Annotated in this window: 38 protein-coding genes, 2 tRNA genes, 1 rRNA gene and 1 pseudogene; 12 read left to right on the forward strand and 30 right to left on the reverse strand. The window is 46.3% G+C overall.

Going from position 1 to position 46,636, the window contains the following annotated elements; translation table 11 throughout:
* Nucleotides 1–116 precede the first annotated feature (116 nt).
* The 7 genes from AS034_RS19145 to AS034_RS19175 form a co-directional block, all read right to left on the reverse strand.
* A tRNA-Glu gene (locus AS034_RS19145) sits at nt 117–188 on the reverse strand.
* A 38-nt stretch (nt 189–226) separates the two neighbouring features.
* A tRNA-Lys gene (locus AS034_RS19150) sits at nt 227–302 on the reverse strand.
* Nucleotides 303–471: 169 nt separating this feature from the next.
* Nucleotides 472–1,437 carry a nuclease-related domain-containing protein gene (locus AS034_RS19155; protein ID WP_058299793.1) on the reverse strand — a complete coding sequence of 322 codons (966 nt, stop codon included), beginning with the start codon at nt 1,435–1,437 and terminating at the stop codon, nt 472–474.
* A gap of 627 nt (nt 1,438–2,064) precedes the next feature.
* On the reverse strand, nt 2,065–2,478 hold the full coding sequence (locus AS034_RS19160; protein WP_032087108.1) for a DUF350 domain-containing protein: 414 nt from the start codon (nt 2,476–2,478) through the stop codon (nt 2,065–2,067).
* A complete protein-coding gene (locus AS034_RS19165) occupies nt 2,466–3,746 on the reverse strand; it encodes a glutathionylspermidine synthase family protein (protein ID WP_058299794.1) in 1,281 nt (426 codons plus the stop codon). Before AS034_RS19165 ends, AS034_RS19160 begins: the two co-directional genes overlap by 13 nt.
* Entirely contained in the window at nt 3,739–4,050 is a 312-nt protein-coding gene (locus AS034_RS23230; RefSeq protein WP_032087110.1) for a hypothetical protein, read from the reverse strand. Before AS034_RS23230 ends, AS034_RS19165 begins: the two co-directional genes overlap by 8 nt.
* A complete protein-coding gene (locus AS034_RS19175; RefSeq protein ID WP_058299795.1) occupies nt 4,047–4,511 on the reverse strand; it encodes a hypothetical protein in 465 nt (154 codons plus the stop codon). Before AS034_RS19175 ends, AS034_RS23230 begins: the two co-directional genes overlap by 4 nt.
* Nucleotides 4,512–4,625: 114 nt before the next feature.
* On the opposite strand from AS034_RS19175, the pseudogene AS034_RS19180 reads away from it, so the two are divergent.
* A pseudogene (locus AS034_RS19180) lies at nt 4,626–5,666 on the forward strand (potassium channel family protein); the annotation flags it as partial.
* A 60-nt stretch (nt 5,667–5,726) separates the two neighbouring features.
* Here the strand turns inward: AS034_RS19180 and AS034_RS19185 are convergent.
* Nucleotides 5,727–7,019 carry an adenylosuccinate synthase gene (locus AS034_RS19185; protein ID WP_058299797.1) on the reverse strand — a complete coding sequence of 431 codons (1,293 nt, stop codon included), beginning with the start codon at nt 7,017–7,019 and terminating at the stop codon, nt 5,727–5,729.
* Nucleotides 7,020–7,325: 306 nt separating this feature from the next.
* Between AS034_RS19185 and AS034_RS19190 the strand changes: the two genes are divergently transcribed.
* Nucleotides 7,326–9,050, forward strand: coding sequence for an ABC transporter ATP-binding protein (locus AS034_RS19190; RefSeq protein WP_058299798.1), 1,725 nt, complete (start codon nt 7,326–7,328; stop codon nt 9,048–9,050).
* A 467-nt stretch (nt 9,051–9,517) separates the two neighbouring features.
* On the opposite strand, the gene dnaB is transcribed toward AS034_RS19190, so the two are convergent.
* The 11 genes from dnaB to AS034_RS19245 all read right to left on the reverse strand — a co-directional run bounded on the left by dnaB (nt 9,518) and on the right by AS034_RS19245 (nt 21,641).
* Entirely contained in the window at nt 9,518–10,882 is a 1,365-nt protein-coding gene (gene dnaB / locus AS034_RS19195; RefSeq protein ID WP_032087116.1) for a replicative DNA helicase, read from the reverse strand.
* 182 nt (nt 10,883–11,064) lie between these two features.
* On the reverse strand, nt 11,065–11,511 hold the full coding sequence (gene rplI, locus AS034_RS19200; RefSeq protein WP_032087117.1) for a 50S ribosomal protein L9: 447 nt from the start codon (nt 11,509–11,511) through the stop codon (nt 11,065–11,067).
* Nucleotides 11,508–13,481: a DHH family phosphoesterase gene (locus AS034_RS19205; protein WP_058299799.1), complete on the reverse strand. Its 1,974-nt coding sequence runs from the start codon at nt 13,479–13,481 to the stop codon at nt 11,508–11,510. The genes rplI and AS034_RS19205 overlap by 4 nt, the downstream gene beginning before the upstream one ends.
* 32 nt (nt 13,482–13,513) lie before the next feature.
* The gene (locus AS034_RS19210; protein WP_141687771.1) at nt 13,514–14,437 is read right to left on the reverse strand and encodes a YybS family protein; all 924 of its coding nucleotides are present in this window, start codon (nt 14,435–14,437) and stop codon (nt 13,514–13,516) included.
* Between the two features lie 211 nt (nt 14,438–14,648).
* Nucleotides 14,649–16,715 carry a methyl-accepting chemotaxis protein gene (locus AS034_RS19215; RefSeq protein ID WP_058299801.1) on the reverse strand — a complete coding sequence of 689 codons (2,067 nt, stop codon included), beginning with the start codon at nt 16,713–16,715 and terminating at the stop codon, nt 14,649–14,651.
* Nucleotides 16,716–17,200: 485 nt separating this feature from the next.
* Complete coding sequence (gene rpsR, locus AS034_RS19220) at nt 17,201–17,437, reverse strand: 30S ribosomal protein S18 (protein WP_032087120.1); 237 nt, start codon at nt 17,435–17,437, stop codon at nt 17,201–17,203.
* A 42-nt stretch (nt 17,438–17,479) separates the two neighbouring features.
* Nucleotides 17,480–18,001 (reverse strand): single-stranded DNA-binding protein, encoded by a 522-nt coding sequence (ssb, locus tag AS034_RS19225; protein WP_032087121.1) that lies wholly within the window; start codon nt 17,999–18,001, stop codon nt 17,480–17,482.
* A gap of 76 nt (nt 18,002–18,077) precedes the next feature.
* Nucleotides 18,078–18,365: a 30S ribosomal protein S6 gene (gene rpsF, locus AS034_RS19230; protein WP_032087122.1), complete on the reverse strand. Its 288-nt coding sequence runs from the start codon at nt 18,363–18,365 to the stop codon at nt 18,078–18,080.
* A 605-nt stretch (nt 18,366–18,970) separates the two neighbouring features.
* On the reverse strand, nt 18,971–20,071 hold the full coding sequence (gene ychF, locus AS034_RS19235) for a redox-regulated ATPase YchF (protein ID WP_032087123.1): 1,101 nt from the start codon (nt 20,069–20,071) through the stop codon (nt 18,971–18,973).
* A gap of 443 nt (nt 20,072–20,514) precedes the next feature.
* A complete protein-coding gene (locus AS034_RS19240) occupies nt 20,515–20,712 on the reverse strand; it encodes a DUF951 domain-containing protein (protein ID WP_032087124.1) in 198 nt (65 codons plus the stop codon).
* Entirely contained in the window at nt 20,712–21,641 is a 930-nt protein-coding gene (locus tag AS034_RS19245; protein WP_058299802.1) for a mechanosensitive ion channel family protein, read from the reverse strand. Before AS034_RS19245 ends, AS034_RS19240 begins: the two co-directional genes overlap by 1 nt.
* Nucleotides 21,642–21,853: 212 nt before the next feature.
* Here AS034_RS19245 and yyaC point away from each other — a divergent pair, with 212 nt between their 5' ends.
* Entirely contained in the window at nt 21,854–22,471 is a 618-nt protein-coding gene (gene yyaC, locus AS034_RS19250) for a spore protease YyaC (RefSeq protein WP_058299803.1), read from the forward strand.
* Nucleotides 22,472–22,650: 179 nt separating this feature from the next.
* On the opposite strand, the gene AS034_RS19255 is transcribed toward yyaC, so the two are convergent.
* The 11 genes from AS034_RS19255 to rpmH all read right to left on the reverse strand — a co-directional run bounded on the left by AS034_RS19255 (nt 22,651) and on the right by rpmH (nt 33,910).
* Nucleotides 22,651–23,364, reverse strand: a complete 714-nt coding sequence (locus tag AS034_RS19255; protein WP_058299804.1) for a DUF554 domain-containing protein — start codon at nt 23,362–23,364, stop codon at nt 22,651–22,653.
* 92 nt (nt 23,365–23,456) lie between these two features.
* The gene (locus tag AS034_RS19260) at nt 23,457–24,305 is read right to left on the reverse strand and encodes a ParB/RepB/Spo0J family partition protein (protein WP_058299805.1); all 849 of its coding nucleotides are present in this window, start codon (nt 24,303–24,305) and stop codon (nt 23,457–23,459) included.
* Nucleotides 24,298–25,059 carry a ParA family protein gene (locus AS034_RS19265; RefSeq protein ID WP_032087129.1) on the reverse strand — a complete coding sequence of 254 codons (762 nt, stop codon included), beginning with the start codon at nt 25,057–25,059 and terminating at the stop codon, nt 24,298–24,300. Before AS034_RS19265 ends, AS034_RS19260 begins: the two co-directional genes overlap by 8 nt.
* A 728-nt stretch (nt 25,060–25,787) precedes the next feature.
* Complete coding sequence (gene noc / locus AS034_RS19270; RefSeq protein WP_058299806.1) at nt 25,788–26,654, reverse strand: nucleoid occlusion protein; 867 nt, start codon at nt 26,652–26,654, stop codon at nt 25,788–25,790.
* A gap of 149 nt (nt 26,655–26,803) precedes the next feature.
* Nucleotides 26,804–27,520 carry a 16S rRNA (guanine(527)-N(7))-methyltransferase RsmG gene (gene rsmG / locus AS034_RS19275; protein ID WP_058299807.1) on the reverse strand — a complete coding sequence of 239 codons (717 nt, stop codon included), beginning with the start codon at nt 27,518–27,520 and terminating at the stop codon, nt 26,804–26,806.
* A 20-nt stretch (nt 27,521–27,540) separates the two neighbouring features.
* Complete coding sequence (mnmG, locus tag AS034_RS19280) at nt 27,541–29,433, reverse strand: tRNA uridine-5-carboxymethylaminomethyl(34) synthesis enzyme MnmG (protein ID WP_058299808.1); 1,893 nt, start codon at nt 29,431–29,433, stop codon at nt 27,541–27,543.
* A gap of 54 nt (nt 29,434–29,487) precedes the next feature.
* A complete protein-coding gene (mnmE, locus tag AS034_RS19285; RefSeq protein ID WP_058299809.1) occupies nt 29,488–30,873 on the reverse strand; it encodes a tRNA uridine-5-carboxymethylaminomethyl(34) synthesis GTPase MnmE in 1,386 nt (461 codons plus the stop codon).
* 743 nt (nt 30,874–31,616) lie between these two features.
* Nucleotides 31,617–32,234 carry an RNA-binding cell elongation regulator Jag/EloR gene (jag, locus tag AS034_RS19290; RefSeq protein WP_058299810.1) on the reverse strand — a complete coding sequence of 206 codons (618 nt, stop codon included), beginning with the start codon at nt 32,232–32,234 and terminating at the stop codon, nt 31,617–31,619.
* Complete coding sequence (gene spoIIIJ / locus AS034_RS19295) at nt 32,231–33,016, reverse strand: YidC family membrane integrase SpoIIIJ (RefSeq protein ID WP_032087136.1); 786 nt, start codon at nt 33,014–33,016, stop codon at nt 32,231–32,233. The genes jag and spoIIIJ overlap by 4 nt, the downstream gene beginning before the upstream one ends.
* 280 nt (nt 33,017–33,296) lie before the next feature.
* Nucleotides 33,297–33,668, reverse strand: a complete 372-nt coding sequence (gene rnpA, locus AS034_RS19300; RefSeq protein ID WP_032087137.1) for a ribonuclease P protein component — start codon at nt 33,666–33,668, stop codon at nt 33,297–33,299.
* A gap of 107 nt (nt 33,669–33,775) precedes the next feature.
* The gene (rpmH, locus tag AS034_RS22510) at nt 33,776–33,910 is read right to left on the reverse strand and encodes a 50S ribosomal protein L34 (RefSeq protein ID WP_071617052.1); all 135 of its coding nucleotides are present in this window, start codon (nt 33,908–33,910) and stop codon (nt 33,776–33,778) included.
* A 1,138-nt stretch (nt 33,911–35,048) separates the two neighbouring features.
* On the opposite strand from rpmH, the gene dnaA reads away from it, so the two are divergent.
* From dnaA to AS034_RS19345, 9 genes are all read left to right on the forward strand, one after another.
* Entirely contained in the window at nt 35,049–36,392 is a 1,344-nt protein-coding gene (gene dnaA / locus AS034_RS19305; RefSeq protein WP_032087139.1) for a chromosomal replication initiator protein DnaA, read from the forward strand.
* A gap of 472 nt (nt 36,393–36,864) precedes the next feature.
* Nucleotides 36,865–38,001, forward strand: a complete 1,137-nt coding sequence (gene dnaN, locus AS034_RS19310) for a DNA polymerase III subunit beta (protein ID WP_058299811.1) — start codon at nt 36,865–36,867, stop codon at nt 37,999–38,001.
* A gap of 336 nt (nt 38,002–38,337) precedes the next feature.
* Nucleotides 38,338–38,556, forward strand: coding sequence for a S4 domain-containing protein YaaA (yaaA, locus tag AS034_RS19315; RefSeq protein WP_032087141.1), 219 nt, complete (start codon nt 38,338–38,340; stop codon nt 38,554–38,556).
* Nucleotides 38,557–38,573: 17 nt separating this feature from the next.
* Complete coding sequence (recF, locus tag AS034_RS19320; RefSeq protein ID WP_032087142.1) at nt 38,574–39,692, forward strand: DNA replication/repair protein RecF; 1,119 nt, start codon at nt 38,574–38,576, stop codon at nt 39,690–39,692.
* A gap of 9 nt (nt 39,693–39,701) precedes the next feature.
* Nucleotides 39,702–39,956, forward strand: coding sequence for an extracellular matrix regulator RemB (gene remB / locus AS034_RS19325; RefSeq protein ID WP_032087143.1), 255 nt, complete (start codon nt 39,702–39,704; stop codon nt 39,954–39,956).
* A gap of 47 nt (nt 39,957–40,003) precedes the next feature.
* Nucleotides 40,004–41,926, forward strand: a complete 1,923-nt coding sequence (gene gyrB / locus AS034_RS19330) for a DNA topoisomerase (ATP-hydrolyzing) subunit B (RefSeq protein WP_032087235.1) — start codon at nt 40,004–40,006, stop codon at nt 41,924–41,926.
* A 326-nt stretch (nt 41,927–42,252) separates the two neighbouring features.
* Nucleotides 42,253–44,802 carry a DNA gyrase subunit A gene (gene gyrA / locus AS034_RS19335; protein ID WP_032087144.1) on the forward strand — a complete coding sequence of 850 codons (2,550 nt, stop codon included), beginning with the start codon at nt 42,253–42,255 and terminating at the stop codon, nt 44,800–44,802.
* 185 nt (nt 44,803–44,987) lie between these two features.
* On the forward strand, nt 44,988–46,100 hold the full coding sequence (locus tag AS034_RS19340; protein WP_058299812.1) for an HD-GYP domain-containing protein: 1,113 nt from the start codon (nt 44,988–44,990) through the stop codon (nt 46,098–46,100).
* A 341-nt stretch (nt 46,101–46,441) separates the two neighbouring features.
* Nucleotides 46,442–46,636, forward strand: a 16S ribosomal RNA gene (locus tag AS034_RS19345); the annotation flags it as partial.

The following is a 46,636-nucleotide window of genomic DNA, read 5'->3' on the forward strand; positions in this document are numbered from 1 at the left end:
GAGTTTTTCGCTTTAGCGAAATAACTTTCATTAATTGCTTTAGCAAAATATATTTCCTTAAATTGCTCTAACAAACTACCCAACTACCAAACTATCATTCTACTAAAAGAAAGATATGACCCGTACGGGATTCGAACCCGTGTTACCGCCGTGAAAGGGCGGTGTCTTAACCGCTTGACCAACGGGCCATGCAGGATGATAGATGTTTTGCTTCCGCAAAAATCTTTGGTGAGCCATGAAGGACTCGAACCTTCGACCCTCTGATTAAAAGTCAGATGCTCTACCAACTGAGCTAATGGCTCACAGTATATATCAACACGAAAGTTTCGCGACGTCTTTCGTGACAACGAAATTAATATTATCACGTATGGGAGACGGGGGCAATAGTTTTTTGTAGAATTTTGTTGAAAATTATTTTCTGGGGAATAAAAGAGGGATTCAGCATCCTTAAAGGAGCTGGATCCCTCTTTTCTATTGGGGAAATTTCAATGTATAGACGGTACTTTTTTTATTTCCTTCCCTCTGAACATTTAATTCTCTAAATATTCTTGTGGCCAACGAAGGGGAATCAATCATTAAAAAATGTTGGAGTTCTCTGCTTGTTATCTTTTCTCCAAATAACAAGCAATAATCGTTTAAGGCATTTTTATGTGCATCCTTTGAAGTCCAGTTGCAATAATCACACTTCCATCGCCCATGTCTTCTTTTAAGGGCATAATTATGGCATTGATCACAGCATACGCCTCTTATTACTTCATCCCTTGCAATGCCATAAGATTCAAGTATGGATTTCTTTAATGGGGAATGAGCTTTTAGAATACGCTTTGTTATTTTTTTCAGTTCTTTATCTTGAACTTCGATACCCTGGCCATAGTAATCTTCCAGTTCATTAATTTTTTGGGCGAGGCTTGTTGGTCTGATAATCTTTTGAGTAAATTGCTCATGGTTTGACCGTATTACAGCATGAATATTGCTCATGACGACTAATCCATGAATGGGAAGTGGAGGCAGTTGATTTAGATCTAACCATTGCCGCAGCATTGTTTCCTGACGATTTAATTGAAATAAGGGATCCGGAAATGCTTTCTGCTCCCCGTTTTTAGTTTGAACTGCTTGATTAAACTCACCATCAAAATCGATGATGCCTGATAAATTCTTTATTTCTAGAATGAGTATATATTTTTTAGTGAGGATCAGGGTATCGATTTGAAAGAACTGATTATTAATAAGGATTCTTACATCGTGAAGGATTAAGAAGTGTTGGTTCGGGAGGGTTTGCAAGTAGAAGTCGATTGATTTTTCTCCATTAAAGCCGGCTTGAAATTTTGAAAGGTCGTTTTTCAAGAGGATTATTTTCTCGTGTCTTTTCGGCAATCGTTCAAGAACTGCCTGCAACTTTAAGATTATTTCAGGGATTTGTCTTTCTTTAAGGTTCATTTCGCCACTCCAATCAAGTTTATCTTGGTTATTATTCGACGTTTTTCACTAAAATCCTGCTTTTTCTATGAGATTGACTAATGAAAGGAGCGCTTGAAGTGCAAAATTTGATGATTTTAGCTTTTTAGGATAATAAATAGGTGTTGGCACTTCCATGAGAAGATTTATTATCGATAATGAAAGATTTATTATCGACTTCTAAAAGTTTATTATCGATAATCGAAGTTTTATTATCGAAAAAGTAATATTGAGAAATTTTATTATCAAAAAATAGGGTTCGTTTTTAAAAATAGCCCTTTATTATCAAAATTAGTAATATATTATCAAACCGAACCGAAAACCTTAAATTTGTCGTTTTTAATACCCAATACCGTATAAACTACGCGCGAAATTTAAGCCATCACCAGCACCTTGCCACACTCCCCGGCCGCAACCCTCGGGCCAGCATCCAATTCCGCGGCGCCCTGCCACGATCCCTGTTGCACCACCTAACCCAAATCCACCCCCAGATCCAAACCAACAAAAAAACCACACCCCAGCCCCGCACAAACCAACGCACGGAACCAGGCTGCAGCCTCCAATAAAAGCCCCCAAACTCAACCAACATCCAACTAACCAACAACCAATCTAATAAGTCAAACTAGCCGCCACAATCAACCCAACCACAATTGAAACCGAGAACAAGCTGAAGCCGATGGCGACGTTGCCTTCTTCGACTTTCTTTGCCAGATTCGTTTTAGGTGTCAAAACGTATTCGATGATCCAGTACGCGATGACCTGGGTGGCGATCCCGATCAGCCCCCATACGAAGGCATCGAACAGGTTGACGCTGTTAGCCCAGACGGTGTAGATGACGATGGCCAGCCCGATGGCTTTGCCCCACAGTTTCAAGGCGACGGCGAGGTTGCCTTCGCGGATGAGGGTGGCTTCTGAGAATTTCGTTGTGAATGCGAATACGATGACCCCGAGGATCATGAGGCCGAGACCTGTGCCGACGTGGGCAAGAAAACTGATGAGTGCTTCACTCGTTATGATTTGCATGGATTACTCTCCTTTTTATCTTCCCCGATACCGATCGGGAGGAAGTATGATTCGTTATCGGTGATGGCGTTGCCGGCACGGTATCCGACGGCACCCGCTGTACCGTTTATGACGAAGCTGCCGACCATTAGACTCGCTTCTACAACACCTGAATCAGTCCGGATGTCATGCCGCGGCAGCTCAATATATTCCTGATAGACAGGCAGCGTTTCCTTATATGTTTCTTTCGGGTCCTGCAGCACGACCCTGCCGGATGCTTCAATGATTTTGACGGTATCGCCCTCGCGCCCGAAGGCAGGCTTCTGCACATAGGTCGCACCGTTTGATTCGAACACATCCGGATCGAGATACGTCGGTAAAAAGAACGCTGAAATCCATTCATGTTCTTCTTCTGTGAAAAAATCGCTCCCCGACTCATGAAGCCCCCAGATCAGGGCCTGCACGCCTTTGGACTGCATCAAGAATGCAGAAGGCGGGTTCAAAATGGCAAGCTTTCCGTCCATCACCAGCTTGATCAAATCGAGTCCCGATTTTTCACCGGTATCGGGATCCACATCGTCCACCAAATGCTCGATTGGATACGTCGGGCGGTACAGCACATCGATCCGCTCACCGCTTGGTGTGTAGAGTCCTGCTTCCCGGCCGGTCCTCACCTGCAATTGATCGAGGCTGACAAATTCAGAAGGGACATCCGCCAATGACTGCAGGTACCGCGTGGTCAGATAATCCTCTTCGTGATCGCTGTGCGAGGAAAAGACGATCTTCGGCGAGCCGTCCCGTCCGAGTGACCGCCAGGATGCGAGCAGTGCCCGACGGAGCTCAAGGCCGAGCTTCTCCTCAAGACCGGCATTCGGATCATTCAGCGAAAAATGATCGCACACTTTTCCGTTCACATTATAAAGCTCTTTCATGAAGGTCGGTGTGTCACTATTAAACTCCAATAGTTTCACTCGTCCGTCACTGCCCAAAACAAAATCGAATCGGCCGACGATGCACTCCTGGGGAATCGATTTAGTCCGTATGTAAGGAAGCGATTCCTCGGGAAATCCCAGTTCCAGCAGTGATTCATCACCGAGCTCGCGCAGGAGGCCGGCCGTTTTCACAAATACGTGATATGCTTTCTCCGAAGCATCACGGACCGCCTCGATCATGGCCATGGGTTCTTTTTTTATATCCAAAAGGGCATATTCCATTCCGAAGAGGTCGTGCCAGAAATCCGGGATCCCTTCATAAAAATCCGCTCTTTGTTCACGATGTGTACTATCCACCGAATCCGCCTTTCGAGCCGCTTCCAATCCCTGATTTATAGGATTTTGAATAGGATTTGTAGCCTGAATAATTGCGGAGGCTCGATTTGTTTTTAAACATTCTGCCGGCGAACCAGAAGTAGCCGAAATGAGAGGAGCGGCTGTCATCACAGTAGTACGTGCCGCTGTCGTCGTCCCAATCCCAGTCGTCGCAGTCGGTGTCTGTCGGCTCCGGCGGGAGGTCCTGGTTGTTCCCGCAGCCGGTGACGGAAATGGCCATCACGGAGGCGGCCACTCCTGCCATCAATTTTTTCGTTTTGTTCATTGCGTTTCCTCCTTCAGCGTTTCGCCGGTTGCTTTTACATATAAAATGTATACGGACCGGTCTTCGTCGATTTCGGCGGAATCCCGTTCATATTCCCTGCCATCTATATAGGTATATACTGAACCGGTGACGCTCAGAATATCAAGATGATCATCGTATGTTTCCTGTTTAACGATCGGGTGATTCTTCCTCGGATTCAGCTCACGGATCTCCAGCAGCAGTCCCTGCGGCGGGAAGAGCGGATCGGTGACAGGCTCTTCTTCATATTTGTCTACATATATAAGAAAAAGATTCCCTTCCTTCGCAGACGATGTCTGTCTGTAGGTGACGCCTTCTTTTACAAAAAACTCACATTCCCTGCGTGCAAGGATCTGTCCGAGTTCTATCTCCGGGTAATGAAAGATCGGTTCATAGCCGCCCATGCCTTTCAGCAGGCGGTATTCAAGTAAGGGGCGTGACATCCCTCGCATTCCTCCTTTGGTCGAATGGTTCGCTCTTTATGTATACGGTTCACAAAAAGAATGGTTTCACTCAAAACTTGGTTATTGGTATGATTATACTATGATTTCTTCAAGAGGAGCGATTGCATGGCCATTTTTATGAGGCTTTGGAAACAAGTTTCCAAGATGGACTTCGGTTTCATCTTATTGTTATCCGTTATTATCATTTTATTGGGGACATTCGGGATTTATTTTCTGGAACCCGAAGGCTTTCCTTCATTGTTTGACGGTTTCTGGTGGACGATGACCACCCTGACCACGGTCGGATACGGGGATTATTATCCCGTCACGGTCGGCGGACGCCTGCTCGGGATCTTCCTCTTTATCTTCGGGATCGGGATCATAGGGGTCCTGATCAGCAAGACGGTGGATGCCATCACGACGTTTCAAAAATACAAACGGGAAGGGAAGCTTGAGTATACCATGAACGATCATTTCATTTATATCAACTGGTCAAAGAAGACGGAAAGGGCGATTGCGGAAGTGCTGGCCCACTCGCCTGAAGCGGAAATGGTTCTGATCGACACGCTGGGTGAATCGCCGGTCGACCATCCCCAGATCCACTACATACAAGGGGACCCGTCCGATGAAGACATCTTGCTGCGAGCCAATATCATGGATGCCAAAAGGGTCGCGATCTTTTCCGATTCGCGGATAGAGGATCCGTCGCTGATTGACGGGAAGACCCTCCTGATTGCGTCTGCCGTTGAGGGACTGTCGAAGACGTACGAAAAAGAGATTCATACGATTGTAGAGATTTCCGAAGACCGCCATATCCCTAAATTCAAACACATCGCGGTCGAGGACTTCATCCTGTCCACCGATTCCGTCTCTTTCTTGATGGCAAAAGCGACGATTCATCCCGGGACGACGAGCTTGTTCAGGCAGCTCTTGAGCAAACGGTACGGGAATAACATCCACGAGCTGAAGGCGAACCCTGAGTGGAAGACCATCAAGCAGGCGTCTGAGGAGCTTCTGCAAAAAGGGGCCATCCTGCTGGCCGTCAATGACAGCATGGACTTCACCGATGCAATCAACCGCGAACTGCTCGAATCGGATACGCTGTACGTCGTCTGCCACGACAGGGTGTATGAACAGCTTACTGCTGGTGAATGAATATAAGAAAAGAAGCTGACCCGAGGGGTCAGCTTCTTTTTTGTGTGTCTTATTTTGAAATTATCTCGGGCTCCACACACTGCGCACCACATTCGTCTGTGAACGGTCAGGTCCTACAGAGAAGATGGAAAGCGGGATGCCGGTAAGCTGGGATACGCGCTCAAGGTAGTGGCGTGCATTTTCAGGAAGCTCGGAAAGCGTCTTGCAGCCTGTGATGTCTTCCGTCCAACCTGGAAGCTCTTCGTATACCGGGTCGCATTCAGCCAGGATGTTGAGGTTCGCAGGGAACTCTTCCATGATTTCGCCTTTGTATTTGTAAGCGACACAGATTTTTAATGTTTCGATGCCGGTCAATACGTCGATTGAGTTCAGGGACAGGTCAGTCAGTCCGCTGACACGGCGGGCATGGCGGACAACAACGCTGTCGAACCAGCCGACACGGCGTGCGCGTCCAGTCGTCGTACCGTACTCACGGCCGACTTCACGGATTTGATCGCCGATCTCGTTGTTCAGTTCAGTAGGGAATGGACCGTCTCCGACACGGGTCGTGTATGCTTTTGAAACACCGACAACGTGATTGATCTTTGTAGGTCCGACACCTGAACCGATCGTCACTCCCCCTGCTACCGGGTTGGATGACGTTACGAACGGGTATGTACCCTGGTCGATATCGAGCATGACACCCTGTGCTCCTTCAAAAAGAACGCGGCGGCCGTTGTCGATCGCGTCGTTCAATACAACGGATGTGTCCACGACGTACTTCTTGATCTGCTGGCCGTACTCGTAGTATTCATCAAGGATATCCTCGATTTTGAATCCTTCTGTTTCATAGAAACGCTCTAGAAGGCGGTTCTTTTCTTCAAGGTTGCGTGCAAGCTTTTCTTCGAACGATGCACGGTCAAGAAGGTCGGCGATACGAATCCCGATACGTGCCGCTTTATCCATGTAGGCAGGTCCGATCCCTTTTTTCGTTGTACCGATCTTGTTGGCGCCTTTACGCTCCTCTTCCACTTCGTCAAGCTTCAGGTGGTAAGGAAGGATGACGTGCGCGCGGTTGCTGATTCGCAAGTTCTCAGTTGTAACGTCACGGTCATGTAAGTATTTAAGTTCCTTCACCAATGCCTTCGGATCGACGACCATGCCGTTCCCGATGACAGAAATCTTTTCATTATAAAAGATACCTGATGGAATTAAGTGCAGCTTATATGTTTCACCGTCAAATTTAATTGTATGTCCCGCGTTATTACCGCCCTGGTAACGTGCGATTACTTCTGCATGTTCAGAAAGGAAGTCAGTGATCTTTCCTTTTCCTTCGTCTCCCCATTGTGTTCCCACTACTACTACTGAAGACATAATAAGCACCTCCGACGGGAATTAGTATTCCCTCTTTTTTCAAACAAACTCATTTTATCAACTGAATAGAGGAAAGTCAATCAAAACACGAACATTATTATAGGTATTTATCTTTATGTTCGTAAAATCAACACCGCGGAATCACCGGCACAAGGTCACGCCCACCCACGCTGAAAGCCCGTCCCGCACCGCTTTAAAGCACTGCAGATAAAATGATAAAAAAGTATTAGCCCGAAATTTTTATTTTTGGTATGTTTAAATAAGCATTTTGAATTTTACATACAATTGGATATTGAGGTGAGTGAGATGATTAAGCGTTTTTTCAGTTATTACCGTCCCCACAGGCGGCTGTTTTACATAGATTTCTTTTGTGCCGTGCTGGTCGGACTGCTTGAACTCGGGTTCCCGATTGCGGTGTCCTGGTTCATTGACACCCTCCTGCCTGAAGGGAATTGGAGTACGATCATCGCCGTGAGCGCGGGTCTCCTGGTCCTGTATCTGCTCAGTTCGAGCATGCAGTTTGTCGTGAACTATTGGGGGCATAAGCTCGGGATCAACATCGAGACCGATATGAGGCGTGAGCTTTTCCACCATGTGCAGCGGCAGTCCTTCCGCTTCTTCGACAACACGAAGACCGGGCACATCATGAGCCGCGTGACGAATGACCTGATGGACATCGGCGAGCTTGCCCACCACGGGCCGGAGGATTTATTCATCGCCGTCATGACGTTCATCGGGGCCTTCTGGATCATGCTGACGATCAATGCGAAGCTCGCACTTGTCGCGATCATCATCGTCCCGTTCCTTGTCTGGCTGATTTCGGTTTCGAATATCAAAATGAATAGGGCATGGACAAAAATGTACGGCAACATCGCCGACGTGAACAGCAGGGTGGAGGACAGCGTGTCCGGGTCCCGTGTCGTGCAGTCCTTCACCAACGAACAATTCGAGATGGACCGTTTCAATGAAAACAACCAGTTCTTCCGTAAATCGAAGCTTAAAGCGTACAACGTCATGAGTGTGAACCTTTCTGGGATCTATATCACCACGCGTTTGATGACGCTTGTAATCCTTGTATACGGGGCTTGGCTGAGCTTCTCGGGTGCCCTTACCTACGGCGAGCTGGTCGCGTTCATCCTTTACATCAACGTCCTTTTCAAGCCAATCGATAAAATTTCCGCCCTGCTTGAGCTGTATCCTAAAGGGATGGCCGGCTTCAAGCGGTTCACGGAACTGATGGATATGGAGCCGGATATCGAAGACCGTCCGCACGCGGTGGAAGTGTCCACGTTAAGAGGCCGTATCGAGTTCGACCGCGTCCGTTTTGGCTACGAGCCGGACCGGCCGATCCTGAACGACCTGTCATTCGGGATCGAACCGGGGCAGACCGTCGCTTTCGTCGGTCCTTCAGGTGCGGGGAAAACGACGATCTGCTCGCTTATCCCGCGTTTCTACGATATCGAGTCAGGGGCCATCACCATTGACGGGATCGATGTCAGGGATATGACGAAAAAATCGCTCCGCTCCCAAATCGGGATCGTCCAGCAGGATGTATTCCTGTTTACAGGGACACTGCGTGAGAACATCGCGTACGGCAAACTGGATGCGACGCAGGAAGAGATCGAAGAAGCATCAAGGCGCGCCCATTTGACCGATCTGATTGCATCCCTTCCTGACGGGTACGATACCCAGATCGGTGAGCGAGGCTTGAAATTATCCGGCGGTCAGAAGCAGCGGCTGTCGATTGCAAGGATGTTCCTGAAGAACCCTCAGATCCTCATTCTCGATGAAGCGACTTCGGCACTTGATACCGAGACAGAAGCGATCATCCAGGAGGCGCTGAACGAATTGGCGAAAGACCGGACCACTCTGGTCATCGCCCACCGTCTGGCCACGATCCGTAAAGCGGACCGCATCCTCGTTGTCACTGAAAACGGCATTGCCGAGGACGGGACGCATGAAGAGCTTCTTTCGATTGAGGATGGGATTTTCACGAAGTTGCATGCTCATCAGCATGCGACGATATTGTAGTATTGTTTAGGGTCCAGGTGCGGGGTTGTGCTGCACCTGGTTTTTTTGTTGGCCCATGGCGGCTAGATATTGATTGTCGTTAATGATATGGTGGTTTTTATTGGATGTGCGTTTTGACAAATGGACCGTGGGCTTGATCTCAGAGGTATCGGCCGTGGTTAAAATCGGTTTTGATAATATATTGGGATTTTTGATAATAAATGGCCCGTTTTTGATAATATAATTGGATTTTTGATAATAAAGAGGCCGGTTTTGATAATATATCAGCTAAAATACCCCCGCCTCTGGTCAAAAAGCCGAACAGCAGCCCAGAAAACAGGCACTAACAACAAATCCAGCCCCACACCCTTTCAATGACTCAAAAGATTTTTTCAAAAAAAGAATTTAACAAGCTAAAAAAACCAAGCATATGACTCCATGCTTGGTTTTTTGCTTCTAACTCTATTAATAAAACAGCGGAGGCCGGTCTAAGCCCCCGGCGGAACCCCGGAATCATCAAACCGCCGTTCCAGATTGACGAATTTGTTGTATTCTTTCACGAACGCGAGCGAGACGTTCCCGACCGGGCCGTTACGCTGCTTGGCGATGATGATTTCGATGATGTTTTTATTTTCGGCATCATGATCGTAGTAATCTTCACGGTAGAGGAAGGCTACGATATCGGCATCCTGCTCGATACTCCCTGATTCACGGATATCGGACATCATCGGACGCTTGTCCTGACGCTGCTCGACTCCACGAGAAAGCTGTGACAGGGCGATGACCGGCACCTCAAGCTCACGGGCGAGCCCTTTCAATGAACGGGAAATTTCGGAAACCTCCTGCTGACGGTTCTCGCCTCCGCGGCCATTCCCCTGGATCAGCTGCAGGTAGTCGATCAGGATCATGCCGAGTCCGTGTTCCTGTGCCAGACGGCGGCATTTGGAACGGATCTCCCCGACTTTTATCCCCGGCGTATCGTCGATATAGATACCGGCATTCGAGAGGCTTCCCATTGCCATCGTCAGCTTTCTCCAGTCCTCATCGGTCAGGTCACCGGTACGGAGGTTCTGGGCATTGATGTTGCCTTCGGCGCAGAGCATACGCATGACGAGCTGCTCCGCTCCCATCTCCAGCGAGAAGATTGCAACGTTTTCCTTCGCCTTTACCGCGACGTTCTGCGCGATGTTCAGGGCGAAGGCGGTTTTACCCATCGATGGACGGGCGCCGACGATGATCAGGTCGTTTCGCTGGAACCCGGCCGTCATATGATCGAGGTCCGCGAAGCCGGTCGGTATCCCGGTGACGTCCCCTTTACGGTTGGTGAGTGTTTCGATATTGTCGTACGTCCGGACAAGCACGTCCTTGATGTTGTGGAAGGCACCGGCATTCTTGCGCTGGGCAACTTCCATGATGCTTTTTTCCGCTTCCCCGAGGAGGGCATCGACTTCATCCTCTCGGGCATAGCCGTCGGATGCAATGTCGGTCGCCGTGCGGATGAGTCTTCTCAGCAAGGACTTTTCTTCTACGATTTTCGCGTAGTACTCGATATTGGCAGCAGTCGGTACCGACCCTGCAAGCTCACTCAAATAAGCGACCCCGCCGACATCCTCAAGTTCTTTGGCGGCTGCCAGTTCTTCTGTCACGGTGATGAGGTCGACCGCTTTACCGCCATCCCCGAGCTTCAGCATGACATTGAATATTTTCTGATGAGAGTGACGATAGAAATCTTCTGGGATCAGTCCTTCAGAAGCCGTCGTCAATGCACTCGGTTCCAGGAAGATGGCACCGAGCACAGCTTGTTCCGCTTCAATGTTCTGAGGGGGGATCCGTTCTTGCAGCATCTCATTCATTTATACATTACCTCCATTTCGAAAAACAGGTGGAAGAGCTTTTTATAATAAAAACGTTCATTACTTTATTCCTACCGAAAAAATGTGACCGGGAGAAAATCCGATCACATTTTTATCAAACTATATTCATTTTATCATGTTTTTCGCTAAATGAATTTACCAAATTTCGTATGTTCGGGAAATTATTCTTCGGTTACGTGCACTTTCAGTGTAGCCGTCACGTCTGTATGCAGCTTCACAGGTACATTAGTGAAGCCCAGTGAACGGATTGCATCGTTCATTTCGATCTTGCGCTTGTCCACTTTGATACCGTGTGCTTTTTTCAGGACATCGGCGATTTGCTTGCTTGTGATTGAACCGAACAGGCGGCCGCCTTCACCGGACTTCGCTTTCATTTCGACTGTAAGCTCCTCAAGCGTCCCTTTTAGTTTCTTTGCTTCTTCCAGTTCTTCCTGGGCAAGCTTCTCTTCTTTTTTCTTCTGGCCTTCAAGCTGGCCGACATTGGCGTTTGTCGCCTCTACCGCAAGTCCTTTTTTAAGAAGGAAGTTGTGGGCGTAACCGTCCGCCACATTTTTCACTTCTCCTTTTTTCCCTTTACCTTTAACATCTTTCAGAAAAATTACTTTCATGTCTCTTTTCTCCCTTCGAAATATTCATCTAGTGCTTCTTTTAACTGTTGTTCCGCTTCCCCAACAGATATTTCTTTTAATTGAGTGGCAGCATTCGTCAGATGTCCGCCGCCGTTCAGGTTTTCCATGATGATCTGGACGTTCACATCCCCGAGGGAACGTGCGCTGATCCCGACCGTTTCCGGATCCCTTTTTGAAATGACAAAGGAAGCAACGACCTCATCCATTGTGAGGAGTGTATCTGCCGCCTGGGCGATAAGGACGGAATCATAGATGACATCCTCGGATGCCTTCGCAATCGCCACGCCTTTATGATGGAACTCGACCGACTCGATCAGGCGTGCCCGTTTGATATAGGTCTCGACGTCCTCTTTTAAAAACTTCTGGACGAGGACGGTGTCCGCACCCTGTGCCCTTAAGTAGGAAGCCGCGTCGAAAGTCCTTGATCCCGTTCGGAGCGTGAAGCTTTTCGTGTCGACGATGATGCCGGCAAGAAGGGACGTGGCTTCAAGCATCGAGATCTTCTCGTGCTTCGGCTGATATTCAAGGAGCTCGGTCACAAGCTCCGCAGTCGAGGAAGCATAAGGTTCCATATAGACGAGCAGCGGATTCTTGATGAAATCCTCGCCGCGTCTGTGATGGTCGATGACGACGACCTTATCGATTTTATTCAACAATTTTTCTTCGATGACAAGCGACGGCTTATGCGTGTCGACGACGACGAGCAATGTATCATCCGTCGCCATTTCAAGCGCTTCTTCCGGTGTGATGAAGCGTGAGTACAGATCGGAATTATTCTTGATTTCCCTCATCATCCGTTTGACTCCATTGTCGATTTCATTGAAGTTCAGGACGACATACCCTTCGCGCTGGTTCATCTGGGCGACCTTGCGAATCCCGATCGCTGCTCCGATCGCATCCATATCAGGGTGCCTGTGCCCCATGATGATGACTTTATCGCTTTCGATCATCGTTTCACGCAGTGCATGCGAGATGACGCGGGCACGCACCCTTGTGCGTTTTTCCATCGGGTTCGTCTTGCCCCCGTAGAATTTGACCTTTCCGTTCGTCTGCTTGATGGCGACCTGATCGCCTCCGCGGCCAAGGGCAAGATCGAGGCTTGACTGGGCAAGCGTCCCCAGTTCAGGAAGGGAAGGCACCCCGGTGCCGACCCCGATGCTCAAAGTAAGCGGGACATTTTGTTTCGATGTCGTTTCGCGGACATCATCGAGAATCCCGAACTTTTCTTTTTCCAGAACCTGAAGGATCTTTTCATTGATGACCGCAACAAAACGCTCGGAAGAAACACGCTTTAAGAAAACGCCGTACTCTTTTGCCCATTTATTTAAGATGGAGGTCACCAGGCTGTTCAGGCTGCTGCGGGTCTGGTCATCCATCCCCTGTGTCAATTCATCATAGTTATCAAGGAAGATGATTGCAATATTAGTCCGTTCTTCATGGAATTGCTTCTCGATTTCCTTTTGCTCGGTGACATCAAAGAAGTAAAGAAGCTTTTCTTTCAGCTTCAATATGACATGATATTTCCGTTCATTCAGCGTAATGATCTCCGAGTCCACTTCCTGCTTGATGAGCGGCACAAGATTCTCGGCCACGTCATAGAGCGAGCGGCCCACGACGGTATCCTCATTAAAGCAAGATGCAAGGAATGGGTTTGTCCATTCGATGTAGTACTCATCGTTGATCAGCATGATCCCGATCGGCATTTCCATCAATGCCTCTTCACCGACACGCTTCACCCGGTAGGATAGGGTGGAGATATATTCTTCCGTCTCCTCATGGGACCTTTTTTCAAAATAAAAGGCGAGGAAAAACGCGCATCCAAAGACGATCAACCCGATTAACGAAATAATCCATTTGTAAAAAGCGACCGCTACTAACAAGAGAGCTGCTAATATAGCTAGACCGTACAATGGGTAACGGATCATTCGCTTATTAAAATAAGATGGCATGATTTCAGCTCCTGGAACTTAAATTATATATTTTATGACTTACGCTGCAGTCGTTCTCTCAGATTGAATCCTAAGTCAATTATACCTAAAATTCTCACGATATAAAGGAGTGGGAACGAAATGATTGTAATTCCTACCAAAATCCCCTTCGACCAGCCCTTGTAATGGGCGAAGAAATAAAGGAATGACAGGCCCTGCACAGCCATCAGTGTCTGCAGGACATAAAGCACATTCAAGATTGCCGTATACAAATAGGTGCCTTCTTCGGGCTGGGCGATCATCGATACGACCAGGACGAGCAGATAGTACCACAGGATGCTTTTAGGCAGCATCCATTCCCTGAACGGCTTGAAGACCGGTACCGGGATACCCAGCCTTTTCAAGATTGGGAAGTTAATCACGATGATCAGGAGGGCACCGATCGCTGCCATTCCCAGGAATAGAGCGGGCATCAGTGTCTGGATCAACTGGATGGAACTGTTCAGGCTCTCGATAATCCTCTGATCCTGCTCCTGCCCCACCTGTTCGAGCAATGAATAATATGTAGTTTTAGACTCTTTCAAACTGTCTTCCACAATATTTATATTGAAAAAAGCAATCGATAAAACAAAACCGATGACGATATTGATCAATAATATGAACGTGGATGACAAGAATATTCTTAGTTTATCCCATTTGTTCCTGATCCCCCAGCCCATCACAAGAGCCAATGATCCGAATGCCAGTCCTAGCGGAAGCGCGACCGGTCCCCCGACTAAAAAGCTGAGCAGCATCGCCCCCAAGAGGACATAAAGGGAATTCGCGAATGAATGGCTTGCACTGAAAAAGATCAGCGGCAGCGGCAAAACGAAAAATGCCACCGTTCCGAGGAAAGGCACGTACAGCACCATAAGTAATAAAACGGTGAAGATGGCGAGCATTAATGCCCCTTGCGTTATAACACGAGTATTTTTCAACAGCTAACTCTCCCAACATTATTTTCAAACGAAACATCCATAACAGAATAATCATATCAATTTTACCGATGAATTTCATCTGACGGGCATTTGTTAAGTCGTAAAAAAGATGCCCCCGCATGACATCCTTCTTTTTCCTTAGTATATACTCCCTTAGCACAAGAGTATTCCTGAGGCAATAAGTTGGATGATGCTGAGGCACCTGCCTGTATTATTGAATTTTAAACTTCTGAATGGAATCCTGCAGTTCCTGACTGAGATCTGTCAGGTGTTCCGCTGCTTCTGTAACAGAGTGGATGGCCCTCAGTTGTTCCTCTGAGGAAGCATTCATCTCTTCACAGGAAGCCGCTGTCTGCTCTGCCGTGGCCGCCATCAGCTGGATGACATTGACGACTTCATCTTTATCCAGGTTGATCTGGCCAACCTGCTTGTACATCTGTTCAATCTCGGTCTGCATCGTTTTCATCAGAGCGGACGTTTGATCGAAGACATCGTTTGTTTTCTGGATGACCCCGAACTGGACCTCGAAGGTTTCCTTTGTCTTCGCCATCTCATCGACCGCCTGATTCGACCCCTGCTGTATTTCGCTGATTGTGCCTTTTACCTGCTCGGTTGCCTGAACCGACTGATCGGCAAGCTTCCTCACTTCGTCGGCAACGACCGCAAATCCTTTCCCGTGCTCGCCTGCCCTTGCCGCTTCAATGCTCGCATTCAGGGCAAGAAGATTTGTCTGTGCGGATATATCGGTGATCGTCTCCATGACGGATTCAATCGTCTTCACTTTGGATTCAAGGCTTATGATGACTTTTTCCATAGAAGAGATATATTCTTTGGAAGAATGATAGGCTCCGATCAGTTCTTCCACCTGATCCATCCCGATCCTGTTCATTTCATCCGCTTTACCGGCCATTTCAGCCATGATTTTAGAGTTGTCATACACTTCATTGATGCGAGTCCCGAGAAGCTCGGACTTCTGATGTGCGCTCTCGGAATCGGCCGCAGACTGGGATGCACCGTGTGCGATTTCACTCACGACCGTTGCCATTTCCTCGCTTGACGCATTGGTTTCTTCCGATACCGCACTCAAGCTTTCAGCCGACTGGCGGACGTTCATGACCGACGCCTGGACGACTTTGATCGTATCTCTCATACTCGAAATCATCTTATTCAGATCAGCCGCAAGAAGACCTGTTTCATCTTTAGAATGGATCGACGACTGAATGGACAGATCCCCGGTGGCAACCTCCGTCACCGTCTTCTGCAACGCTTTGATCGGCTTGGTCATCTTGTCTGAGACAAATACGACCATGATCAGCATGACAACAAGTGCCGCCAGCCCGGTGATGAGCAATAGGCGGTCAATTTCCTTCGATGACTCTAAAAGAGCATCCTTCTCATAAGCGGATCCGACCTTCCAATTCGTCTTCGGAACCGTATTGTAGACGAGCACCTTCTTCTCGCCGTCCAATTCATAGTGAATCGTACCCTGCTTGTTTTCAGACTCGAGCATCTCTTTAATGAATGGGCGGTCAGATAGATTTTCCCCGCGCAATGTAGGATGGACAATCGCTGTTCCGTCGAGTCCAAATAGGAACGGGTAACCTTCATAGCCAAGTTCCATATCGGACACACGATCCGTCAGTTTCGTCAGATTCACATCGACACCAATGACACCGATGATTTGGTTATCCGACACAACCGCCTTCGATGCCGTGATGATATACTCTTCCGTTGCCGTATCGATATAAGGCTCACTCCACACAACGCCGGATTTCGCTTCCACAGCATCCATATACCAGTCACGGCTCGTCGGATCGAAATCATCCGGCAGATCGACAGCAGGTACGATTTTAAGCTGCTTGGTCGGGGATGCGATATAAACCGACGTCGCCTCCTGGTACAAGCTCAGATAATTGTTAAAATCCGACTGGATATCTGCATACAGTTCCGTATCCTGGGCAGCATCCACCTCGGGATCAATCTGCGCCTTCGAGTAATTCTTCAATACATTCGAAACCGAATACTGGTTCAGGCTCTTCTCATACTGTTCAAGGAACAGCTGCACCGAGCTATTCAGCTCCTTCACGACTCCCTGCGTCTGCCCAATCACCTGATCCTCCGTCTTCATCCGCGTCTGCCAGCTCGTAATCGCTATGATCGCGACCAGCGATGTAATGAACAAGACAGAGAAGACCATGATGAGTTTCGCCCTTATGGAGGACAGCTTCAGTGAGTCTTTATTTTGTTGTCTCTTTTTCTTTTGTTTCTTTTTTTCCACTCGTCTTCCCCCTAAATCCCTATAAGTCTCTCCTGTTGTTTATCGACAGGATTCGTCAAGGTTTAACAGGGGGTGGGGATTTTGGTGGATTGGTTTTTTGCTGGAAATTAGGGAGTGGGGGATGTTTTTTTCCTGGAATGTGGGGTGAGGATGGGATCGAGATTGGGTTCGCTGGCTGCTTGGTGTTGAAGTTGGATCTGAGGATGGGGGAGGTTGGGACTTGATTGGGGGAAAACCGGTTTTTGATAATAAAATTGGATTTTTGATAATATAATGGCTGTTTTTGATAATATTTTGGTTTTTGATAATATAATGGCTGTTTTTGATAATATATCATTCGGAGCGCTCTAAATAGCTGCCCTTTTCAACGAAATAACAACTATTTTCATCATTTAAAAAAGTTTTTGACAAATCACACCGCTTTTTCAACATAAAAACACAAAAAAACAGCAGGAACAATCGTCCCAGCTGTTTTATCCGTTCAATTATTCACCGCTAACGTATGGAAGCAATGCCATTGTACGAGCGCGCTTGATCGCACGAGTCAACTTACGTTGGTACTTAGCGTTTGTTCCAGTTACACGACGTGGAAGAATTTTTCCACGCTCAGAGATGAATTTCTTAAGAAGATCCACATCTTTGAAATCGATATGTGTAATTCCGTTTGCTGTGAAGTAGCATACCTTACGGCGTCTACGTCCACCTCTACGTCCTCCTGCCATGTGATTCGCCTCCTATCATTTTAAATTATTCGTATCGTTCGTTTAGAATGGCAGATCATCATCAGAAATGTCGATCGGCTGACCGTCATTTGCAAATGGATCCTCATCTACACGTGTGTAGTTATTATTGTTGTTGTTGTTATTGTTGCGCTGTTGATTCTGATTCTGACTATAAGGATTTCCCTGGTCACGCTGACCTCCACCCGAATAGCCCGGACTTCCTCCACGATCGCCTTGGTTCGCATTTCGCGGTTCCAAGAATTGAACACTTTCCGCCACAACTTCCGTCATGAACACACGGCGTCCATCTTGTCCTTCGAAATTACGAGTCTGGATGCGACCGTCAACGCCAGCTAAGCTGCCTTTTTTAAGAAAGTTTGCTACATTCTCTGCAGGGCGACGCCATACAACACAATTAATAAAATCTGCTTCACGTTCTCCTGATTGATTCGTAAAACTACGATTCACGGCAAGTGTGAACGATGCAACAGCCACTCCATTCGGAGTGTATTTTAATTCAGGGTCTTTGGTTAAACGCCCTACTAATACAACTCGGTTCATCATCAGAATCAACCCCTTCCTTCCAGAATCCTGTTTCATATGAAACATTCACAGAAGTATATCTTAAAAAACGTTCGGATTATTCTTCGTCTTTAACAACGATATGACGGATAATGTCGTCACTGATCTTAGCCAAACGATCGAATTCGTTTACAGCTTCAGTGTTAGCGTTCATCTTCACTAGTTGGTAGAAACCATCACGGAAATCGTTGATTTCATACGCTAAACGACGTTTACCCCAATCTTTTGACTCGATGATCTCCGCACCGTTAGTTGTTAGAACGTTATCGAAACGCTCAACTACTGCTTTCTTTGACTCATCGTCAATGTTTGGGCGGACAATGTACATTAGTTCGTACTTTCTCATCTGAATGTCACCTCCTCGTGGACTATGCGGTCCTTTCATTACGAAAGGACAAGGAGCAATGCGTTCATTACTCACGAAATAAAATTATAGCACAGCTTTTCTAGTATTGCAATATATCGTAGAAAAACTGATAGATTTTATAGGGAGGCGGTTTTGAATTTTTGTGAGAGATTTTGCTTTCCGTGGGGGAAGATCTTTCGGTAGTGATGCGGAGGCGTGATTCACGCTGCGGAGGCGGAATTTCGATAAAACTCGGCGTCCTTTGATAATAAAATTTCATTCTCAATAATAAAACGTTAATCGTGATCGTTTTGAAGCCTTGCTGATAATAGAAAAAGAGGATTCGATAATAAATCCTTAAAATTTGAAAATAAATGTTTGAATTTCGATAATAAACTTTCCGTTTTCGATAATAAGACAAGTTGCATAGCAGTCAGACTGCTTCAATTCACTAAAAAACACTTCCACCCAGCTATTTTCGTTAATTTTTTTATGCAGATTGCCTGAATCTAAATGCTTTTTTACCAAAAACGATCAAACTTCTGCTCAAAACTTGAAAAAAGCATAAAAAAGACCGGAGTCGCCCCCGGCCTTTCAACAATCTCTTACACATTAAAACGGAAGTGGATAACGTCTCCGTCTTTTACTAGATATTCTTTCCCTTCAAGGCGGACTTTACCGGCTTCCTTGGCTGCTCCCATTGTTCCTGCTTCAACCAGGTCAGCATAGGAGACGGTTTCGGCGCGGATGAAGCCTCTTTCGAAGTCGGAGTGGATGACTCCGGCACATTGAGGGGCTTTCATGCCTTCGCGGAATGTCCAAGCGCGGACTTCCTGTACACCTGCCGTGAAATAAGTAGCAAGGCCAAGAAGCGAATAAGTTGCACGGATCAGCTGATCAAGGCCGGATTCTTCGATTCCTAGCTCCTGAAGGAACATCGCTTTCTCTTCATCATCAAGTTCAGCGATCTCAGACTCGATTTTTGCACAGACAACGATAACTTCTGCGTTGTCTTCTTTCGCAAATTCGCGGACCTTTTGCACGTATTCATTATCTGATGGATCTGCGATTTCATCTTCGCTTACATTCGCTACATACAATACCGGCTTTGAAGTCAGAAGGTGAAGCTGCTTCACAAGCTTCATCTGCTCTTCTGAGAATTCAACCGTACGTGCCGGCTGTTCCGCTTCAAGAACTTCTTTCAGCTTCACAAGGATATCATGCTCGAATACCGCTTCTTTATCTTTTTGCTTGGCCATCTTCTGGACGCGCGCAAGACGCTTGTCAACTGTTTCAAGATCGGCAAGGATCAATTCAAGATTGATGACTTCGATATCAGCGATTGGATCCACTTTACCGGAAACGTGCGTGATGTTGTCATCGGCAAAACAGCGGACAACCTGACAGATTGCGTCAACCTGGCGAATATGGGATAAGAATTTGTTTCCAAGTCCTTCCCCTTTACTCGCTCCTTTTACGATTCCCGCGATATCGGTGAATTCAAAAGCAGTAGGAACGGTCTTCTTCGGCTGAACAAGCTCAGTCAATTTATCGAGACGGTGATCGGGCACCTCTACAATTCCCACGTTTGGATCGATTGTACAGAAAGGATAGTTAGCAGATTCTGCGCCTGCTTTTGTGATTGCGTTAAAAAGTGTTGATTTACCTACATTCGGCAGCCCAACAATACCAGCTGTTAAAGCCATTTCGGTCACTCCTCTTATTGTTCTTATCTATGAAAAAATCGTGATTGATGTTAACTCTTCCAAATGGTCGAACCCTTCACAATTATAGAGATAATAGGAGGAAAAGACAAGTAGGCAGAAAAGCGGAGGGGCTTTGCAAAGGGGCGTGTGTCATAAGACAAATCGGCCGTCAAGGCGTTCTTTGCCTTCTTGGACGAGTTGGCTTATGACATGTGCCTCTAAGCCCCGCAGCTGGACAGGTCTCAGCCGCAGGAGTCTTAGCATTCCAACTCCAGTCAACTGCTGGAATCCCAAAAAAAGTCAATCAACCAACGGCTCTGCTTATTCAAAAAAATAAAAGACACCCCGTTCAAAACGGCAGGTGTCCGGAATATTTCAATAGTGTGCCGAACCCTTGTGGCAAGAGGATTAAGCGTAAGGGGTTAGGGGTATGAAAAGAGTAATCAATCCTGGGCACTTTCCAGTACTTTTTTCATTTTTTTCGTAAAATCCCTCCGGGGGATCATGACGCTGTGGCCGCAGCCTTCGCATTTGATGCGGATATCCATGCCGAGACGGATTACTTTCCAGCGATTGACTCCGCAAGGGTGGGGCTTCTTCATCTCTACTACATCATTTAATTGGAACGTTTTTGGCTCCATCAGCCTTCCTCCTGTCCAAGTCTTTTTTTATCATGATGGGGATCGGCGTGAAAATCCTCATTCCTCGAATACATGACCATACGAGGGAACGGAATTTCAATACCATTATTATCCAGAACGATTTTCACATCTTTACGGATCATCCTGGCAATATACCAGTGTCTCATCGGCACGGTTTCAGCCACGATCCGAATCACAACATCTGATGCCCCTAGTGTCTGGACACCGAGAAGTTCCGGAGGATTCACCAGGTCTTCATATTTCTGAGGAAGGGTGATAAGAAGATCCTGTATGACTTTTTCCGCCTCCTCTATGTTTTCCTCGTAGGCAATACTGACATCCACGACAGCAATGCTGTTATGAATCGAGTAGTTCGTCACTTCCGTAATATTACCGTTCGGGAAGATATGAAGTTCGCCTGTCCAGCTTTTGATCTTCGTCGTACGAAGGCCGATTTCTTCAACCGTCCCTTCGGCGGATCCAATCCTGACATAATCACCAACGGAAAACTGATCTTCAAAGATGATGAAGAAGCCGGTGATAATATCACGAACAAGGTTCTGCGCACCGAAACCGATGGCAAGACCGACGATCCCGGCACCGGCGATCAATCCTTTAATATCGATGCCAAGCGTCGACAGGATTGTCATTAAACTGATGAAGTAAACCACATAGGTCAATACATTCTCCAGTAGTTTCAGCAAAGTGGCCTCGCGCCGCTCCGAGAATTTGAGAGGGGCTTTCGAACGCACCCTGAATATATTCCGGATCGCTGAGCGTCCAAGTTTTAACGCGATATATGTAATCAGCATGATTGCGACGATCTTAATCGCATTTGTACCCAGCGCGACCCATAGATCATTGTCGATTATTTTATCCACGGTGTCATCAACCGTCTTTTTAACATCATCAGTAGTAGTGGCTGCCATATATATGAATCACCTGCTTTTTCAGTAATGAAGTTACGTTATATTCTATCAAGTTTCCCGAACCTTGGGTAGTTCTAACCTATACTTTCAAATTTAGACGAAATTTTTTATTTTATGAAAAATCATCCTCCTTTATGTATGAAAAAACAATATCGACCGTATACTGTTAAAAACTCTTTCCCGGAAACCTACCAATCAAAGGAGTGGAAGTCATGAATCTTAAAAAAGGATTATTCGAACGGAAAACCGAACCCTTCAGGGTGTATCATCAAGATGAACACGCGGCAAGGGATCTTTCCGTTCAATTGGCATCCATCCTTCCCACCCTTTACCGGACGCGTCCGATTGTATTTGTGTGTATCGGCACCGACCGCTCGACCGGCGATTCGCTGGGGCCGTTGGCAGGAACGTTATTATCCGAGCAGGGAATGGGGATTTTTCATGTATACGGTACGCTCGATGATCCCATCCATGCCGTTAACCTTGAAGAAAAGCTGCGGGAGATCAAGTCAAAGTACATCAATCCATTCATCATCGGCATCGATGCCTGCCTCGGAAGACTGAAAAGCGTGGGTGCGATTCAATTGTGTGACGGACCTTTGAAGCCGGGTGCAGGAGTCAATAAAGAACTCCCCGAAGTCGGGAACGTGCATTTGACCGGAATAGTGAATGTCAGTGGATTCATGGAATTCTTTGTTTTACAGAATACACGGTTAAATCTTGTGATGAAAATGGCGAAGACGATGGTGGAAGCCATCGTGCTCGCTGAAGAGGTCATCGAGAGAAGAAATGCGATCAGCATCGAGAATTGGCGGGAAGAATTGCATTAACCGAAAAGCGGAGGCGGCTCGCCCAGAGACGACAAGCATAAGACGGAACCCCGAAAAGGCACTTTTTTTCTTTTCGGGGTTCTTGGCCTTTTCGGGGTTCTTGGCTTATGACCTCGAGTCTCTAGCCGCCGCAGCTGGACAATAAAAACGGGAGGCGTGCGGTGCCTCCCGTTTTTTATTTAAAAATATAATTGATAAGCATGTATTACCCCTACGACAAGAGCGACCACGATGATTCCAGGCAGCAGATTGGCTACACGTATTTTCGTGATCCCGATCAGGTTCAAGCCGATGGCAAAAATCATGATTCCACCCGTCGAAGTCATTTCAACAATGTATGTATCCATCAGTTCCTGAGGCACCCATTGATGAATCTGAGTGGCAAATAAGGCGATCAGCCCCTGATACAGAACGACTGGGATCGCTGAAAACATGACCCCGATCCCCAGAGTGGTCGTCAAAATCAACGACGTGAAGCCATCGATGATCGACTTTGTATAGAGGACATCATGATCTCCCCTTATCCCGCTGTCCAACGCGCCGATGACGGCCATCGCACCGATCACAAAGATCAATGTAGCGGTCACGAAGCCTTGTGAGATGGATGTTTCTTTCTTGCTTCCCATCTTTTTTTCAAGCCAGGTGCCGACAGCATTCAGCTTGTCCTCGAGGTTCATCCATTCCCCCCAGGCAGCACCCAGTGCAAGGCTGATGATGACGATGAGGAAGTTCTCACTTTTGAGGCCCATCTGCAGGCCAAGTACCACGACCGCCAACCCGATCGCTTTCATCACCGTTCCTTTCATGTTCTCAGGAATCCGGTGTAGAAAAAACCCAAGCAGTGTTCCGATGATAATACAAATTCCGTTTACGATCGTTCCTAAAAGCACCATTTTCGTTCCCCTCAATCAAAATAGAAATAGTAAAAGGGAAGAGGACCGGCCTCCAATTTTTGAAGGCCAGTCCTTTCTCTTGTCATGACAACTTATTTATCCTGCAGCAGTTCCAAAATCCGGTTCAAATCTTCCTGCGAGAAGAACTCAAGTTCAATTTTCCCCTTCTTCTTGGATTGCTTGATCGTTACCGTAGTACCGAATCGCTCCTGGAGCATCGTTTCCTGTTCTTTGATGAAGACATCCTTTTTCTTCTCCGGAGGCTTTGTTTCACGTGAAACATTCCCGTTCATCTCGCCTATAAGTTTCTCAAGCTGCCGTACGTTCAGTGATTCTTTCAGAATGCGGTTCACCAGTGCGGACAGGTTCTTTTTATTCTTCAAACCGAGCAGTGCACGTCCGTGACCCATCGTTAATTTCCCTTCGGAAATCAATTCCTGAATGGGCGCGGGCAGGGAGAGAAGCCTGATGTGGTTAGCGATATGGGGACGGCTTTTTCCAAGGCGCTTCGCCACTTCTTCCTGGGTGATCTTCAGCTTATCCATCAGCATCTGATAGGCTGCTCCCTCTTCGATCGGAGTCAGATCCTCCCGCTGAAGATTCTCGAGTACGGCAAGCTCCATCATCTGCTGATCGTTCAGTTCCCGGACGACAACAGGTACAACGTCCAATTTTGCAGCGGTCGCTGCGCGGTAACGCCTTTCACCGACTACGATTTCGTATCCTTTGATTGATTTCCTGACAATGATCGGCTGCAAGATTCCGTGCTCCAAAATCGATTCCTTTAATTCCTCGATTGCAGCAGGCTCAAAAATCTTGCGTGGCTGATAAGGATTCGGCCGTATATCTTTCAGCTTTACCTCTTGAACGGTTTCTTCACTTTGAGTCGTTTGTACGTTTTGAAAAAGGGCGTTGATACCCTTTCCTAAACCTTTAGCCATTCGTCACCACTTCCTTTGCCAGTTCTAAATAAACTTCCGCTCCCCTGGACTTCGCATCATAAATAATGATCGGTTCACCGTGACTCGGTGCTTCACTCAAACGGACATTACGAGGGATGATCGTGCGGTACACTTTATCTTGAAAGTACTTCTTCACCTCTTCAATGACTTGAATACCCAGGTTTGTGCGGGCATCAAGCATGGTCAGCAGCACCCCGTCGATCATCAGATCATGATTGAGGTGTTTTTGAACGAGGCGGACGGTACTCAAGAGCTGACTCAGCCCTTCGAGGGCATAGTACTCACATTGGACAGGAATGACGACAGCATCAGAGGCTGTCAGCGCATTGATCGTCAAGAGACCCAAAGACGGAGGGCAGTCAATAATAATATAGTCAAAATCACCTTTGACTTTTTCTAATGCTTTCTTTAATCGAACTTCACGAGAAATGGTCGGGACGAGTTCAATTTCTGCCCCTGCCAATGAAATGGTAGCAGGTACGATGGAAAGATTTTCGACTTTTGATTGTTTGATTGTTTCCTTTACGTCGACATCATCCACCAGCACATCATAAATGCATTGATGCACATCGCCTTTTTCCACTCCAACACCACTCGTGGCGTTTCCTTGGGGATCGATATCTACAAGCAGGACTTTTTGTCCTATGTATGCAAGGCATGCTCCCAAATTGACGGAGGTGGTCGTTTTTCCCACGCCGCCTTTCTGGTTGGTCACCGCTATTATTCTTCCCAAGGTTGTCACCTACCTTTTGACGTCCTAGATTGGTCGTTTTTTCTACACAGTATTCTTCTATTCTATCAAAATTCGCAGAGAAATGTCTGATTCTTTTTTGAAAATATTGAAAGCTTCTTTTTCAATATTTGGAAAAAATCAAATCTATTAAATAGGGAAGTAGATTTCTGTTGTAAATTGTCATATTTCCGTGGAAATTTTTTTATATGTATCTCTATGGTGGAGGTGATAATATCTGTGACCGTTCCTTTCCGCTGCAGGCACTTGCTTTTCCGCGGGGAGGAAGTCGACCTTTCCTCTATAGCCCCTCGGAGTCAAGTGCCTTCCGCTTCAATCCACTCCCTGTTCTTTACTTTGCCACCATACGCTACTATACATTTTAAACGAGCAATGATTAACCCTCAGAGCGATATTCGTGTACCTGTTTTCACTAAATAAATAGATACCGTAATTTTTTTGAACTAGTAAGCATTTTAAATTGAATCTGGGAACTTGATTCACCCCTGCACCAGCTGTTGGTTGGAGTGAAAGACTGACTTCTGCGGAGAAGTGGCAAATGTGATACACAGCAGGGAGGTACGACCGAGGAGGATCACGGGTCACCCGCGGAAAGCGAATTCTTTCATGGAAACCCACTGCGGTAATAAGAACTAAATTACAATTCCACTAAAGTTGGTGCAAATAAAAAAGCAAGAAACACACATCTCTGTTTCTCGCTTTTTATGAATCTATTTCTTTTTGGGAATGCGGATGGTAAATTGATAGAATTCGTCGTGCTCTTCTTCCTCGGCGTTGAGGTTGATGCCGCTGTCGGACACCATGGAGAGAGACTGACGGATTGTATTGACGGCTATACGCATGTCCTTTGAGAATGCCTTGCGTTTCGGCTTCGGTTTCGGGGCGGAGCCTTCCAGCATCTTCACGACCCGGTCTTCTGTCTGCTTGACATTCAGGTTCTTCTCGATGACTTCGCCGAGGAGCTGGATCTGCTTTTCGGTTTTTTTCAATGGAATCAATGCACGCGCATGGCGTTCCGTAATTTTCTTATCCAATAATGCATGATGAATTTCTTCTGGAAGCTTTAGGAGACGAAGCTTGTTTGCCACTGTGGACTGTCCTTTTCCTAAGCGCTGAGCAAGTGCTTCCTGAGTCAAATTGTGCAGCTCCAGCAATTTACCGTAGGCGATTGCTTCTTCAATCGGGGAAAGCTCTTCCCTTTGCAGGTTTTCGATTAAAGCCACTGAAGCCGTTTCGGTATCGCTGAGGTTCTTGACGATGGCCGGGACGGTTTCCCAGCCAAGCTTTTGAACAGCCCTGTACCGTCGTTCACCAGCGATAATTTCGTATTGTTCGTCATCAGCCTGCCTGACGACGATCGGCTGTATGATTCCATGCGTGTGGATGGTTCTTGACAGCTCTTCTATTTTTTCATCATTAAAAACGGTTCTTGGTTGAAAGCGATTGGGAACGATTTGTGCGACGGGGATCTTCTTCACCTCATCGCGGTCTTCCACTTCCACTACACTTGATTCTTCAGATTCAACATCTTGCTCTTTTTCACCCAGACCAAAAAAACGAGAGAAAGGATGCTTCATCTTCCTACACCACCTTTAAGAAACTCCCTATATTATGATTCTCTAAAATATGACAAATTCCTGCCTCTTCTAGACATATTCACTCAGGATCATTACAGTTCAAGCATACCATTTTTCCTATAAGAGCAGAACCACTATGGGGACCGTTCTTATTCCAACGGTAATTTATTCGGCGTTCCCGGTTTTCTCGGGTACTTATTAGGTGTTTCTTTCACTTTGTTTATTTTCACGATATTCCGTTCGCTTTCTTCTTCTGGAAGGACAAATGAAAAGACTTTTTCCGTCTGGCCCCCAAGCGTCGCAATCGCTTTTTTCCCTATGTTCATTTCTTCACCGGCACTGGCAGCCTTCATTGCCACGAATGACCCGCCTTTTTTGACGAGCGGGAGACAAAGTTCGCTCAGTACGGACATTCTCGCGACTGCCCTTGCCGTCACAACATCATAGGATTCGCGGTGTTCCTTCTTTTTCCCGAAGGTCTCTGCCCGGTCGTGAAAGAAGTTGGTATTCTCGAGTCCCAGTTCATTTGATAAGTGATTCAGGAACGAGATCCGCTTATTCAATGAGTCTACAATCGTGATATGCAGGTGGGGGAAGCAGATTTTCAAGGGGATGCTCGGAAACCCTGCACCCGCTCCCACATCGCATACGGATACGACATCTGAGAAGTCGATATAGAATGCTGCACTGATTGAATCATAGAAGTGTTTCAGATACACTTCTTCCTTGTCCGTGATGGCCGTGAGATTCATCTTTTCATTCCACTCGACAAGGATTTCATAGTAACGTTCGAATTGATCTAATTGCCCGGGAGAAAGGGAGATCCCCTTCTCCTCCAGGCTGGATTGGAACTGGTCTATATTCATTCAAATTACCCTTCCTTTGCCTATTGATCGCCTGAAACTTTCGCGATTTTCCCTTGTTCGATATACACAAGCAGAATCGAGATGTCGGCAGGATTGACTCCTGAAATCCTTGAAGCCTGTGCCAGGGAAAGCGGGCGTACTTCGATCAGTTTCTGCCTTGCTTCTGACGCCAGTCCGCTGATCGCTTCATAATCAATGTTTTCAGGGATTTTTTTGTTTTCCATCTTTTTCAGCTTATCGACTTGCTGAAGGGATTTCTCGATATATCCTTCATATTTCACCTGGATCTCAACTTGTTCTTCCACATCTGGTGAAAGCTCGACCTCGCTCGGGACAAGGCGTTTGATGTGGCTGTAATTCATTTCAGGACGCTTCAATAGATCGGCTGCAAGGATGCCGTCCTTCAATTCACTGCCCCCGGCTTCACGGATGACCGCCTGCGTCTCTTCGACAGGCTTGATCCGAATGCTTTCTAGACGCTCTTTTTCGGCATTGATCGCTTCTTTCTTTTCCGTGAAACGTCCGTATCTTTCATCGGAAATCAAGCCGATGCGCTTTCCGATATCCGTCAGGCGCAGGTCTGCGTTGTCATGACGTAATAATAACCGGTATTCCGCCCGGGAAGTCAATAATCGGTAAGGCTCATTTGTCCCTTTGGTCACGAGGTCATCGATCAATACGCCGATATAGGCATCGGAACGGCTGAGGATGACTTCGTCTTTATCAAGCGCGCGGCAGGCAGCATTGATGCCGGCCATCAGACCCTGTCCGGCAGCTTCCTCGTAGCCGGAAGTACCGTTGATCTGGCCTGCAGTATAAAGATTCTTGATTTTTTTCGTTTCAAGCGTTGGCCATAATTGTGTCGGCACGATGGAATCGTACTCGATCGCGTAGCCTGCACGCATCATCTGTACCTTTTCAAGACCCGGGATCGTGGAAAGGATTTTCTGCTGCACGTCTTCGGGAAGGCTCGTTGATAAACCTTGTACATATACTTCCTGCGTGTTTCTCCCTTCAGGTTCCAGGAAGATCTGGTGACGAGGCTTGTCATGGAAACGGACCACTTTATCTTCGATTGACGGACAATAACGAGGGCCTGTCCCTTTGATCATACCTGAATACATCGGAGAACGATGTAGATTTTCGTCGATTAGTTTATGAGTTTCTTCATTTGTGTACGTCAGCCAGCAAGGAAGCTGATCCGTGATATATTTTGTCGTTTCATAACTGAATGCACGCGGCACATCATCACCGGGCTGGATTTCCGTTTTGGAATAATCGATTGATGATGAATTTACGCGCGGAGGCGTCCCCGTTTTAAAACGGACTGTATCGAATCCAAGCTCCCTTAGATGATCCGCCAGCCTGATGGATGGCTGCTGATTGTTCGGGCCGCTGGAGTATTTAAGATCCCCAAGGATGATTTCACCGCGTAGGAATGTCCCGGTCGTGATGACGACCGTTTTCGCACGGTAAGCAGCACCGGTCATGGTCACGACACCCTTGCACTCTCCGTCTTCGACGATCAATTCTTCGACCATTCCCTGAAGAAGGGTCATATTCGGTTCGTTTTCAAGCGTGCGCTTCATCTCATGCTGATAGAGAAATTTATCCGCCTGCGCCCTGAGTGCGCGGACAGCCGGACCTTTCCCTGTATTCAACATCCGCATCTGAATATGCGTTTTATCGATATTGCGCCCCATCTCTCCGCCGAGGGCGTCGATTTCACGGACGACGATCCCTTTTGCCGGACCTCCAACAGAAGGGTTGCACGGCATGAAGGCAACCATATCCAAATTGATGGTCACCATTAACGTTTTCGCTCCCATCCGGGCTGAAGCAAGTCCTGCTTCGACACCGGCATGTCCAGCACCAATGACAATGACATCATATTGTCCTGCGTCATATTGCATGGTCTATTTTTTCCTCCTTGCGGGTGAGCCGACTGGCCACCCCTGTAAAATAATTTATTTTCCGAGGCAGAATTGAGAGAACAGCTGGTCGATCAGGCTTTCATGAACGCTGTCGCCGATGATTTCACCGAGCAGCTCCCACGTCCTTGTCAGATCGATCTGCGCGATATCGATCGGTGTTCCCATTTCCACACTGTTGATTGCTTCGTTGATTGCCTGCGATGCCTGATTCAATAAGGCGATGTGCCGGCTGTTCGATACATATGTGATATCCCCCGCTTCGATGGATCCTGCAAAGAAGAGCGAGGAAATCGCTTCTTCAAGTTCATCGATTCCTTCTTCTTCAAGAAGGGCAGTGGTCACAAGCGGATGTTCCTTCGCCAGTTCGCGGACCCGGTCCAAGTCGATCTTTTGAGGAAGGTCCGTCTTATTTACGATGACGATGACGTCCATCCCTTTCACCGCTTCAAAAAGCTGTTCATCCTCATGTGTCAGTTCGTCTGCATAATTGAGGACGAGAAGAATCAGGTCTGCTTCCTTCAAAACCTGTCTCGAACGTTCGACACCGATTCGCTCGACGATGTCCTCCGTTTCGCGGATTCCCGCCGTATCGACAAGACGGAGCGGCACCCCGCGTACATTTACATATTCCTCTATCACGTCGCGGGTCGTACCCGGAATGTCGGTGACTATCGCTTTATTTTCATGCACAAGGCTGTTCAATAAGGAAGATTTACCGACATTCGGACGTCCGATGATGACAGTGGAAAGTCCTTCGCGAAGGATCTTCCCTTGTTCGGATGTTGTGATCAATTTATCAATTTCGTCCCGTACATGCCTTGATTTTTCAAGAAGGACGGTATGCGTCATTTCTTCGACATCGTCATATTCCGGATAGTCGATGTTCACTTCGACGTGTGCCAGGGTCTCGAGGATTTCCTGCCGCAGTTTCCGGATCAGATTGGAAAGGCGTCCCTCCATCTGATTTAGCGCCACATTCATCGCCCGGTCCGTTTTCGCCCGGATTAGATCCATGACCGCTTCTGCCTGGGACAAGTCGATGCGCCCGTTCAAGAAAGCGCGCTTCGTAAATTCACCAGGCTCGGCCAAACGCGCTCCATGCTTTAATACAAGCTGAAGCACTTTGTTGACCGAAACCAATCCGCCGTGGCAGTTGATTTCGATGATGTCTTCACGTGTGAAGGTTTTCGGCCCCCTCATTACAGAGACCATCACCTCTTCCACCACCTGCTCTGTGGCCGGATCAATGATATGTCCGTAATGGATCGTATGGGAAGCAAACTCCTTCATGGACGTCCCCTTCATCCCGCGGAACACTTTCGCTCCGATGTCAAAGGCTTCATCCCCGCTCAAACGCACGATGGCGATCGCACCTTCCCCCATCGGTGTCGAGATGGCTGCAATTGTATCCAGTTCCATTCTTATCACCTCTCTTTAAATGTTGTTTTTGAATCTATATGAACGAATGAAATTCAGAGAGCAAAGTTTCCCCAAATTATTAGAATATCACAAACCTATTTAATACAAAAGAAACTAATTTCCCTTGCCGTCACGTTATCCACAGATCATTTTATCTTATCTCTATTATTTTAACTTATCCACATGTGAATAACAATAAAGCGGGTCAAAAAGCGATATCCACAGGGCGGGTGAGACGGAAATAATGATTTGGCTGGAGGGAGGATTTTAGTGTGGGGTTATTTCCGCAGCGGGACTAGATTTTGGGTTGTCGCTAGAGAGAGATGGGATCTGTGTAGGTGTAGGGAGAGTGAGTTGAGGAAGAGTTTTTTTGACTTTTTAAGATAATAAACGGCAATGAACGGCAGTTTTTTGTGGATTCTATTAAAAAAAAGGGGGATCTCCATTCTTTTAAACATTTTTTGATAGGGCGAGAAGCCGCAATGATGATTATATTATCAAAAACGGAGTGTTTATTATCAAAAATCCAATTATATTATAAAAACAGAGGATTTATTATCAAAAAAAACGATTTTATTATCAAAACGCCCCATACCCCTGGTTTCAGCCACACACCTACCAAAAAACGACAAATTTCGCCGCTTGCTTCAACTACCGGCTGCAATTCATGCGGCAATTTATCATCCACCCATAAAAAACAATAAAAAAGACGACCCCTCAAAAAAGGAATCGTCTCTCTCAATTTATTTAGGTGCGATCACGATATATCTGTTGGGTTCCCGGCCTTCTGAATAGGTGTCCACTTTTTTCGCATTGACCAATGCGGTATGGATCACTTTGCGTTCATAGGAAGGCATCGGTTCAAGCGAAACAGCGCGGTTTGTGCGCAGTGCTTTATCCGCAAGCCTTTCTGCGAGGTTCGTCAGGGTCTGGCGTCGGCGCTCACGATAGTTTTCGGCATCCAAAAGTATGGTTAAAAACTGGTCGGACTCCTTGTTCGCTGCCAATTGGGTCAAATGCTGAAGTGCATTTAATGTCTGCCCCCGTTTTCCGATCAGAAGGGCCATTTTTTCACCGGCTAAACGGAATTCTACATCTCTTCCGTTTACCTCCACATCGATGGAAGCCTCCACTCCCATCTCACGGGCAACAGATAATAAGAATTCTTTCGCTGTCTCCACCGGATCAATTGCTTTCCTTACCTGGACGGATGCGGGTCTGCCCCCGAACAGTCCGAAAAGACTTTTTTTACCTTGATCTAACACTTCAATTTCTGCTTGTTCTTTGGTGATGTTCAGTTGAGACAAGGCTGATTCAATGGCTTCTTCCACCGTTTGACCAGTCGCTTTCACTTCTCTCACTTTTTCTTTCCTCCCGAACCACCGGCTTTTGCTTTCGCAGCTTGTACTTCTCTGATATCCGGACCTTTGATGAAGTACGTTTGAACAATCATGAAGATATTACCGATTACCCAGTACAGGGCAAGTGCTGATGGGAAGTTGATTGCAAAGATCACGATCATCACCGGCATGATGTAAAGCATCATCGCCATTTGAGGATTTTGATCCGCTGTACCCGCCATCATCAGCTTTTGCTGGATGAATGTTGTGATACCGGCTACGACCGCAAGGATGATATCCCGTTCACCAAGGTCGAACCAAAGGAAATTATGTTCTGCAATTTCTCTTGTACGAACGATTGAGTGATAAAATCCGATCAGGATCGGCATTTGGACGATTAATGGGAAACACCCTGCCAGAGGATTGACTCCGTGTGACTGGAATAATGCCATTGTTTCCTGTTGAAGTTTTTGTTGAGTCTGTGCATCTTTAGAACTGTATTTTTCACGAAGCTTTTTCATTTCAGGCTGAAGTGCCTGCATCGCTTTTGAGTTCTTCGTTTGTTTGATCATTAACGGTAAGATGGCTAAACGAATGATCAATGTGACGATGATGATCGCCAGACCATAAGAACCATTGAACCAATCCGCTACCATCGTAATTAATTGTGATAATGGCCATACAATATATTCATTCCAAAAACCTGTACTCTCAGGTGTGATTGGCTGATTATATTCTGAACAGCCGGATAAAACAGTCATTAGCCCGATAATTGCCATCAGGGCTATCAGTCTCTTTTTCACCCTTATTTTCCTCCCAACTAATATGTTTCTGCAAGGCGTACTCAGCGTATTATGTTTTCAGCACATTGCTAATCCGTGCACCCATTATAGCTTTCACACTCTCCCAAACCAATCAAGCTATCCGGTGCAAGAACAAGTGCAATCTAGCAGAAAACAGCCTTCTTTCAATAGCCGGGGACACGATTACCCCAACCCGTTCTTAAAAAGTACAATCCTTCGTATTGTAACATCTTTTCAAAGGCTTGTGATGCTGAAACTTGTCTAAATAGTAAATACTTTTTTACTTTTTTCTATCATTTTTGCCATAAGAAGTCTTTTTCAAAACTTTTCCACGCTTTAAAACATGCGTGATGCTGCTTTTCACTTCATGAAAATCCATGTCGGCCGCCGGTTTCCTGGCGATGATTAAATAATCGTGGTTATCTTGAACGTCTTCACGCAATTCTAAGAAAGCCTGCCTGATGTACCGCTTGATTCTGTTCCGGCACACAGCATTCCCGATTTTCTTGCTCACGGAAATCCCGATCCGGAAAGGCTGGGCTTCTTCCTGTTTTAAGGAATAAAGAACAAATTGCCTGTTTGCAAACGATGTCCCTTTTTTAAATATCTCTTGAAATTCTTTGTTTTTCTTAACTCGCTGTTCTTTCCTCATAACCCACACCTGTTTTTTTGTTTTTCTTAAGTCTTTCATTTAATAGAAGATCTTAATCATTTTTGCCCATTTACTAGAAAAAAAGACCACTGAGTCAGTTCAGTGGTCTAAGCAGATAATACTTTTCTTCCTTTAGCACGGCGGCGAGCTAATACTCTGCGTCCGTTTTTAGAGCTCATACGCGCACGGAAACCGTGTACTTTACTTCTTTTACGTCTATTTGGTTGAAACGTTCTTTTCATCTATTGCACCTCCCTGAAGGGTTCATCTTCATATGTTAAAGACATTCTCCACTATTATAAAGACGACAACCATAAAAAGTCAACACTCATATCATTTTATTTTTGGTTATGTAAAATTTACTAATGGATTATTGAATCTTTTTTTAATGCTCCAATTGCCGCTTATGATTTCCGGAGTGGACAGCTAAATCGTCGACCGTTCCGCCTCCGGGGTCTCGACCTTTTCTCTCTTCCCGCAGGAGTCAAATGCCTCCAGCTCCAATCCACTCTGTCTTTTTAATATAGATTGTAATAAAAATCACTAGTAGTCAGCGGGAAATGCCTTTCTCTTATTTATAGATGAATTATATCTTTTCTAATATAGAAATATAACTTATTAAAGTAGACAGATTAATTTTTTACTGGGGGGGATAAGTGGTGTCTATATATCTAGTGGATCTAGCGTTGATTGGAGTGCAAGACGAAGACTCCTGCGGGAAGAGTAGCTTATTAGAAAAGCGGAAGAGCTTTGCTTAGAGCCCTGCAGCTGGACAAGTGAGACCCCGCAGGAACGAATGTGACGAGGAGGTTCACGGGCTACCCGCGGAAAGCGAAGTCTTGCACGGAAATCATAAGCGGTAATAAAACTCCTCAATAATTTTTTCCCTCTCTTAATTCCTTCTACAAAATTTCTCCCAACTCCAAAAAAATCACCCTGTGGATAGATTTCGACATGATTTTTATTTATCCACAGCAGGTATTGACAGGTTTTTCACAAGTTAACTCCTTGTGGACAATTTAATTCCACAGCTGACAGGGGTTGTGGATAAAATTTAAAAACCATTGCACCCCTAAGGATATTTTGATATGATTATTGTGTTTTCACTCTTGATAACTGCAATTACGAAATTTACTTATCCACAAAATGTGGATATCATGTGGGTAACTTATTCAGATGGTTTGTAAAACCTTGTCCACAGGTGGTGGATATTGTCGACTAACCATTTTCTTTCCTTATTATATATATTCTCCACATTCAGTACATTGTATTTTTATAAGATGACGAGATTTACATCGTTTACAAGTTATACAGAGGTTGTACACGCACGAAAAACTGGCATTTCTGCCGGACAAAGATAAAGAAAAGGAGGGATCAGGTTTGGAGAATATCGGGGATCTTTGGAGCAAAGCCTTGGAAAATATCGAAAAGAAAATCAGTAAGCCAAGCTTCGACACATGGCTGAAATCGACGAAGGCTCACTCCATCCAAGGGGATACTCTTGTGATTACCGCTCCGAATGAGTTTGCGAGAGATTGGCTGGAAGGTCGTTATTCTCAGTTAATCTCAGGAGTGCTGTATGACATAACCGGCGAAGAACTGGTCGTCAAATTCATTATTCCCCAGAATCAGGAGCCGGAAGAGTTTGATATTCCAGTCCCGCCGAAAAAGGCATCAAAAGACGATGATCAGTATGATCTGAACCAGAACATGCTGAATCCCAAATATACATTCGATACGTTTGTCATCGGCTCAGGCAACCGCTTCGCCCATGCTGCATCATTGGCAGTGGCGGAAGCACCTGCAAAAGCCTACAACCCGTTATTTATCTACGGGGGTGTCGGCCTGGGGAAGACTCACTTGATGCATGCGATCGGTCATTATGTGCTCGAACATAATCCTGCTGCAAAAGTGGTCTATTTATCTTCCGAAAAGTTCACGAATGAGTTCATCAACTCCATACGTGACAACAAAGCGGTCGATTTTCGCAACAAATACCGGAGCGTCGATGTGCTGTTAATTGACGATATTCAATTCTTGGCCGGTAAAGAACAGACACAAGAGGAATTTTTCCATACATTCAATACACTGCATGAAGAAAGCAAGCAGATCGTCATCTCAAGTGACCGGCCTCCTAAAGAAATCCCGACACTCGAGGACCGTCTGCGTTCCCGCTTTGAATGGGGCCTTATCACCGATATCACTCCACCTGATCTGGAAACGAGAATCGCGATTTTAAGGAAAAAGGCAAAAGCGGAAGGCCTGGATATCCCGAATGAAGCCATGCTTTATATTGCCAATCAAATCGACACGAACATCCGAGAGCTTGAAGGCGCCCTGATCCGGGTCGTTGCCTACTCATCGCTTATCAATAAAGATATCAACGCAGATCTCGCGGCAGAGGCATTGAAGGATATCATTCCTAGTTCAAAGCCGAAGGCCATCACGATCCAGGAGATCCAGCGCGTAGTCGGCGAGCATTTCAACGTGAAAATCGAGGATTTCAAAGCAAAGAAACGAACAAAATCCATCGCATTCCCGCGTCAAATCGCCATGTATCTATCCAGGGAAATGACAGATTCCTCCCTGCCTAAAATTGGCGAAGAATTCGGCGGCCGCGATCACACAACCGTCATCCACGCCCACGAAAAAATCAGCACCCTGCTCGGAGCAGACGCCCTCCTCCAGCAGCAGCTGAAAGACATCAGGGATTCGTTGAAATAATTAAGAGTATTAGATTGGCCGGAGGGAAACTGTTCAATCATTAGCTATCAGAAGGGTTTTCAATGAATTAGTAGGATAGCTGACATTAATAGATTTTAGTGATATTGGCTGGTTCCAGCAGTTGATTGGAGTGCAGGACGCAGACTCCTGCGGGAGAAGCGAGTTAGGTGAGACCCCGCAGGCGCAGCCGAGGAGGCTCACCGCTCGCCCGCGGAAAGCGAAGTCCTGCACGGAAATCAACTGCGGTATTCAAGAGTCTTTTTCTGATAATCGTAAATATCAAAACTGAATACTGTTGATAACCGAGACCAACTAGCACACAGTCTGTCCACATGTGGATAGGCTGTGTTTCCGTTCAATTCACACACTTATCCACATATCAACAGGCCCTACTAGTACTATTACTTTTTTAAATAAATTATTAATATATGATTCAGTCCAAAAAATTATGTGCAAATTGGAGGAAATAATCATGAAATTTGTTATTCAGAGGGACGATCTTGTTCAAAGCGTTCAAGATGTCATGAAAGCCGTAACGTCCAGAACCACGATCCCTATCCTTACAGGAATCAAAATCGTAGCAACCGAAGACGGCGTAACCCTTACAGGAAGCGACTCCGATATTTCCATTGAATCCTTCATCCCTGCTGAAGAAGATGGTTCAGAGATTGTAGAAATCCAGGAAACAGGCGGAATCGTCCTCCAGGCTAAGTTTTTCAGTGAAATCGTAAAGAAGCTGCCTAAAGACACGGTGGAAATCGAAGTCTTGAATCACTTCCAGACGGTCATCCGTTCCGGCAAAGCTGAATTCAACCTGAATGGATTGGATCCTGAAGAATATCCTCATCTGCCTCAGATTGAAGAAGGAAATGGAATCAAAGTTTCCACAGACCTTCTAAAGACGATGATCAGACAGACTGTGTTCGCAGTGTCCACCTCAGAAACACGCCCCATCTTGACAGGTGTAAACTGTCAGATCGAAAACGGCGAGCTGAGCTGTATTGCAACAGATAGTCACAGGCTGGCAATGAGAAAGGCTCCGATCGAAACGAACCATGATGCGTCTTATAACATCGTCATCCCGGGTAAGAGCTTGAATGAGTTGAACAAGATTCTTGATGACACGGACGAGCCGGTTGAAATCGTCATTACTGAAAACCAGGTGCTGTTCAAAGCGAAACATCTTTTATTCTTCTCAAGACTTCTTGAAGGGAACTATCCTGATACGAGCCGTTTGATCCCGTCCGATACCAAGACGGAACTGACGCTGACAACGAAGGAATTCTTGCAGGCGATCGACCGTGCTTCGCTTTTGGCAAGGGAAGGGCGCAATAATGTTGTGAAACTTTCGACCCTGGATGCCGGAATGATCGAGATTTCCTCCAATACACCTGAAATCGGAAAAGTCATTGAGCAGGTTCAAAGTCAATCTGTGGAAGGGGAAGAACTAAAGATTTCCTTCAGTGCGAAATACATGATGGATGCACTGAAAGCGATCGAAGGAACCGAGATCTACGTGAATTTCACTGGAGCGATGAGACCGTTCGTCTTAAAACCGCTTCATGACGATTCGATCCTTCAACTGATCCTGCCGGTTAGAACGTATTAATAGTGTAAAAGCCGATACCCCCTGAATAGGTATCGGTTTTTTCTTTTATGAAATTGTGTTGTGAAAAATGGTGATTCTTGTCGAATTGTCGGTAAACTCTTGAAAATTGTCCGAATCCGCTGATGTTTGTCCGTATATCAAAAAAATTGTCCGCAAATCCCATTTTTCGTCCGCATTCCCCGAAAAATTTCCGAGTGCTTATTCCCTGATACTATTCCATCTTCATTTTCGTCTCCCAGTAAGCTTATAGCCCTTCTATCTTTCGTTAGTTGTGACTTAAGGAGATTTAGAGTAAAATAAGATATTAGAGACTTTATACGGAAAGTAGTGATTTTAGTGGAGAAAGAAGTCACGATTTCAACGGAGATCATCACGCTCGGGCAGTTCCTGAAACTTGCCGATGTGATTCAATCCGGAGGCATGGCTAAATGGTTTTTGAGTGAATACGAGGTATACATAAATGGCGAACAGGACCAGAGAAGAGGACGAAAGCTTGCGGTCGGCGATAAAGTCGAGATTCCGGAAGTAGGGGTTTTTGTGGTTGCCGCAGAATAAAAAAGGATGTTATGTCCATGTTTATTGAACAATTGGAACTGAAAAATTATCGGAACTACGATTCGATTGAAGTGGATTTCGAGAATAAGGTGAATGTCATCCTCGGGGAGAATGCCCAGGGGAAGACGAATATCATGGAGTCCATTTATGTGCTTGCGATGGCGAAATCCCACCGGACGTCGAATGATAAAGATTTAATCCGCTGGGACGAGGAATATGCTAAAATAAAAGGCAGGATTCAAAAATATAACGGACCGCTGCCTTTGGAACTTGTCCTCTCAAAAAAGGGCAAGAAAGCAAAGTGCAATCATCTTGAACAGCAGAAGCTGAGTCAATATGTCGGTAATATGAATGTTGTCATGTTTGCGCCTGAAGATCTCCATTTGGTAAAAGGGAGCCCTCAAGTTAGGCGTCGTTTTATTGATATGGAAATCGGGCAGGTTTCGCCTGTTTATTTACATGATATCAGCCTATATCAAAAAATATTACAACAGCGGAACCATTATTTGAAATTGCTGCAGACGAGGAAACAGACCGATCAGACGATGCTCGAGGTCCTGACGGAACAATTCATCGAAGTCGCCGTCAAGATCGTCAAGAAGCGGTTTGAATTCGTCCAGCTGCTCGAAAGTTGGGCAAAGCCGATCCATTCAGGGATCTCAAGGAACCTCGAAACGCTGGAAATCCTTTATAAACCGTCTTTGGATGTATCAGATGATCAAGAATGGTCAAAAATGGTAGAGGTATACGAACGGAAATTCGAAGGGATACGCGAGCGGGAAATTGATCGCGGCGTCACCCTGGCAGGCCCGCACCGTGATGACCTGCAATTCATCGTGAACGGACGCGACGTCCAGACCTTCGGATCGCAGGGGCAGCAGCGGACAACGGCCCTTTCTGTGAAACTGGCAGAAATCGAACTCATCCATTCTGAAATAAAAGAATATCCCATCCTCCTTTTGGATGATGTGCTGTCGGAGCTCGATGATTACCGTCAGTCCCATTTGCTCAACACCATACAAGGCAAGGTACAGACCTTTGTCACGACCACCAATGTTGACGGGATCGACCATCAGACGCTTAACGAGGCGGCACAGTTCGAAGTGGAAGCGGGAACTATGAAAAGACTGAAATGAGGTGCTGCATTGTACATTCATGTCGGAGAAGATGTCATGGTCCGGACCGACGATATCATCGCAATCATCGATCGGGACACCGTACAGTTTTCAGAAGAATTACAGCTCTTTTTAAAAAATAAAGATAATCACCTTTGTAATCTTGCAAAGGGTTCATATAAATCTCTCGTTATCACGAAAAATCAATTGTATCTTTCCCCGCTGGCATCCAGCACGCTTAAGAAACGATCAAAGAAATACTCAAACTATGAGAATTTATTATAGGAATACAAGCCCGAAAGGTTAGAAAGTGTAGGTGAATCGGCATGGCTATGGAACAAAAACAAGCACAAGGTCAATCCTATGATGAAAATCAGATTCAGGTTTTAGAAGGATTGGAAGCCGTACGTAAACGACCAGGAATGTATATTGGTTCAACGAGCGGAAGAGGTCTGCATCACTTGGTGTGGGAAATCGTGGATAACAGTATCGACGAAGCACTTGCCGGATATTGTGATGAAATCGAAGTCATCATTGAAGAAGACAACAGCATCACCGTTACCGATAACGGTCGCGGAATTCCGGTCGGGATTCATGAAAAGATGGGACGCCCGGCTGTAGAGGTCATCATGACCGTGCTTCACGCAGGCGGTAAATTCGGCGGCGGAGGATACAAGGTATCCGGAGGACTCCACGGTGTCGGTGCGTCTGTCGTCAACGCCCTTTCAACAGAACTTGAAGTGCATGTCCACCGGGACGGGAAAATTCACTATCAGAAGTTTGAAAAAGGCATACCGAGTTTTGATTTGAAGGTGATCGGAGAAACCGACAAGACGGGAACCATCACCCACTTCACCCCTGATCCTGAAATTTTCACAGAAACGACTGAATATGACTATGAAACACTCGCGAATCGTATTCGGGAACTGGCTTTCTTGAATAAAGGCATTCAGTTGAGCATTGAAGATAAGCGCGGTGAAGGAAAGCGCAAAGATTATCATTACGAAGGCGGAATCAAATCCTATGTAGAGCATTTGAACCGTTCGAAAGAAGTCATCCATGAAGAGCCGATCTTTATTGAAGGTGAAAAGGACGATATCACGGTTGAAATCGCCCTTCAGTACAATGACGGCTTTGCCAGCAATATCTATTCTTTCGCGAATAACATCAATACCCATGAAGGCGGGACGCATGAGTCGGGATTCAAGACGGCCCTGACCCGTATCATCAATGATTATGCGCGTAAAAATAACGTCTTCAAAGAAAGTGACGCCAATCTTTCCGGTGAGGATGTTCGTGAAGGTTTGACAGCCATCATCTCGATCAAACACCCGGATCCCCAATTCGAAGGACAGACAAAGACGAAACTGGGGAACTCAGAGGCAAGGACGATCACGGATTCACTGTTCTCTGAACATCTGGAAACATTCCTCCTGGAGAATCCGGTCGTGGCAAGGAAAGTGGTCGAAAAAGGACTCATGGCTGCACGTGCGCGTATGGCCGCGAAGAAAGCAAGGGAGCTAACACGCCGTAAGAGTGCACTTGAGATCTCAAGCCTGCCGGGTAAACTGGCGGACTGTTCTTCAAAGGACCCGGGCATCAGTGAAATCTATGTCGTTGAGGGTGACTCAGCCGGCGGATCTGCCAAGCAGGGCCGTGACCGTCATTTCCAGGCGATTCTTCCGCTGCGCGGTAAGATCATCAACGTTGAAAAGGCACGCCTTGACAAGATCCTGTCGAACAATGAGGTCCGAGCGATCATCACGGCACTCGGTACAGGGATCGGGGAAGACTTCGATATCTCCAAGGCGAGATACCATAAAGTCGTCATCATGACCGATGCCGATGTCGATGGTGCCCATATCCGTACGCTTCTCCTGACGTTCTTCTATCGTTATATGAGACAGATCATCGAAGCAGGATTCATCTACATCGCTCAGCCGCCGTTGTATAAGATTCAGCAGGGCAAGAAAATCGAATATGCCTACAACGATAAAGAGCTCGACCGCATCCTGGCAGAAATTTCACCTACACCGAAACCTGGTATCCAGCGTTACAAAGGTCTAGGGGAAATGAACCCTGAGCAGCTATGGGAAACCACAATGGACCCTGAATCAAGAACACTGCTTCAAGTAAGCCTGCAGGACGCCATCGAAGCCGATGAAACCTTTGAAATCCTCATGGGTGACAAAGTAGAACCTCGACGTAACTTCATTGAAGAGAATGCTGCTTACGTTAAGAACCTGGATATTTAGGATTGGTTTTGACTTTTCAATAGACGATTAGCAAATATTTAAATATACCTTTGACTGCACTGCTTAGTTGATTGGAGCGGAGGACGCTCGACTCCTGCGGGATGCGCGGGACAGGTGAGACCCCACAGGCGTAAAGCGCCGAGGAGGCTCACCGCCCGCCCCGCGGAAAGCGAGCGTCCGCAGCGGAAATCAACGGCCCGGTTTTAACAGAACATTTTAGAGAAAAAGCAGGATAGACACATCAATCTATCCTGTCTTTTACATAGCGGACAAGGTTAACAAAGAGAAAGGTCCAAATCTTTCTTTAAAAGGAGGTCCCTTATACTATGGCCGAAACACCAAAATCAAATGTTAAAGAGATTAATATAAGTAATGAGATGCGCACCTCATTCCTAGATTATGCGATGAGCGTCATCGTTTCCCGTGCCCTTCCCGATGCCCGTGACGGATTGAAGCCGGTCCATCGCCGTATTTTATACGCGATGAACGACCTGGGGATGACAGCGGACAAAGCATACAAGAAATCTGCCCGTATCGTCGGTGAAGTTATCGGTAAGTATCACCCCCATGGTGACTCAGCGGTATATGACACGATGGTGCGTATGGCTCAGGATTTCAACTATCGCTACATGCTTGTCGATGGCCACGGAAACTTCGGTTCTGTCGACGGGGATGCTGCGGCAGCGATGCGTTACACAGAAGCACGCATGTCCAAGATATCGATGGAACTGATCCGTGATATCAATAAAGATACAATCGACTACAAAGATAACTATGATGGCAGCGAACGCGAACCGGAAGTACTGCCGGCCCGTTTCCCAAACCTTCTGGTGAATGGATCGTCAGGTATCGCTGTTGGAATGGCGACGAATATTCCGCCTCATAATCTTGGTGAGGTGGTTGACGGGATTCTTGCATTAAGTAAAGATCCTGACATCACAATCCAGGAATTGACGGAACACATTCATGGCCCGGACTTCCCGACTGCCGGCTTGATTGTGGGCAGAAGCGGCATCCGCCGCGCTTATGAAACAGGTAAAGGATCCATCACGATGCGTGCCCGTGTCGAAATCGAACAGAAGAGCAACGGGAAAGAAACGATCATCGTCCATCAGATCCCTTACCAGGTCAACAAAGCAAAACTGATTGAAAAAATCGCGGAACTAGTCCGTGACAAGAAGATCGACGGCATCACGGATCTTCGCGATGAATCCGACCGTAACGGTATGCGTATCGTCATCGAAGTCAGGAAAGATGCCAATGCGAATGTCCTGCTGAACAACCTATATAAGCAGACTGCACTTCAAACAAGCTTCGGGATCAATCTGCTTGCCCTTGTCAAAGGTCAGCCGAAAGTGTTGAACCTCAAGCAGTGCCTTGTGGAATATCTGGATCACCAGCGCGTTGTCATCCGCCGCAGAACCGAGTTTGAATTGCGTAAAGCGGAAGCAAGAGCCCACATCCTTGAGGGTCTCCGGATTGCGCTCGATCATATTGATGAAATCATCGCCCTCATTCGCGGTTCCCAGACGACGGACCTCGCGAAACAAGGTTTGATGGAGCAATTCTCGCTATCTGACAAGCAGGCACAGGCAATCCTTGATATGCGTCTCCAACGCTTGACAGGACTGGAACGCGAAAAGATCGAAGATGAATATCAGGAGCTTGTAAAACTGATTGCTGAACTGAAAGCGATCCTGGCCGACGATGAAAAAGTTCTTGAAATCATCCGGGAAGAGCTCATTGAAATCAAAGAACGCTTCAACGACGAAAGAAGATCTGAAATCGTTGCAGGCGGAATTGAAAATATTGAAGATGAAGATTTGATCCCGCGTGAAAACATCGTGGTTTCACTTACTCACAACGGCTACATCAAGCGCCTTCCTGTTTCCACTTACCGCAGCCAGAAGCGCGGCGGACGGGGAATCCAGGGGATGGGCACGACGGGTGATGACTTTGTTGAACATCTGCTCACAACATCCACCCATGATACAATCCTTTTCTTTACGAACAAAGGGAAAGCATACCGTGCCAAAGGGTATGAAATTCCTGAATTCAGCCGTACGGCAAAAGGACTTCCGATCATCAACATGCTCGGCGTAGAGAAAGACGAGTGGATCAACGCGATGATCCGCGTAGAAGAGTTCGTGGATGACTGGTACTTGTTCTTTACGACCAAGCACGGCATCTCCAAGCGTACGCCTGTCTCTGATTTTGCCAACATCCGTACCAACGGACTGATTGCCATCAACCTCAGGGAACATGATGAATTGATTTCCGTCAAATTGACCGACGGTGACAAAGACATGATTATCGGTACGAAAAAAGGAATGCTGATCCGTTTCCCTGAAACCGATGTCCGTTCAATGGGAAGGACCGCAACCGGTGTTAAAGGGATCAACCTCTCTGATGACGATATCGTCGTAGGCATGGAGATCCTTGAAGAGAAGAGCGATATCCTGGTCGTAACGGTCAACGGCTATGGTAAACGTACACCTGCAAGTGAATACAGAGTCCAGACCCGCGGCGGTAAAGGACTGAAGACATGCAACGTCACCGAACGTAACGGTGAACTGGTTGCCGTCAAAGCCGTGACAGGCGAAGAAGATCTCATGATCATCACCGCCCACGGAGTCCTGATCCGTATGGACGTCAATGATATCTCCACAACCGGACGTAACACCCAGGGTGTCAAACTGATCCGTCTTCAGGAAAGTGAATTCGTTTCTACAGTAGCCAAAGTGGAAAAAGAAGAAGATGAAGAAACAGAAGCCCCTGTTGAAACATCCGAAGATGCAGAGACGGTTGAAGGCAATGAACCAACTCAAGACAATCCAGAAGACCATAACGAATCAACCGATGATTCAGAAGAATAAATAACGAAAAGCTATTTCCTGAGGAAGTCATCTTCTTCAGGGAATAGCTTTTTTTGTACAAAGATGGTTGTGCAAGCAAGGGAACGTTATTTCAATAAAAAATAACTTTACAAAAAATAAACCAATATGCCTTTAATTTGGTAAAATAAACCTATATAGAAAAGGATGATTTGAGGTGTAATAACATGAAAGTGCATCGAGACGAAGTGGAAGCGGGCTGTATTCTGGAAAAAGAGGTCATGGGAATGACATCAAACCCAATCATTCCAAAAAATACAGTATTAACAGATGAACATATCAAAGTCCTCCGGGCATTCAATATCACTGAAATCGAAATTGAGAAAACAAAAGCGGACGGCCGTCACCACAGGTCAAAACAACTCCCATCCCAGCCGGATGCTTCAGAAGCAGATCAGCCTGCAGGATCCGGCTCACCTGAGACCGGGACGGACAAAGGCTTCATCAATATCTATTTGGAAAGCGTAGGGGAATTCAAAAAAGAGTTTACGAACTGGCAATCAGGGATGCCGATCAATATTGCAAAGATGAGGGAAATCACCCTTCCCCTCATTAAAACGATCGAACAGAATAAATTCCTGCTCTATTCATTGAACCAGTACTCTACGAAAAAAGACTATATCTATCATCACCCCCTTGCAGTCAGCATCATAAGCGCCATGCTCGGAAAGAAAGCAGGGCTTAACAGCGGACAGGTCAATCAACTCGCCCTGGCAGGTGTACTGGCCGACTGCGGGATGGCAAAAGTATCATCAACCATCTTAAAAAAAGAGAAGCCCCTTTCTGAAAGTGAATTTCAAGAAATCAAGCTTCATACAGCAAACGGATATAAAATGGTAAAGGATTCCCCTCTATTGAAACCAGAAGCGAAACTTGCAATCTTCCAGCATCATGAGCGTTTCGATGGGACAGGCTATCCGACTTCCGAAAAGAGCGACCGCATCCATTTGTATTCACAGATCATCGGAATCGCCGATGTGTTCCATGCCATGACCTCGGAGAGAATCTATCGAAGCCGGCAGCCGGTCTTCAAGGTGCTGGACATGATCAGCAAAGACCTCTTCGGCAAATTTGATATAAAAGTAGTGAACGCACTCATGCAGTTGATGGGTGATTTGGATATCGGGACAGCTGTAAGACTATCAACAGGGGATTACGGTGAAGTAGTCTATACAAAAACCAATATCTACACGAAGCCGATTGTGAAACTGAACAACAGTGAAGAACTGCTTGATCTCTCGCTGAGTAAGGATATTTATATTACGGAAGTATTGGGTTAAGGCTATATAAACATGGCATTTCTATCATCCGGGAGGGGTCTGAATTTTCCCGGGTTATTTTTTATAAAAAAACCTTGCTAAACTGCTTGAAGGCATGTATACTATTATTTGTTGTCCGAAAGAGAGACATTACATATTGATTCGTTAAAAAATGTTTTTGCGAAATAATAAAAAAGTGTTGACGGAAGTCGGACAAGATGATATATTAATAAAGTCGCTTCAAACGGAGCAGACGCAACAAATTGAACCTTGAAAACTGAACAAAACAAGACAATACGTCAACGTTAATTCTAGATTTACCGCAACGATTTAATCGTTGCAAACAAGAGCTATTCAAACTTTTATCGGAGAGTTTGATCCTGGCTCAGGACGAACGCTGGCGGCGTGCCTAATACATGCAAGTCGAGCGGATCGATGGGAGCTTGCTCCCTGAGATCAGCGGCGGACGGGTGAGTAACACGTGGGTAACCTGCCTGTAAGACTGGGATAACTCCGGGAAACCGGGGCTAATACCGGATAATTTAGTTCCTCGCATG

It is taken from the genome of [Bacillus] enclensis, assembly GCF_001456935.1.
Classification (GTDB): Bacteria; Bacillota; Bacilli; order Bacillales; family Bacillaceae_B; genus Rossellomorea; species Rossellomorea enclensis.

Coding starts and splice junctions, on each gene's coding strand:
- yyaC (WP_058299803.1), top strand. CDS start 21,854: ATGAATCTTAAAAAAGGATTATTCGAACGGAAAACCGAACCCTTCAGG.
- AS034_RS19190 (WP_058299798.1), top strand. CDS start 7,326: ATGATTAAGCGTTTTTTCAGTTATTACCGTCCCCACAGGCGGCTGTTT.
- AS034_RS19205 (WP_058299799.1), bottom strand. CDS start 13,481: ATGCCATCTTATTTTAATAAGCGAATGATCCGTTACCCATTGTACGGT.
- recF (WP_032087142.1), top strand. CDS start 38,574: ATGTTTATTGAACAATTGGAACTGAAAAATTATCGGAACTACGATTCG.
- rpmH (WP_071617052.1), bottom strand. CDS start 33,910: ATGAAAAGAACGTTTCAACCAAATAGACGTAAAAGAAGTAAAGTACAC.
- noc (WP_058299806.1), bottom strand. CDS start 26,654: ATGAAGCATCCTTTCTCTCGTTTTTTTGGTCTGGGTGAAAAAGAGCAA.
- ychF (WP_032087123.1), bottom strand. CDS start 20,071: ATGGCTTTAACAGCTGGTATTGTTGGGCTGCCGAATGTAGGTAAATCA.
- AS034_RS19255 (WP_058299804.1), bottom strand. CDS start 23,364: ATGGTGCTTTTAGGAACGATCGTAAACGGAATTTGTATTATCATCGGA.
- AS034_RS19340 (WP_058299812.1), top strand. CDS start 44,988: ATGAAAGTGCATCGAGACGAAGTGGAAGCGGGCTGTATTCTGGAAAAA.
- dnaB (WP_032087116.1), bottom strand. CDS start 10,882: ATGAATGAGATGCTGCAAGAACGGATCCCCCCTCAGAACATTGAAGCG.
- AS034_RS19240 (WP_032087124.1), bottom strand. CDS start 20,712: ATGGAGCCAAAAACGTTCCAATTAAATGATGTAGTAGAGATGAAGAAG.
- AS034_RS19175 (WP_058299795.1), bottom strand. CDS start 4,511: ATGTCACGCCCCTTACTTGAATACCGCCTGCTGAAAGGCATGGGCGGC.
- rpsR (WP_032087120.1), bottom strand. CDS start 17,437: ATGGCAGGAGGACGTAGAGGTGGACGTAGACGCCGTAAGGTATGCTAC.
- dnaN (WP_058299811.1), top strand. CDS start 36,865: ATGAAATTTGTTATTCAGAGGGACGATCTTGTTCAAAGCGTTCAAGAT.
- AS034_RS19155 (WP_058299793.1), bottom strand. CDS start 1,437: ATGAACCTTAAAGAAAGACAAATCCCTGAAATAATCTTAAAGTTGCAG.
- rsmG (WP_058299807.1), bottom strand. CDS start 27,520: ATGAATATAGACCAGTTCCAATCCAGCCTGGAGGAGAAGGGGATCTCC.
- AS034_RS23230 (WP_032087110.1), bottom strand. CDS start 4,050: ATGAACAAAACGAAAAAATTGATGGCAGGAGTGGCCGCCTCCGTGATG.
- AS034_RS19245 (WP_058299802.1), bottom strand. CDS start 21,641: ATGGCAGCCACTACTACTGATGATGTTAAAAAGACGGTTGATGACACC.
- AS034_RS19260 (WP_058299805.1), bottom strand. CDS start 24,305: ATGGCTAAAGGTTTAGGAAAGGGTATCAACGCCCTTTTTCAAAACGTA.
- rnpA (WP_032087137.1), bottom strand. CDS start 33,668: ATGAGGAAAGAACAGCGAGTTAAGAAAAACAAAGAATTTCAAGAGATA.
- rpsF (WP_032087122.1), bottom strand. CDS start 18,365: ATGAGAAAGTACGAACTAATGTACATTGTCCGCCCAAACATTGACGAT.
- gyrB (WP_032087235.1), top strand. CDS start 40,004: ATGGAACAAAAACAAGCACAAGGTCAATCCTATGATGAAAATCAGATT.
- ssb (WP_032087121.1), bottom strand. CDS start 18,001: ATGATGAACCGAGTTGTATTAGTAGGGCGTTTAACCAAAGACCCTGAA.
- rplI (WP_032087117.1), bottom strand. CDS start 11,511: ATGAAAGTAATTTTTCTGAAAGATGTTAAAGGTAAAGGGAAAAAAGGA.
- mnmG (WP_058299808.1), bottom strand. CDS start 29,433: ATGCAATATGACGCAGGACAATATGATGTCATTGTCATTGGTGCTGGA.
- AS034_RS19160 (WP_032087108.1), bottom strand. CDS start 2,478: ATGCAAATCATAACGAGTGAAGCACTCATCAGTTTTCTTGCCCACGTC.
- mnmE (WP_058299809.1), bottom strand. CDS start 30,873: ATGGAACTGGATACAATTGCAGCCATCTCGACACCGATGGGGGAAGGT.
- gyrA (WP_032087144.1), top strand. CDS start 42,253: ATGGCCGAAACACCAAAATCAAATGTTAAAGAGATTAATATAAGTAAT.
- AS034_RS19185 (WP_058299797.1), bottom strand. CDS start 7,019: ATGTCTTCAGTAGTAGTAGTGGGAACACAATGGGGAGACGAAGGAAAA.